The sequence below is a fragment of the Leucobacter albus genome, assembly GCF_039528015.1.
Classification (GTDB): Bacteria; Actinomycetota; Actinomycetes; order Actinomycetales; family Microbacteriaceae; genus Leucobacter; species Leucobacter albus.
In genome coordinates, this window is record NZ_BAAAKZ010000006.1 from 1 (window position 1) to 56,746 (window position 56,746).

Below are 56,746 nucleotides of genomic sequence, written 5' to 3' on the forward strand. Positions count from 1 at the left end.
CCGCAGCGGTTGGGCAGGGAGAGGGTGAGACACGCCCAACGCCATCCACACGTTTTGGCCGATAGCCCCCAAAATGCAGGCTCTTGGGCCTTGGCACCGCTGATCCCATAGTTACCGCTGCGCAAGCCGCAAGCGAGCCCTGCCCGATGCCAGCCCAGAACGAGAAGAGGCCCGGCGTGAGCCAGGCCTCTGATGGTGGATCTGAGGGGATTCGAACCCCTGACCCCCTGCATGCCATGCAGGTGCGCTACCAACTGCGCCACAGACCCTCAGGAAGTCGGGCGAATGCTCGCCCGACAACTCTTCTATTCTACACCAGCCCAGATCGCCACGTGCAAATCGACGCGCCGGGCCGGCGCGTCACTCAGGCTGCGTTGCGGCGACCTCGAGCATCGACGAAACGTCGATCTTCGGGCTGTCGTGCCACAGGCGCTCGAGCTGGTAGAAATCGCGCTCCTCGCGGTGAAACACGTGGACCATGATGTCGCCAAAATCAAGGAGCACCCAGCGACCGCCCTCGCGCCCCTCACGCCGAACGGTGCGCACACCGGCCTCGTTGAGATCTCGCTCAACCTGGTCGGAGATCGCCTGAACGTTGCGCTCGACCTCGCCCGACACGACGAGAAACGCGTCGGCGAAGCCAAAGTGCTCCGCCACGTCAAGGGCGACCGGTGCGATCGCCCCCTTGCTGTCGGCCGCGCGCACGGCAATCTTCAGATCAGCGAGCATCTCTCGTGCTTCTGCCACGTGTGTACCTCTCAGAGGGGTTAGTTAAACAGGCCCTGCGACGCGGCATAGACCACGACGCCGGCAACAACTACGATGAGGCCGCCGCCAGAGAGCGCGAGGATCAGGGGCAGCTTGCTGCGATCCTTCGTGGGCTCGGCGACAACCGGCACCTCAGGCCGACGCCGCGCGCTCACCGCGCTCAGCGCCGACACCGGGGTCGGCCCGGAGTCGGATGCCGCTCCGATGGGCTCGGGCACACCATCGGTCAAGAATGGGTCAAAATCGATCGAATCATGAATACCGGAGTGCCCGCCGGTCTCCCCCATCGACTTCGGCAGCTCGATCGAGCCCGTCACAAACAGTTCACCGGTTGCCCCGAGCGGGCCAGTCAGCCCGCCGGTGTCGCCGGGGTGCGACGGCAGAATCAGGGCAGACGCCCCGGTGCCGCCCGTGCTCCCCTCTTGCGCGACCGCGCGAGAGATGAGGTCGTCAAAGTCACCCGATTCGCCGGGCGCAGAGATCGATGCGGCGCGCGACGGGTCGTCAAAGACCGAACGCCACTCCTCGGGCGGCTGAATGTCGGGGAACGAATAGCCGGCCGTGTCGGTTCCGGTGTCTGCCTCACCCTCGGCTTCGGCCTGAGCGTCGAGCTCCTCGGCCACAACGTCGGCCAGCGTGGAAGCCTCGGCCTCGGCGCCGGCCTGCAGCTCGGCCTCGTCGGCCTCGTCGGCCTCGTCGGCCGTCGCAGCACCGTCGATCACGGCGCTTGCCTCGAGGTCTGCCGCGGCGAGGTCGGCATCGTGCTCAATGTCGGCTGAGTGGGTCTCTGCTTCAACGGCGCCAGCCTCGGCAGCGTCGATATCAGCGTCAGCGGGCACCGCGGTTTCGCCGAGGGAGTCTGCGACGATCTCGACCTGATCGGTTGCGAACAGCGCCGCAACGGCGTCAGCATCGCCGGTCGGGGCGGTCGGTTCAGCTGCCTCGAGAATATCTTCGAGAGTAAAGGCCTCGGTCGGGGCATCGAGCTCGGTCTCAGACGAGTCGTGCTGGGGCAGGTCTTCGAGGCTCAGCGCTTCGGTCGGCGCACCGTACTCATCGAAGACGGGCTCCTCCATGGGAACGACCGGAGCAGGCGCCTCGGCCTGAACCGCGTTCACGGCAGCCGCTGCGTCGACATCGTCGCTCGCAGCGGTATCTGCGGCCAACTGGGCGAGCGCTGCCTCGCGCAACTCGCGCATCTCGCGGCGGGTGCGGGGCGTGCCGTCAGGGTTCAGCGGATCGATTTCGATCTCCACGTTTGCCGGGGCCTCGCCAGAGGTCTCGGAGGCAGCAACAGCCGCCTCTCCCGGCCCGGCGTCGGCGGCCTCAGCGGCCTCGCCGCTGGCAGCCTGCTCACGCAGCCGAAGCTCGCGCCGCGTCAACGGGCGTTCGTGGTCTTGCTCACTCATCTGTCTGTCGCTTCCTCGGAATACAAGCCGTGCTTGGCGATGTACTGCACCACCCCATCAGGTACTAGGTACCACACAGGGTAACCCCTCGACACTCGCTCCCTACAGTCAGTAGAGGAGATTGACAGCGCCGGGATCTCAAGCAAGCTTACGTTATCGTGTGAAAGCCCTGAGAGTGATAGCTCATGCCCGGGGCGAGACACTGCAATAAAATGCGCCAATTCCCAGAGCTTTTCAACGTCTTTCCAGCTCACGATCTGTTTCACCGCATCGGCCCCGGAGATGAAGAACAGCTCCGCATCGGGCATCAGGCGCTTCAGGTCTCGCAGCGTGTCGACCGTGTAGGTCGGCCCATCGCGATCCACATCTACGCGACTCACCGTGAACTGCGGGTTCGAGGCGGTTGCAATCACCGTCATGAGGTAGCGGTGCTCGCTCTGCGAGACGTTGCTCTTCTGCCAGGGTTGCCCCGTCGGCACGAACACAACCTCGTCGAGATCGAAACTCTTCGCTACCTCGCTGGCGGCGACGAGGTGGCCGTGGTGAATTGGGTCGAAGGTGCCGCCCATCACCCCCACGCGTCGCCGATTCGTCACGATTAGTGCTGCTGCGCCTCACCGTGCTCGCGGGCATAGGCTGCGGCCTTCTCAGAGTGCCGGTTTGCAACGTCGCGGAACGAGAAGGTGACCACTGCGCTGATCAAGAACAGGGTGAAAACAATCACGCCATAACCGATCGCCGGGATCGGGAGTTCGTTGACAACGTGGCTTGCGCCCTCGGCTACTGCAATCGTGGCTGCAAGTGACATGAAGAGCCCTGACCTTTCCTATGGCAGAAATATTTACTACAAGCCTACCGTGTCTGGCTAGCGAATCTGCCCAGTGCCACGCACGATCCACTTGGTGCTCGTGAGTTCTTGCAGCCCCATCGGCCCGCGCGCGTGCATCTTCTGCGTCGAGATGCCGACCTCCGCGCCGAACCCGAACTCGCCGCCATCGGTGAAGCGCGTCGAGGCGTTCACCATCACCACCGCGGCATCGACCTCGGCGAGAAACCTCTCCGCGTTGGCGAAATCATTGGTGACAATCGCCTCGGTGTGCTTCGTCGAATAGCGATCGATGTGTGCGATCGCCTCGGCTATGGAGTCGACAACGCGCACGCCCATCGCCAGGTCGAGGTGCTCGGTAGCCCACGTCTGGTCGCTCGCGGCGCTCGGAGCCCCAGCGGCGCGTGCCCGCTCGTCACCAGAAAGCGACACGCCGCGCTCAGTGAGCGCAGCGAGCAACCGCGGCAGCAGCGCCTCGGCAGCGTCGCGGTGCACGAGCAGCGTTTCGGCCGCGTTGCAGACGCTCGGCCGGTGTGTCTTCGCGTTGACGACGATGGCCTCGGCCATCTCCGCGTCGGCCGAGGCATCGACATACACATGCACGATGCCAGCGCCTGTCTCGATGACAGGCACGGTCGACTCCTGCACCACCGTCGCGATCAGCCCCGCACTCCCCCGCGGAATGAGCACGTCGACGAAACCGCGGGCACGCATGAGCCTCCCGGCGCCCTCGCGACCAAATTCGTCGATCGTCTGCACCGCGTCGCCGTCGAGCCCCGCACGGGTCATCGCCTCTTGAATGAGGCGCACGAGCACGCGGTTCGAATCCTCAGCCGCGGATCCGCCCCGCAACACCGCGCCGTTGCCGCTCTTCAGGGCGAGCGCCGCAATGTCGATCGTCACGTTGGGGCGCGCCTCGTAGATGGCGCCGACGAGCCCGAACGGCACCCGGGTTTGCGCAATCGTCACGCCGTTTGCGAGCGTGCTGCCGCGCACCACCTCGCCGACGGGGTCGGGCAGCGCGACAATATCGCGCACGGCAGCAGCGAGGCCGCGAATCCGCGACTCGTCGAGCATCAGCCTGTCGAGCAGACCGTCGCCTATCTGCTGCTCGGCGCCGCGCCGCAGATCGAGCTCGTTCGCCGCCACGATCTCTGGGATTGCCGCCTCGAGACCACGGGCGAGCTCTTCGAGCGCCGCGTTCTTCTCGGCGGTTGTCGCAGTCGCGAGAGCGCGCGAGGCGCCCTTCGCCCTGGCCAGGAGATCGATGAAGGCATCGTTGCTAGACATAGCGACAAGTCTAGCCTGGCGAGGCGGCGCGCTCGGCACAGCGACCGGCGGCGCGCAGCGGCTACCGCGGCGCGGCCTCGAACAGCGTGCCGTGATCGGCGCCGTCGAGCACGCTCGCGAGCAACCGCGCCTCAGTGAGCAGCACGGTCGTACCCGCGTCGGCGGCCAGGCGAGCAGCCTGCACCTTGGTCGCGGCGCCGCCCGTGCCCCAGCCAGACTGGCTCTCGCCGATCTTCACGCCCGCGAGCGGGTCACCGTAGGGCACATGCGCGATGCGTTCCGCGCCGCGCACCTCGGGCGGAGCCGTGTACAGTGCGTCGATATCGGAAAGCAGCACGAGCTTGTCAGCGTCGACGAGGCGGGCGACGAGAGCGGCGAGGCGATCGTTGTCGCCGAAGCGGATCTCGTGGGTGGCGACCGTGTCGTTCTCGTTGATGATCGGCACGGTGCCGAGGGCGAGCAGCCGCTCGAGCGCGCGACGCGCATTGCCGCGGTGCGTGGGGTTCTCCATATCGTGCGCGGTCAGCAGCACCTGGCCGGCGACGAGGTCGTGACTGCTGAGCGCCCGCTGATAGCGGTTCACCAAAATGTTCTGGCCAACGGCGGCCGCCGCCTGCTGCGTCGCGAGGTCGTCGGGGCGCGCCTCGATGTCGAGAAACGGCACCCCGGTCGCGATCGCCCCGCTCGAAACGAGGATCACCTCGGCGCCCGCGGCGCGCAGCCGAGCGAGGGAGTCGACGAGGGTCGGAATCTGGGCTGCGTTGTCGCCGCTTACCGACGAGGAGCCCACCTTGACGACGACGCGTCGCGCCGCCAGCAGCGCGTCGCCGCGCGTCACACCGCTCATGCCTCGTCAGCCTCCCACATGCCCGACTTGCGCTCCCGCTCGAGCTGGTCTCGAGCGGCAGCCTTCGCGTCCATGAGGTCGTGGTAGTCGGCGCGGCGCTCCTTGTTCGTGCGGCGGGCCGGCCCATCGAGGCGCTCGTCGGAGCCGCGAACACCAACCTGCACCTCCGCCGCGCTCGTGAGCGCGGGCTCCCAGTCGAACACCACGCCAGAGCCGGGGCCAATCACCACGGCGGAGCCAGCGACCGCTCCGGCCTTCACCAGCGCATCCTCGATGCCGAGCTTCTGCAGCCGGTCGGCGAGGTAGCCAACGGCCTCGTCGTTTTGGAAGTCGGTCTGCTGCACCCACCGCTCGGGCTTCTGCCCCAGAATGCGATAGAGCGTGCCGTACGAGCCGCCCTCGGTGACGACGCGGAAGCCGGCGCTGCGGTCGACCGCCTTCGGGGTGAGCACGATGCGCTCGAGCCGCTCGGTCTCGGCGAGCTCCTTCGCGCGGGCCGCCTCGACGACCTCGGCGAGCGCGAAGCCCAGCTCGCGCAGGCCCTCGCGCGACGCCGTCGAGATTTCGAAGACGCGGTAGCCCATCGCCTCGAGGTCGGGGCGCACAAACTCGGCGAGCTCGCGCGCCTCTGGCACGTCGATCTTGTTCAGGGCGACGAGCTGCGGGCGCTCGAGCAGCGGAATCTGCCCCTCGGGCACCTCGTAGGCCGCGAGCTCGGTCTTGATGATCTCGAGGTCGGACAGCGGGTCGCGCCCCGGCTCGAGTGTTGCGCAGTCGAGCACGTGCAGTAGCGCGCTGCAGCGCTCGACGTGGCGCAGAAAGTCGAGGCCGAGGCCCTTGCCCTCGCTCGCGCCCTCGATGAGGCCAGGAACGTCGGCGACGGTGAAGCGGGTGCCGCCAGACTCGACGACGCCGAGGTTCGGGTGCAGCGTCGTGAAGGGGTAGTCGGCGATCTTCGGGCGCGCGGCGCTCATTGCGGCGATCAGGCTCGACTTGCCCGCGGAGGGCAGCCCGACGAACGCGACGTCAGCGATCGTCTTCAGCTCGAGCGTGACGTCGCCGGCCCAGCCCTCGGTGCCGAGCAACGCGAAGCCGGGGGCTTTGCGCTTCTGGCTCGCGAGGGCGTGGTTGCCAAGCCCGCCGAGGCCGCCCTCGGCAACCACAAACCGCGTGCCTGGCTCGGTCAGGTCGACGAGCACCTCGCCATCTTTGGTCTTCACCACGGTGCCCACCGGCACGCGCAGCTCGAGGTCGGCGCCGTGCGCGCCGGCGCGGTAGTCGCCCGCTCCGTACGCGCCGTTCTCGGCGGAGCGATGGGGCCTGCGGTGGTACTCGAGCAGCGTCGTCACCTGCGGATCCGCGACGAGCACGATGGTGCCGCCGTTGCCGCCAGCGCCTCCGTCGGGCCCGGCGAGTGGCTTAAACTTCTCGCGCCGCACCGAGACACAGCCGTTCCCACCACGGCCCGCCTGCAGGTGCAACTCCACCTGATCTACGAACGTCACCATGCGAGATTCTCCTTCCGCCCCGAAGACGCGATCGAGTTACTACGATTCTGCCAGGGCTTTTCGCCCCAGCGACGCCGAGTTGCGTCGTGCGCGGGCACTCGGCCCGCACAACTCGGCCAGATACGACAAAAGGCGAGCCGAAGCTCGCCTTTGTCGATACCGGTCTGCTTACGCAGTGGCGACGATGTTGACGACCTTGCGGCCACCCTTCGCGCCGAACTCAACCGCGCCAGCAGCGAGTGCAAACAGCGTGTCGTCTCCGCCACGGCCCACGTTCGCGCCCGGGTGGAAGTGAGTGCCGCGCTGACGCACGATGATCTCGCCGGCGTTTACCTGCTGACCGCCGAAGCGCTTCACGCCGAGGCGCTGTGCGTTCGAGTCGCGGCCGTTCTTGCTGGAGCCGACGCCCTTCTTGGATGCCATTGGTCTGTCTCCTTAGAGTCTAAAAGTTACTTGATGCCGGTGACCTTGAGGCGCGTCAGATCCTGACGGTGCCCCTGGCGGCGCTTGTAACCGGTCTTGTTCTTGTAACGCTGAATGACGATCTTCGGGCCACGGAGGTCGTTGAGAACCTCAGCGGTCACCTTGACCTTCGCGAGTGCCGAAGCGTCACTCGTCACCTTTTCACCGTCAACGAGGAGCACTGCCGGGAGTTCGATATTTCCCTTAGCATCTCCCGCTACACGGTTTACAGTGATGATCGAGCCAACCTCGACCTTCTCCTGTCGCCCGCTTGTGCGCACTACTGCGTAAACCACTTGGTCACCCATCTCTCGAGGATCGTCTTAATCGTGTCGAATCGCGAACCCGTCACGATCGAAGTCATACGTGCACTCCCCGCCTCAAAAGCGAGTACGCACAACGGTCAATAATAACGCGAATTACCGCGTTCGGTCAAATGAAGGTCGGCGTGTCAGCCTAAGCCCCGCCGCGGCCCGTCGTTCTGGCATCGAGCGCGTCGAGCAGCATGCGCTCGGGGTCGAGCGAGCGCTCCCCCTCGCCGCCCTGGGACTGTACCGCGGTCGGCGCCTCCGCGCCGACTTGGGTCTTCGGCGCCACGGCCGGAGCCCCTGCCGGGGCCCCCGCACGCGCGCTCACGCGGCGGCTGCGCGACTTCGAAGCGCCCGCGGGAGGGGCCTCCGGCAGCGCGTCGAGCACGCTCTCAAGCACCGCCGCGGGGGCCTTGGGCTCGCGCGCCGTGTCTGCCTGCGCCGGCTTCAGCGAGGGCTGACGCGACGCCTGGTCGTCACCGCTCTGAGAGCGCTGCGCGGCCTCGGGGGCTGCCTCGTCCGAGCCCTTTGCCGCGGGAATCGTCGAGGCTGCGACCTGAGCGAGCATGTTTTTCGCCCCGTCGGTAATCGCGTGCGTCTGAGCCTTGGGCTCGTGCGACCCCTTGCCTCCGCCGTTGCCATTGCCGCTACCCGCGTTGCCGCCACCGCTGCCACTACCGTGGCCGCCGTTGCCGCCGCCGCGCTTTTGCCGGCCCGACGACTGCTCCGAACGGTGGCGCTGCACCGGCTCATGGTGCACAATCACGCCGCGCCCGGCACAGATTTCGCAGGGCTCACTGAACGACTCGAGCAGCCCGAGGCCGAGCTTCTTGCGAGTCATCTGCACGAGCCCGAGCGAGGTCACCTCGGCGACCTGGTGCTTCGTGCGGTCTCGCCCGAGGCACTCGACGAGCCTGCGCAGCACGAGATCGCGGTTCGACTCAAGCACCATGTCGATGAAGTCGATCACGATGATGCCACCAATATCGCGCAGCCGAAGCTGACGCACGATCTCTTCTGCGGCCTCGAGGTTGTTCTTCGTGACGGTTTCTTCGAGGTTGCCGCCGGCCCCCACGAACTTGCCGGTGTTCACGTCGACAACCGTCATCGCCTCGGTGCGATCGATCACGAGCGAACCACCCGAGGGCAGCCACACCTTGCGGTCGAGCGCCTTCGCGATCTGCTCGGTGACGCGATAGGCGTCGAAGATGTCGCGCTCGCCCTCGTAGCGCTCGACGCGCTGCATCAGGTCGGGGGCCACCGCTGAGAGGTAGTTCTCGATGACATCGTGGGTTTCTGCGCCTTCGATGCTCATCTTCAGGAAATCTTCGTTGAACACGTCACGCACGATCTTGATGAGCATGTCGGGCTCCGAGTGCAGCATCGCCGGGCCGCCGCCCTTCTTCACGCGCGCTTGGATCGACTCCCACTGCCTGGTGAGCCGCTGCACGTCGTGGGTGAGCTGATCTTCGGTGGCGCCCTCCGCCGCGGTGCGCACGATGACACCGGCGCCCGACGGGAGCACCTCCTTGAGAATCTTCTTCAGCCGAGCGCGCTCGGTGTCGGGCAGCTTGCGCGAGATCCCGTTCATCGCGCCGCCCGGCACGTAGACGAGGAAGCGGCCTGGGAGAGAGATCTGGCTCGTGAGGCGCGCACCCTTGTGGCCAACCGGATCCTTCGTCACCTGAACGAGTACCTGGTCGCCGGGCTTCAGCGCGTTCTCAATCTTGCGAGCGGTGTTGCCGCCCTCGAATTCTGACCAGTCGACCTCGCCCGAGTAGAGCACGGCGTTGCGGCCGCGCCCGATGTCAACGAAGGCCGCCTCCATGCTCGGCAGCACGTTCTGCACCCGGCCAAGGTATACGTTGCCGATGAGCGAGGACTCGCTCGACCGCGCCACGTAGTGCTCGACGAGCACCTTGTCTTCGAGCACGCCAATCTGAATGCGATCTGCCGTTGTGCGCACGATCATCTCGCGGTCGACAGACTCGCGGCGCGCGAGGAACTCCGACTCGGTGATCACCAGGCGCTTGCGGCCAGCGTCTCGGCCATCGCGGCGGCGCTGCTTCTTCGCTTCGAGGCGGGTGGATCCGCGGAGCTTCTGCGGCTCAGTGATGATGGGTGCTTGCCGCTGCTGGCGGCGCGAGTCGTCTTCGTCGTGATCCGTTCCCGGCTGCCGGCGTCGGCTGTTGCCGCGCCCGCTCGTCGCGTCGCGCCCGCCGCGATCACTCTCCGCGCGGTCGAAGCGATCGCCCCGGTCGCCGCGGTCGCTGCGGTCGCCACGGTCGCCACGGTCGGAATCGCGGTCGCGACGGTCGCGGGAGCTGCGCTCATCGCGATCACGGGATTCGTTGCCTGGGAAGCGTGAGTCGAGAATATCGTCGAGCTTGCGCAACTCATTGCGCCGCGGCATCGGCTGCACCGGCGGCACATCGGGCGCCAGGAAGATCAGGCGCGTCGTTGCCCTGAAGCGTTCCTCGGGGCTCATCTCTGCGAGGGGCAGCACGAGAGGCAACCCGTCGGGCAGTGGCTTTGCCTCGGGCGCCGCGGCTTCGGCTTCGGCTGCGACTGGTTCACCATCTGCGGGATCCTGCGCTGCTGGCGCCTGCTCGGCGTGCGCCACCTCGGCGACCTGAGCAGCCTCCGGCTCGACCGCCTCCGGCTGTTCATTGGCTACCGTGGCTTCCGCTACCGTGGCATCCGCTACCGTGGCATCCGCTACCGTGGCATCCGCTGCCGCGGCTTCCGCGTTCGCAGCTTCCGCCGCCTTCGCATCCCCCGTCTTTGTCGCGACGCGCCTGCTCGTAGCCCGCTTGCGTGGGGCCTTCGCGGGCGCAGCCGACTCTTCCGCTGCCGCCGCATCGGGCTCGGTCGCTACCGGGTCGGCTGACTGGGGAGCCTCGGCTGCCGGTTCGTGTGCTGCCGGAGCCTCCGCCCCGAGGGCGGTGCCCGTCTCGTCCCCTGTGTTCTCTTGTGTATTCACCATTGCTGGTGTGCTCCTTTAACCCCGAACGCGAGGTTCGAGGAAACCAATATTGTCGGCGATCATTCGCCGCGAATTCATGTGTTCGCTCAAATTCTTCGAGCGTTCGGCAAATGCCGGTGACCGCCATGGGGCGACCAAAGACTGTACGTGGAGCGCGCCGTCGTGGCGTTATCCAACGATAACCATTATGTCACGGAGACCCTGAACATTGCAGTAGGCATCGCAGCGGCGCGTTGTCACAGGAAACCCCGGTTATTATCAAGGCATGAGCGCAACTGAGGTACAGGCACCGCGGGTTCGCGGGTTCGCAATCTTCACCATCATCTTTGGCGCGATCGGGCTCTTCGCCGCGTTCGAGCTGGCGACCGAGTACATCAAGAAGCTGCAGCAGCCCGACTACATACCGAACTGCGAGCTCTCGGTGCTCGTGACCTGCGGCCCGAACATGGATTCGCCCGAGGGCTCACTCTTTGGGTTTAGCAACACGATTCTCGGACTCATGGCGTTCGTTGCGCCAATCGCAGTTGGCGTTGCCCTCCTCGCAGGGGCGCGTTTCGCCGCCTGGTTCTGGTGGCTCTACCGGGCTGGCCTCGCCCTCGGCACGGTGTTCGTTTTCTGGCTCTTCACCCAGAGCGTGTTTACCCTCGGCACCCTGTGCCCGTGGTGCATGGTCGTCTGGACTGTCATGCTGCCGCTCTTCTTCTTTACCGCGTTTAGACCCGAGGCCGTCGGCTACGTCGAAGCGTCACCCGGGGTGAAGAAGGCGTTCGCGGCGGTCAACTCGTGGGCGTGGGTGCTCGTGCTGGTCTCGTACCTCTTCATTGCGGCGGTCGCCCAGTTCCAGCTCAACTGGCTCGCCGAGTTCAGCCGCTAAGCGCTACCGCTGCCCTCGCTGCCCAGGCGCCGCCACGAGCTCAGGCGGCAGTAACCCGCCGCCAGAACGCGTCGACCTGGTCGAGCGTCTGCTGTTCGGTACCAGACGTGTCGATCATCACGTCGGCAACAGCCCGGCGATCCGCATCGCTCGCCTGGTTACCGATGCGGCGCCGCGCTTCCTCCTCCGCCATCCCGCGGAGTTCCACCATGCGCCGTACCCGCGTCTCAGCGGGCGCATCGGCAACGAGCACCCAATCCCAGTCAAAACCGCTCCCGCTGTCGTGGGCTCCGGTCTCCACGAAGAGCGGAATCTCGTACACCACAACGGCATCGGCGCGTTGCTGCACCGCAGCAGCGATGCGCTCCTCAGCCAGCCGCCGCACCTCGGGGTGCACGATCGCGTTCAGCGCTTCAAGCGCCGCCGCGTCACGAAACACGATGTCGCCAAGCGCTTGGCGATCCAGCGCCCCGTCTGACGTGCGCAGGTGCTCGCCGAACCGGGCGAGCACCCGGGCCAGACCCGGTGAGCCAGGCGCGACGGCTGCTCTCGCGAGCTCGTCAGCGTCGATTCGATGCGCCCCCAGCTCGGCAAGTCGGCGCCCGATAGTGCTCTTGCCTGCGGCGATTCCTCCGGTCAACGCGATGAGTTGCATACGCCAACACTAGCGTGGGCCTACGCTAGTGGGAGGAGGTACCCGATGCTCGAAGCAATCACCGGGCTGTCGCTCGCGGCAGCGGCGGGCCTGAACGCGTATATTCCGCTGCTGGGGCTGGGGCTGCTCTCTCGCTTCACCGAGCTGCTCTCGCTGCCAGACGGCTGGTCGTGGCTCGAGAACGAGTGGGCGCTCGGCATACTCGGGGTGCTGTTCGTCGTCGAGATCTTCGTCGATAAGGTGCCAGCACTCGACACCGTCAACGATGTGCTGCAGAGCGTCGTACGGCCCGCCTCAGGTGGGCTCGTCTTCAGCGCCGGCGCATCGAGCAGCACGGCCGCCGTTGCCGACCCCGAAGCGTTCGTGAACTCGTCAGCCTTTTGGCCGTTCGTGTTCGGCGTGTTGATCGCGCTCGTTCCGCACGCCTTCAAGCTAGTGTCGCGGCCCGTCGTGAACCTCGCGACCGCGGGCCTCGGGGCCGCCGTCATGAGCACGCTTGAAGACATTGCGGCCGTCGTCGTCACGGTGCTCGCGGTGCTGCTACCCCTCGTCGCTCTCGGCGTGATGGTGCTGCTGACGGTGCTCGGGGTGCGGTGGGTCGCTCGGCTGCGCGCTAGCCGGCGAAACACGCCACAGCCTGGCTAGCTCTGGGCTGGGGCCTTGGTTTCGCCAGCCCGGCTGCTCCCCCTCGGCGCTGCTTGCGCTGCACATACTGCCCGCCCTGCCCGCGCTGCCCGCCCCACTCTGCTCGCGCTGCCCGCCCCACTCTGCTCGCCCTGCCCGCCCCACTCTGCTCGCCCCCTCGGCGCGAACTTTGCTGCACAAACCGGCAGATATGCACAAGACCGCCCAAAAGTGGCGTGTTCTTGCCTATCTCCTGCAGATCGCCCGCCCAGGGTGGAGGCTCCTGGGCCCAAATCGCGTCGACATTCGAGTGCCGTGCTGCGCCGCGGATCCGCCCGCCCGATTCGCGCCCGCCCGATTCGCGCCCGCCCCCAAACCTAAGCGCACCCCACCACAGGCGCGCCCAGATGCTCACCCAGCTCGCGCACACGCAAAAGCCCGGCCCCGCAAACGCGGGAGCCGGGCTCTTGACTGGAAGCTAGCAGAAGCTAGCTAGGGCTTTAGTTACCCTCGAGCTGAGCCTTGAGGGCAGCGAGTGCCTCATCGTCAGCGAGCGCACCGGTCGAAGCCGAGTCGCTCGAGAAGTTCGAAGCCGAAGGCGCATCAATAGCGGGGGCAGCTGCCTGCTCTGCGAGCATCGCGGCGACCTGCTTCTTGTGTGCTTCCCAACGCTCCTGGGCAGCAGCGTACTCCTGCTCCCACTTCTCGCGCTGCGACTCGAAGCCTTCCTTCCACTCCTGGGTCTCGGGGTCGAAGCCCTCGGGGTACTTGTACTCGCCGTTCTCGTCGTACTCGGTGGTCATACCGTAGAGAGCGGGGTCGAACTCGGTGCCCTCGGGGTCGAGGCCCTCGTTCGCCTGCTTGAGGCTGAGCGAGATGCGGCGACGCTCGAGGTCGATGTCGATGATCTTAACGAAGACTTCCTGGCCGGCCGAAACGACCTGCTCAGCAAGCTCAACGTGCTGACCCGAGAGCTCGGAGATGTGCACGAGGCCCTCGATGCCGTCTGCAACGCGAACGAACGCGCCAAACGGAACGAGCTTGGTGACCGCGCCCGGAGCAATCTGGCCGATTGCGTGGGTGCGTGCGAACACCTGCCACGGGTCTTCCTGCGTAGCCTTCAGCGACAGCGAGACGCGCTCGCGATCGAGCTCGACCGAAAGCACCTCGACGGTGACTTCCTGGCCAACCTCGACGACGTCGGAGGCGTGCTCGATGTGCTTCCACGAGAGCTCAGAGACGTGCACGAGGCCGTCAACGCCACCGAGGTCAACGAACGCACCGAAGTTGACGATCGACGAGATGACACCCTTGCGAACCTGGCCGGGCTTGAGGTCGGCGAGGAACGAGGAGCGGGTAGCCGACTGGGTCTCTTCGAGGAGCGCGCGACGCGAGAGCACAACGTTGTTGCGGTTCTTGTCGAGCTCGAGGATCTTCGCCTCGATCTCCTGGCCGAGGTACGGGGTGAGGTCGCGCACGCGGCGGAGCTCAATGAGCGATGCGGGGAGGAAGCCGCGGAGCCCGATGTCAACGATGAGGCCGCCCTTGACAACCTCGATGACGGTGCCGGTGACGACACCCTCGGTCTCCTTGACCTTCTCCACGTCGCCCCAAGCACGCTCGTACTGAGCGCGCTTCTTGGACAGGATCAGGCGACCTTCCTTGTCCTCCTTCTGGAGAACGAGTGCCTCAACGGAATCGCCGACCTTGACAACCTCATCGGGGTTGACGTCGTGCTTGATGGACAGCTCGCGCGAGGGGATGACACCCTCGGTCTTGAACCCGACGTCGAGGAGAACCTCGTCGCGGTCAATCTTCACAACGGTGCCCTCGATGAGGTCGCCGTCGTTGAAGGACTTAATGGTCAGTTCGACCGCTGCAAGGAAGTCGTCGGCTGAGCCGATGTCGTTGATCGCGACCTGCTTGCTCGTGGTCGTTGCGTTCGTCATGTAATTGGTCTCCAGAATGGACAGGATATTCAGGTGGGTGCGTGCCAAATTGGCCGGAACTGAATTGCTTCGGTTACGCGAGACGACCCACACGTGGACATGGTTTTAGTCGCCACAAATGTGACAGTTCAGTCTAACGCGGGTTTGCCCCGCTGAGCAAGTAACGTTTCACGGCGCGTCGCCTGCTGAGACGCGCCGTGAACGGTTGCGAGCTCGGTGCTGCTCGCAATCAAGCCCTGGCGTCAGTGCGCCGCCGCATTCCAGTTCGGCCCGTGCCCAAACTGTACCTCGAGCGGCACGCGAAGCTCCGCCGCTCCCGCCATGTCGGCAAGCACGATCTGTTGGAGCTGCTCCTGCTCACCCTCTGCGACCTCGAACATCAATTCGTCATGAATCTGCAGCAGCATGCGAGACTTCAGGCCGGCCTCGCGCATGTGGTCTTCCACGCGAATCATCGCGATCTTGATAATGTCGGCCGCCGACCCCTGAATGGGCGCGTTCAGCGCAGCGCGCTCGGCATTCTCGCGCAGAATGCGATTCGGGCTCGCGAGGTCGGGGAACGGGCGACGCCGGCCGAAGATCGTCTCGGTGTAGGTGTCGGCCTTCGCCTGCTCGACGACCGAGCGGAGGTAGTCGCGCACTCCCCCGAACCGCTCAAAGTAGTCTTGCATGAGCTGCTTTGCCTCAGCAGCCGAGATATTCAGCTGCTTCGATAGCCCAAACGCCGACAGCCCGTAGGCGAGGCCGTACGACATCGCTTTGACCTTCGAGCGCATCTCGTTCGTCACCTCGGCCGGCGTCACCCCGAAGATGCGCGAGCCCACGAAGCGGTGCAGGTCTTCGCCTGCGTTGAAGGCCTCGATGAGCCCCTCGTCGCCCGAGAGGTGCGCCATGATGCGCATCTCGATCTGCGAGTAATCGGCGGTGAGGAGCGTTGCGTACTCAGGAGCGTGAATGAAGCCCTCGCGAATGCGGCGCCCCTCCTCGGAGCGCACCGGGATGTTCTGCAGGTTCGGGTCGGTCGAAGCGAGCCGCCCCGTGCTCGCGCCCACCTGCACAAGGGTCGTGTGGATGCGCTGGTCGTCTGCGTTTACCGCCTTGATCAGCGTCTCGATGATCTGTCGCAGCTTGTTCGCGTCGCGGTGCGCGAGCAGCGAGTCGAGGAACGGGTGCGGCGCCTTCTGCTGCAGATCGGCGAGCGCCGCCGCGTCGGTCGTGTAGCCGCTCTTCGTCTTGCGGGTCTTTGGCATGTCGAGTTCTTCGAACAGCACCTGCTGCAGCTGCTTCGGCGACGACAGGTTGACCTCGTGCCCGATCGCGTCGAAGGCGCGCTGCTCGAGCGCCGCGACGCGCTCTGTGAGCTCCGCCTGGTGACCCTCAAACAGCGGCAAGTCAATGGCGACGCCGCGCTGCTCGAGCTTCGCAAGAATCGGCAGCAGGGGCAGCTCGATCTGCTCGTACACCTCGCCGGTGCGGCCCTCGAACCTGCCGACGATTGCGGCGTGCACGCGCACGATGTACCAGGCGAGCTGCTCGGTGGTTGCGACCGAGCCCTCTTCGGGTACGAGCTGGTTCGGGTCGCCGACGGGAACCTCTTCACCGAGGTAGCGAAACACTGCCTCGGCGATCGTCTTCTCTGGTGCGATCGGGCGAAACACCCAGGCCGCAAGCAGCGCGTCGCCCGCGATGCCGCCGATCTCGACACCGGCGGCCGCCGCAAGGCGCAGCTGCGCCTTCGCGTCGAAGAACACCTTCGGCGCGTCGGAGGCGAGCCAGGCCTCGAACTGGGCGTAGTCGCGCCCGCCTGGCTGCCACACGAGCTTCACGGTGGAGTCAGGGGTCGCGAGACCGACGTCGACGCCGCCGGCGGTCTCCGACAGGTACACCGCGGGAGTCGCGGCCTTCGCGAGCCAGTCGCCGAGCTCCTCGTCGATCAGCAGACGCGCCTCTGGCAGCGTCGCGCCGAGCTGGGCTGGCTTCGCGGCGCCCGTTGGCACCTCTGCGCCGACAAGCTTTGCGACGCGCTGCAGCAGCGTGCGGAATTCGAGCTCCGCAAACTTCTGCTGCACGGCCTCCATGTCGACCGCACCGCGCTTGAGCTCGTCAAGCGGCAGATCGAGCTCGACGTCGGTGACGAGCCGGTTGAGCCTGCGGTTGCGCTCGGCAAGGTGCGCGTTCTCGCGCAGGCTCTCGCCGACCTTGCCGCCGATCTCATCCTGGCGACGGATGATCTCCTCGAGCGAACCGAACTGATTGATCCATTTCACGGCGGTCTTCTCGCCGACGCGCGGCACACCGGGCAGGTTGTCGCTCGTCTCGCCGACGAGCGCCGCGATCTCGGGGTACTGCTCGGGGCGAACCCCGTAGCGCTCCATGACCTTGTCGGCGTCGTAGCGGGTGAGCTCGCTCACGCCCTGTTTCGAGGGGTAGAGCAGCGTCACATCGTCGTTCACGAGCTGAATGGTGTCGCGGTCGCCGCTCACCACGAGCACGCGGTAGCCGCCAGCGCGCCCTTCGGTCGCAAGGGTCGCGAGGATATCGTCGGCCTCGTACCCTTCTTTTTCGATGGTGCGGATCCCCATCGCATGGAGGGCCTCCTGCAGGAGCGGGATCTGGCCTTTAAACTCCGGGGGCGTCTCGCCGCGGGTGCCCTTGTACTCCGGGTACTCCTCGGTGCGGAACGAGTGCCGCGAGATATCGAACGCGATCGCGAGCGCGTCTGGGTTCTCGTTCGCGAGCAGGTTGATCAACATCGAGATAAACCCGTGGATCGCGTTGGTGTGCTGGCCGGTCTGAGTCTGAAAACTATCGACCGGGAGCGCGTAGAAGGCACGGAAAGCGAGGGAGTGACCGTCGATCACCATGAGGGTAGGCTGCTGAGTGTTATTCGACACACCACCAGCCTACAAGGCGGGGCCGACATTGAAAGCGTGACAATGACCGAGCACGACGCAGCAGCAGTAAACCGATTCGGGGTTCGCCCAGGCGACACCACGCCAGACCTGGAGCAGGTCGCCTCCCTCGGGCTCGGCGCCCTCGCAGACTCGATGGGCATCAAGCTCACCGAGTTCTCGCGCGAGCGTGTCGTGGCGACGATGCCGGTTGAGGGCAACACGCAGCCCTACGGGCTCGTCAACGGCGGCGCATACGCTGTGCTCGGTGAGACTCTCGGGTCGATGCACGCGGGCTTTCTCGCTCCCGAGGGCAAGCTGCCGGTCGGCGTCGACATCAATGCCACCCACACCGGCTCGGCGACCCAGGGGCTCATCACCGCCGTGTGCACGCCCATTCACGCCGGGCGCTCGATGACGGTGCACGAGATCATCTGCACCGACGACAACGGCCGGCGCTGCTCGACGCTGCGCATCACGAACTTCTATAAGACCGCGCCAGGGGCCTAACCGCTGCGATCTTCTGCGAGCGCCCGCGGGGCGGCCCCCTCCGGCCCCTCCGGCCCCTCAGTTTCACAGCGCTAGCCGCCTGCGGCAAACAAAAAGCCCCGCAATTGCGGGGCTTTTTGTTTCACGGCTCCACTCGGGCGTGGCGGCCGCGCGGGCCGAGCGCTAGTCCTTCTTCGGGCCGAGCTGATCGATGATGGTCTTCGCGACGTCTTGCATGGTCAGGCGCCTGTCCATTGAAGCCTTCTGAATCCACCGGAAGGCCTCTGGCTCGCTGAGCCCCATCTTGTCGTTCAGGATGCCCTTGGCCCGGTCGACGAGCTTGCGGGTCTCGAAGCGCTCGGCGAGGTCAGCGACCTCGCTCTCGAGCGCGACAATCTGCTGGAAGCGTGACAGCGCGATCTCGATCGCGGGGATGAGATCTGCGGGGGTGAAGGGCTTCACCACGTAGGCCAGGGCACCTGCCTCGGTCGCGCGCTCGACGAGCTCGCGCTGGCTGAAGGCGGTGAGCAGCACGACAGGAGCGATGTGCTCCTCGTTGATCTGCTCCGCTGCGGAAATGCCGTCAAGCTTCGGCATCTTCACGTCCATCACGACGAGGTCGGGGCGCAGCTCCTTTACGAGCGCGACGGCGGTCTCACCATCGCCAGCCTCACCCACGACATCGAAACCGTTGTCGCGCAGCGTCTCGACAATATCGAGGCGGATGAGGGATTCGTCTTCTGCAACGACAACGCGGCGGGGCGTGGTCGGGGCAACACTCTGGTCATTCACAGTTCAAGCTTACGATAACTCGTTTGGATCACGCTCAGAAATTGCCGCGTGGGGGAAATCGGTGCACAAAACACGCGAAACTATCAGCTTCACCACAGAAGGAGCGGCTTGCCCGCATAGGCGACGCGCACCCGCCCCACTGGGCAGGCCCTAGTTTGCCCGCTGGCCCTGCGGCAGATCGGCAATCTGCACAAGATCGCACCCACACCCGCGCTTCGGGCCTAGCGACTGCAGATTGCCTAGGCTGCGCGCAGAGAGCACGCCCGGGCCCCAGGGCGCAGCAGGGCCCCCAAACCCACACATATGTTGGTACCGGATGCGGGACTCGAACCCGCACGCCTCTCGGCAGCGCATTTTGAGTGCGCCGTGTCTACCATTCCACCAATCCGGCAAAGCGGTTCCAGTTTAGTGCACTGGAACCCGCTCCGTTGACCGTTCGCGAGCTATTCGCCGGCCAGCGTATGCTTGCGCGGCCCCGCGGCCTCGAGGTTGCCACTCATCTCCCCCACGCGGTGAATGCGCAGGGTGTTCGTGGTACCGACGACCCCTGGAGGCGAACCTGCAACGATGATGACGCGCTCGCCGAGCTCAACGTTATCGCGCGGCTCAAGCGTCGCGTCAACCTGCGCGAACATCTCGTCGGTGCTGCCGACGCGCGGCATCTCGATCGAGCGCGCGCCCCAGGTGAGCTCCATCCGACGGCGTGTCGCGACCGAGGGGGTGAACCCAATGATGGGAATCGGGGTGCGCAGGCGCGACATGCGCCGAACGGTGTCGCCAGACTCGGTAAATACGCAGATGTAGCGAGCGCCGATAAACGCGGCTACCTCGGCAGCCGCCCGAGTGAGCACCCCGCCCTGGCTTCGCGGCTCGGTCTTCATCGGCTCAATGCGATCGAGCGCGTGGTCTTCCGTGGCCTCGATGATGCGGGCCATCGTCTGCACGGCCTCGACCGGGTACGCACCGACGCTTGTCTCTCCCGAGAGCATCACGGCGTCTGCGCCGTCGAGCACAGCGTTCGCGCAGTCAGATGCCTCTGCGCGCGTCGGGCGCGGGTTCTCAATCATCGATTCGAGCACCTGCGTCGCGACAATGACCGGCTTCGCGTTGCGACGGGCGACCGCGATCGCCTCGGCTTGCACGAGCGGCACCCGCTCGAGCGGCATCTCGACGCCAAGGTCGCCGCGGGCGACCATGATGCCGTCGAAAGCCGCAACGATCTCTTCGAGGTTGTCTACGGCCTGCGGCTTCTCGATCTTCGCGATAACGGGAAGGCGAATGCCCTCCTCGTCCATGATCTCGTGCACGCGGGTGATGTCGGCCGCATCGCGCACGAACGACAGCGCAATGTAGTCGACGCCGAGCTTGAGCGCCCAGCGCAGATCCTCTTCGTCTTTGTCAGAGAGCGCCGGCACATTCACCGCGACGCCGGGCAGGTTAATGCCCTTGTTGTTTGAGACGGTGCCGGGAACCTCTACGACCGTGTAGACGGTGTCCTCGGTGACCTTGGTTGCGCGGAGCGTGACCTTGCCGTCGTCGATGAGCAGCGGATCCCCGACGCTCACGTCACCTGGCAGCCCCTTGTGGGTCGTGCCGCAGATCGTGCGGTCGCCCTGCACGTCGCGCGTCGTGATCGCAAACTCGTCGCCGACAGCAAGGTCGTGCGGCCCGTCGGCGAAGGTCGCGAGGCGGATCTTTGGCCCCTGAAGGTCTGCGAGCACAGCGATCGGGCGTGCCACCTCGACCTCGGCGCGCCGAATGTTGCGGTAGATCCCCTCGTGCACGTTGTAGGTGCCGTGCGACATGTTCATCCGCGCAACGTTCACACCCGCCGTGATGAGCTCGAGGGTGTGGTCGTAACTCGAGACCGCAGGGCCCCAGGTCGCGACAATCTTTGCGTGACGCATGGATTCTCCTTCTATTCCGCGCTACCGCGGCTAATCACATGATGGAATTCTTCGGGATCCGCAGTGTCTCTGAGGATCGAATCGGCCGGGTTCATGCGGCCTGGGAGGTACACGCTGATCTCGCGCCCGACGTGACGGCGGCGCTGCACCAGGTAGAGCACGACGCCCAGCACGATAGCGAGCAGCGCGGCGAGCACGTTCGTGCGCAGCCCGAGGAACAGCAGGCTCGGGTCGACGCGCATCGACTCGATGATCGCGCGGCCAATGCCGTACCAAATGAGGTAGAGCGAGAACAGCTTGCCCCAGCGAAGCTGGAGCTTCCGCTCGATTGCGAGCAGCAAGACGATGCCTACGAGGTTCCAAATGATCTCGTAGAGGAACGTCGGGTGAAACAGAGTCCCCTCCGGCAGGCCGATCGGGAATGCCGGGTTCGAGGAGTCGATCTCGAGCCCCCACGGTGCCGTGGTGGGGCCGCCGAAGAGCTCGTGATTGAAGTAGTTGCCAAGTCGACCGAATGCCTGCGCGAGCAGAAGGCCTGGAACGAGCGCGTCGGCAAACGAGAGGAACCGCACTCCCGTCAGGCGAGAGGCAATAAGCACGCCGATCGCGCCGCCAAGCAGCGCACCGAAGATTGCGATGCCGCCATCCCAGATGTTCCAGATCGCGTCTTTTTCGAACGGGTTCCACCACTGGCGACCCGCCTCGAAGTAGAAGCCCCAGTGGGTGACGACGTGGTAGAGCCTGGCGCCAATAATCCCCATGAGCACCGACCAGATCATGAAGTCCCAGACGACGCCGCGCTCCGCACCGCGAGCGGTTAGGCGCCGCCCCGTCCAGATCGAGGCGAGGGCGATGCCGAGCATGATCCACAGGGCGTACAGGTGGATCGTCAGCGGTCCAATCTCGAAGAACTGGAAGCTGGGGCTCGGAATACTGAGCGGGAGAATCATTGATTCCTCTTTCGCGGGCGAATCTGTGCACTGGCTGCGACGTTTCCGACCGCGCCAGCATCAATCCTAGCTGGTGGCGCCTGCCGCGATCTCGCGAACCACCGCACTCAGCCCGGCAACTCCGCCGTCGCGCAGTGCTTTCACGAACACCGTTCCAACGATTGCGCCGTCGGCGTACTCGAGCGTCGAAGCGACCTGTTCGGCGTTCGAGATTCCGATGCCGACACAGGCGAGCTGATCTCCGGCCTCTCGCAGCCGCGCGGTGAGCACGCGTGCCGCCGCATCGAGTTCCGAGCGCTCCCCCGTGATACCCATCGTCGACACGGTGTACACGAACCCGGTGCTCTGCTCGGAGATCATGCGCAGCCGCTCATCGCTCGAAGTAGGGGCCGCGAGGAAGACGCGATCGAGGCCGACCCGTTCGCTCACCTCAACCCACTCGGCAGCGGCGTCTGGCGTGATGTCTGGGGTGATGAGCCCTGCACCACCGGCGGCGGCAAGGTCGCGGGCAAACCGTTCGACGCCGTACTGCACAACTGGGTTCCAGTAGGTCATCACCAGTACCGGGGCCTCGACCTCGGCAGTTACTCTGCGAATCGCTTCGAACAGCTGTGGCAGCTTAAACCCTGCCTTGAGCGCGGTTTGCGTCGCCTCCTGAATCACGAGGCCGTCCATAACCGGGTCGGAATATGGCACACCAAACTCGATGACATCGGCGCCGGCACGCGCCATCGCAATGGCGGCCTCCACGCTCGTATCGAGATCAGGGAATGCGACCGGGAGGTAACCGATCAGGGCCCCTTTTCGCTCGCGCTTCGCCCGTTCGATCGCCGCAGCAACGCGTGACTCGTTCATGCCTGCCCCTCCTCAACCGCGGCCCCATCAAGCTCAGTTCCGTCGAACAGCCCGAAGTAGCGACCCGCGGTTGCCATGTCTTTGTCGCCGCGGCCGGAGAGGCTCACGGCGATCATCGCGTCGGGGCCGAGCTCCTTGCCAATGCGGATCGCGCCCGCGAGGGCGTGCGCAGACTCGATCGCGGGAATGATGCCCTCGGTCTGGCTGAGCAGGCGCAGTGCCTGCATCGCCTCATCGTCGGTGGCGGGAATGTAGGTCGCCCGCCCAATATCGGCGAGCCAGGAGTGCTCCGGGCCCACGCCGGGGTAGTCGAGGCCCGCGGAGATGGAGTGCGATTCCACCGTCTGGCCGTCTTCGTCTTGCAGCACATACGTGCGCGCGCCGTGCAGCATGCCCGGCCGCCCTCGCTCTATCGAGGCCGCGTGGCGCTCGGTGTCGACGCCGTCTCCCGCCGCTTCAACCCCGTAGAGCGCAACGTCAGGGTCGTCGAGGAACGCATCGAACATGCCGATCGCATTCGATCCGCCGCCGACGCAGGCGATCACCGCATCGGGCAGACGCCCGTTCTTCGCAAGCAGTTGCTCGCGCGCCTCCTCCGAGATGATCTTCTGAAAGTCGCGCACCATCGCAGGGAACGGGTGCGGGCCCGCGGCCGTGCCAAAAATGTAGTTCGTGCGATCCACCGTGGCAACCCAGTCGCGGTAGGCCTCGTTGATCGCGTCTTTGAGCGTGCGCGACCCGGTCGTCACTGGAACGACCTCGGCGCCGAGCAGCCGCATGCGCGCGACGTTGAGCGCCTGGCGCTTCGTGTCGACCTCGCCCATGTAGACGACGCACTCCAGCCCGAGCAGCGCTGCCGCAGTCGCGGTTGCAACGCCGTGCTGGCCCGCTCCGGTCTCGGCAATCACGCGGGTCTTGCCGAGACGCTTCGTGAGGAGCGCCTGGCCGAGCACATTGTTGATCTTGTGGGAGCCCGTGTGATTGAGGTCTTCGCGCTTCAGAAAGACGCGAGCACCGCCGGCGTGCTCGGCGAACCGTGGCACCTCGGTGATGGGCGACGGCCGACCGGCATAGTCGCGCAGCAGATCGAGCAGCTCAGATTGAAACGCCGGGTCGGCCTTTGCCTCGGCGTATGCCGCCGTGAGCTCGTCGATCGCAGCAATCAGCGACTCGGGCATATACCGGCCACCGTAGTCGCCGAAAAACGGCCCCTGTTGATCCCGAAGACTCGCCGCTGAGGTTTGGTCTGACATTGTCGCCTTTCAGACAGAGGGGGGGGTAACGAGTTAAACGCTCAAGAACGAGGCCAGCGTCGCAATCGGGTCGTTTGTCACGAGTGCTTCGCCGACGAGAATCGCGTCGGCGCCGGCCTCGCGGTAGCGCTGCACATCGTCAATGCCGAGCACCGCAGACTCCGCCACGCGAATAACGCCTGCGGGAATCTGGTCGGCGACGCGACCGAAGAGCTCGCGGTCGAGTTCAAAGGTCGACAGGTCTCGCGCATTCACGCCGATGAGCTGTGAGCCAAGATCGACCGAACGGGCGACCTCGTCTGCCGAGTGCGCCTCGACGAGCGGAGTCATGCCAAGCTCGAGGGTGAACGCGTACAGCCGCTCGAGCGTCTCTTGCGGCAGGGCTGCGACGATAAGCAGCACGAGGTCGGCGCCAGCGGCGCGGGCCTCGAGAATCTGGTACTCCTCGCCGATGAACTCCTTGCGAAGCACCGGAATGCTCACGGCCTTACGCACCGCCTCAAGGTCATCGAGCGACCCCTTGAAGCGTCGCTCCTCGGTGAGCACGCTCACAACGCTCGCGCCGCCAGACTCGTACTGGCTCGCGAGGGCGTGGGGTTCCGCGATCTCCGCGAGATCGCCTCGGGAAGGGCTTGCGCGCTTCACCTCGGCGATCACGCGAATGCGGTCGGCCGGCGTTAGATGCTCGAGCGCATCTAACGCGGCAGGGCGCGCCAGTGCCTCCGCTTCAACAGCGGAGTACGGGCGGATTTGCCTGCGGGACTTCGCGTCCTCGAGCGAACCCTGAAAGAGCTCGGCAAGCACCGTTAGTCGTGCGACTTCGGGGTGAAGCGGGGGCCCTTAACGCCGTAGCCAGCCTTCGCGAGAATTCCGCCAAGAACGAGGCCGAGGGCGACGACTCCAACGCAGACCCACACCAGGGTGGGCATGTGCAGGAAGAAGAAAACGGTTCCAGCAGCAATGCCAATGAGCATCACCACCACTGCCGTCCATGCCGCGGGCGAATCGCCGTGACCGGGGTCTCCGTGCTGGTTACTCATGTATCTCCTCTGGCAGGTGTGCACATTCGGACGTCTCAATCTTACCGGGAACTCCCAGGTTTCAGCGAATGCTGGGTGCGTGGCGCAGCGTGTCACGCGCGCGGCGTTCGATGCTACGCGCGCGGCGCAGCATCTTCATCATCGAAATCGGTTGGGTCGTCTCCGTCGGAGAGCGCCTCCCAATCTGAGATGCGATCGCCGGTCGCAGCGCCGGCCGCGCGGTTGAGCTTCGCCTGTTCGCCAGACTCGTACTTTCGCCCGCCCTGCTTCCATCGCCCGCCAAACACGGTCACGGCAAGCCCGGCAAGCGCGAGCACGGCCCCTAGCGCGATCGTTACGGCGGGCCACACCGACACGTCGATTGACTGCACGAGGGTCGCCTGCGCCTCCCCCGAGATCCCGCTTACCGTCTCAACCTGCCCGCTCGCCCGCCTCAGCGGGTCGAGCAGGGTGCTCACTCCCTGGGCTACAAGCCCGGCGCCGAGCAGCGCAATCAGCACGCCAATGACCCGGCGAAAGCCCCTGCCCGCGATCGTCAGCACGAGGGCGGCTGCGAGCGTGGCGAGCGCGATAAGGGTGAGCGACGAGCTCGTCTCTTGACCGGTCACGGAGAGCACCTCGAGCGTTGCAGCGCCGGGCAGCAGGCGCAACTCGATCCACTGCTGCACCGAGGCGAGCAGCGCAAGTGCGCCCGCCACGACGACGAGGCCAATGAGCGGCGCCTTGCTCGACCGATTCTTCTGTGTGGTCTCAGGCATGTGCTCCGGCTTTCTTCAGCGAGTTAGCGATTGCGATCGCACGCAACGGGGCGGCAGCTTTGCTCTGGCACTCTGCGTCTTCGGTGTCTGGCACCGAGTCTGCAACGACTCCGGCACCGGCCTGCACCATCGCGACTCCGTCGCGGATCGTGGCTGTGCGAATCGCGATCGCGAGATCCGCGGCCCCACCGAGGCCGAAGTAGCCGACCACTCCCCCGTACACACCGCGCTGCACCGGCTCGAGCTCGTCGATGATCTGCAGCGCCCGCGGCTTCGGTGCACCGCTGAGCGTGCCTGCTGGGAACGTCGCCCGGAACACGTCGATCGGGTTCTGGCCCTCGCGCACCTGCCCCTCAACCGAGGAGACAATGTGCATGATGTGGCTGAAGCGTTCGATGCGCATGAACTCGGTCACCTCGACGCTGCCCGGCTCGCACACCCGCGCGAGGTCGTTGCGGGCGAGGTCGACGAGCATGAGGTGCTCGGCGCGCTCCTTCTCGTCGGCGAGCAGGTCTTTCGCGTACTGCTTGTCTTGTTCGACAGTCTCCCCGCGCGGCCGCGAGCCGGCGATGGGGTGCGTCATGACGTGCCCGTGTTCCTGCACCGTCACGAGCGCCTCGGGGCTCGAACCGACGACCGAGAACGGAACGCCCTCGTTGTCTTCGAGCTGCACGAGGTACAGAAAGGGGCTCGGGTTCAGGTGCCTGAGCACCCGGTACACGTCGAGCGGGTCTGCCGTGCACTCCTGGTCGAAGCGCTGGGAGGGGACGACCTGGAAGATGTCGCCGTCGACAATGTACTGCTTCGCGGTCTCGACCGTCGCCATGTACTCGGGGGTCGTCGTGAGGCGCGTCGCGTTCGGCAGCGCCTCACGATCGAGCACACCGAGCGGTGACGGCGTTGGCGCGGCGAGCGCCTGCTGGAGCGCGTCGAGCCGGCGCTGCGCGTCGGCCCACTGCTCGTCAGCGCTCGGCAGATCGCTACCGCCCTCACCGTCTTCAGCCGCACCGCCTTCGAGCGCGCGGTCGTTGAGCACATTGGCGATCAGGGTCACGGCGCCCTCGCGGTGGTCGATCACCACGAGCTCGGAGACAAAGCTCAGGCCCTGCGTCGGCAGGCCCGTGCTCACCGGCGGTGGCGAGTCGAGCCGCTCAAACTGGCGCACCGTCTCCCAGCCCAGGTAGCCGACGAAGCCACTCGCGAGCGGCGGCAGGCCAGGAACCTGCGGCGCCTTCCAGCGCTCGTAGGCGGCGCGCAGCGCCTCGACGGGCTGCAGCGCGGACACGCCGCCGGGCAGCAGACGGTCCTCATCGAGCGCGACGCCGCTGTCACCAGGCGCATCACCGGCGCCGAGGGAGTGCGCGCTCGGGGTCCACTGGGCGCGGCCGTCGCGCTCGCCGAGCACACCAAAGCTTCCCGCGCCGACGAAGCTGAACCTCGTCCACACGCCCCCCTGCTCGGCCGACTCGAGCAGGAAGGTGCCGACGCGAGAGCCCGCGACCTTCCGGTAGATGCTCACTGGCGTGTCGGCGTCGGCGAAAATCTCGCGGCGAACTGGGATGACGGCGTGCGCGAGACGTTCTGCTTCGAACTCGGCGCGGGTGGTGGTGTTGCTCACTGTCTCAGCCTATCTCTCACTCCCGGAGGGAACCCTGCGGTCGGCCCGCCGCCTGCGCCGCGATCGTGCGGCACGGGCGGAACGGACCCCCGCGTCACTATGTGGCGTTCGGCTCACCGACGACGGCGGGCAGGTCTCGCCCGTCGAAGCAGGTGCGGCTGCCCGTGTGGCAGGCGGCACCGAGCTGCACGACGCGAACGAGCAGCGTGTCGCCGTCGCAGTCGCTCGCGACCGAGCGCACGTACTGGCGGTGACCGGAGGTGTCGCCCTTGCGCCAGTATTCGCCGCGCGAACGCGACCAGTACGTCACGCGCCCGGTGGTGAGCGTGCGGCGAACCGCCTCCGCGTCCATCCACGCGAGCATGAGCACGTCGCCCGATTCGTCGTCTTGCACAATCGCGGGAAGCAGGTCGTTCTCGCCGAACTTCAGCTCGGTAATCGCGGCCTCGACCGCGGAGCCATCTGCCGGTACCCCGGCTGCCGGGGTGCCATCTGCCGGGGTACCGGCTGCCGGAGTGTCGGCTGCCGCGCCGGTCATGCTGTCGCTCCCGGTTGCCCGAGGCGCACCGTGTGCCCAGCTTCAGCGAGCGCGTGCTTCACGTCGCCAATCGTGAATTTGCCGTAGTGGAAGACGGAGGCCGCGAGCACCGCGTCGGCGCCGGCGTCGACGGCGGGGGCGAAGTGCTCGAGCTCGCCGGCTCCGCCCGACGCGATCACGGGCACGCTCGCGAGCTCACGCACCCGGCGCACGAGCTCGAGGTCGAAGCCGTCTTGCGTGCCGTCGGCATCCATGGAGTTCACGAGGAGCTCGCCCGCGCCACGATCCACCGCTTCCTTGCACCACTCGAGCGCGTCGAGCTCGGTCTCGCGCTTGCCGCCGTGCGTCGTCACGACGAAGCCGCTCGGCGTCTTGTCGCTGCGCTTCACGTCGAGCGACAGCACGATGACCTGCGCGCCGAAGCGATCGGCGATCTCGCCGATCACCGCGGGGCGGGCGATCGCCCCCGAGTTGATGCCGACCTTATCGGCGCCGACCTCGAGCAGCCGCGCGACATCGTCGACCTCTCGCACGCCGCCGCCGACGGTGAGCGGGATGAAGACCTGCTCGGCCGTGCGCCGCACCACGTCGTAGGTTGTCGAACGGCCGTCGACCGTGGCGGTGACGTCGAGAAACGTCAGCTCGTCTGCGCCCTGATCGGCGTACTTCGCGGCGAGCTCCACCGGATCCCCCGCATCCTGCAGGTTCAAGAAGTTCACACCCTTCACGACGCGGCCACCGGCGACGTCGAGGCAGGGAATCACACGTACTGCAACGGACATATTCTGCTCCCTCTAGCTTCTGCGCGAACGACTACAGGCGCGCGGCGTGGATCGCGGTCACGAGTATGGCGCGGGCGCCGAGGTCGTAGAGCCGATCCATGATCGTGTTCGCGTCGTCAGACGGCACCATCACGCGCACCGCGACCCACTCCTCGTCGCGCAGCGGCGACACTGTGGGCGACTCGATGCCGCCGGCAACGGCGATGGCGTCGTCGAGGTGCGCCACCGGGAGGTCGTAGTCCATGATCACGAACTTGCGGGCGACGAGCACGCCGCGCAGGCGCCGCATGAGGCGCTCCATGCCGGGGTGCTGGCTCGGGCCACCGATGAGCACCGCGGTCGAGTCAAGAATGACGGGGCCGAAGATTTCGAGGCCGGCCGCGCGCAGCGTGGCGCCCGTCGACACGACGTCGGCGACCGCGTCGGCGACGCCCAGCTGCACCGCCGACTCCACGGCGCCGTCGAGCTTCACGGTCACCGCTTCGACGCCGTGCTTGCGCAGGAAGGTGTCGACGAGCAGCGGGTAGCTCGTCGCAACGCGCTTACCCTGCAGGTCGGTCAGCTCTTTGATCGTGCCGTCGGCCGGGGACGCGAAGCGGAAGGTCGAATCGGCGAAGTCGAGCTCTGCGATCTCGTGCGCTTCGGAGCCCGAGTCGAGCAGCAGGTCACGGCCCGTGATGCCGACATCGAGCGCGCCGGAGCCCACGTACGTTGCGATATCGCGGGGGCGGAGGTAGAAGAACTCGACGTCGTTCTTCGGGTCAGCGTGAACGAGCTTGCGGGCGTCCTTGCGGCCGGAATAGCCGGCCTCGGCGAGCATCTCGGCAGCGATCTCAGAGAGCGAGCCCTTGTTCGGAACTGCAATGCGCAGCATGTGGAATTTCCTTCCATTGTGGCCGCAGCACGCGTGTGTGATTCGGCCGAGTGAGTTGTAAGGTCAGCGAAACGCGCCAACGCGGGGCTCAAGCCGAGCGTCGACGCTACAGATGCGTGTACACGTCTTCGAGGGTCATGCCCTTGGCGAGCATGAGCACCTGAAGGTGGTACAGCAACTGGCTGATCTCCTCGGCGCAGGCTTCTTGCGACTCGTACTCGGCCGCCATCCACACTTCTGCCGCTTCTTCGACGATCTTCTTGCCGATCGAATGCACGCCAGCATCCAGCCGGGCGACAGTGTCGCTGCCTTCGGGCCGCGATGCGGCCTTCTCGGCGAGCTCGGCGAAGAGCGTGTCGAAGGTTTTCACCCGTTCAGCCTAGCAGGGCTCAGGGCGGAGCGTTGCCACGGGCCACACGAACCGCGCTCACGCGCCGGGCGGATCCGAGCGCCCTCGGGGCCGTCATCCGGCCTCCGACGCACACAGCGCTCGCGGGCGACCCGGCGCGTCGCGGCTGGCGGCTGGCGGCTGGCGGCTGGCGGCTGGCGGCTGGCGCAGCATGAGGCACCATCGGCAGGCCCGGGCCGAGCCTCTGGCCAGCGGAATGGGCCGGGCGGTATTGCCCAGCCCCCAGCCCGTAACCCTGGCCCGCTACGATGTCGCCATGGTTGAACTGCCCACGCCGACCGAGCGCGGCGAAGGCACCCCGCGCCGCGGCACGACCGGCGAAGTGTTCCTCGCTTTCCTGAGGCTCGGGCTCACCTCGTTTGGTGGCCCGACGGCACACCTCGGATTCTTCCGCTCCGAGTTTGTTGAGCGGCGCGGCTGGGTGACCGATCGCGAGTATGCCAATCTCGTCGCGCTCTGCCAGGTGCTCCCTGGGCCGGCATCGAGTCAAGTGGGGTTTGCGCTCGGGCTCAGGCGCGCCGGAGCGCTGGGAGGGCTCGCTGCCTTCATCGCGTTCACGCTACCTTCGGCCGTCGCACTCCTTGCCTTCGCCTACGGAGCGACAACTCTCGAAGGCCCCCTCTGGCGCGGGGCACTCGCTGGCCTCGGGGTCGCTGCCGTCGCCATCGTTGCGCACGCAGTCCTCGGCATGGCGCGCAGCCTGACCCCCGACCTCCGTCGCGCCGGCATCGCGTGCACAGCCGCCGCTGCCGCACTCCTGTTCCCCGGGGTCGTCGGGCAACTCCTCGCGATCGCGCTCGGCGCAACCGGCGGAGCGCTCACGTGTCGGGCGATCGCACGGCAAGAGGCCGCCGGTCGGGTGGGCGAGCGTGCCTGGGCGTCGCGTTCACCGCGGATCCCACGCAGATCATTCGTCTGCCTCGCAACGCTCGGAACGCTGCTCGTCGCAGCGCCACTGCTGGCCCGCACCACCGGCGCAGGCTGGCTGGCGCTCGTCGACGCGAATCTGCGCGCCGGCTCGCTCGTGTTCGGTGGCGGTCACGTCGTGCTGCCGCTGCTCCACGCCGAGCTCGTCACTCCCGGCTGGGTGACCGAGACCGATTTCGCTGCGGGCTATGCGGCAGCTCAGGCGGTGCCCGGCCCACTGTTCACCTTCGCAGGCTACCTCGGAGCGCTCTCGGGCGTCGGGCCAGGTGGCGCGGCTGGCGCGGCCCTCGCGCTCGTGGCGATCTTCACGCCGGGGCTCCTGCTCGTCGCGGCCATCGCGCCCGTGTGGTCTCGGCTCTCGGCCGCGCCCGGGGCCGCCGCGGTGCTGCTCGGCATCAACGCCGCCGTCGTCGGCATCCTCGCCGCAGCCCTCTACCGCCCGATCATCACATCGGCCATCACGGGGCTCTGGCCGCTGCTACTCGCCCTCGCGTGCTTCGCTCTGTTGCAGTGGCCGCGGGTGCCGGCGTGGGCCGTCGTTGCGGTCGGGGCGGGTGCCGGGGTCGTCGGGGCGGCCGCCGGGGCGTTCGGCTAGGCGCTCTCGCCCCTGCCGCTGTCACGGTAGGCCCGCGCATAGGCGCACACGCGAGGCACCAGAGCACACGTTATTCACCAGAGCACACGCTATTTAGGCGAGACAACGTGTGCGCCGGTGAATAACGTGTGCTTTGGCGGGAGATCCGCTCGCCAGCATGCTCAAGCCACGATCCAAGCGCAACTCCCCTGAGTGCGTCGCAAGCCGACGCGCAACTAGAACTAGGCGTGCCGTCCGCGGGCACCTTCCGCGGCTTCGGGGTTCGCGCCAGCGCTGCGGGCGACTGCCTGCTCGAGCCGTTCGAGCTTGCTGTCGATCTCGCCCTCACGCCCGGGGCGAATGTCAGCCTTCATCACGAGCGATACCCGCGAACCGAACGGAATGACCGCCTCGGTTGCACGCTTCACGACATCGAACACCTCGTCCCACTCGCCTTCGATCTCGGTGAACATGCTGCTCGTGCGGTGCGGCAGACCCGATTCCCGCACCACGCGGACGGCCTCGGCCACCGCCTCTACTACCGATCCGTCGGGGCTTACTTCGCCACCACTCGGTGCAACCGAAAACGCGAGAATCACTGCCGGGTCCTTTCATCGCTGACGCATACCCAAACAAGGCTATCGGTGAAGCATGCCAGAACGATCAGCACCCGGCAGCACCTGGCAGCACCCGGCAGCAGATGCGCCCGCGCGAGAACCCCGCTACTTGTGCTTGATGGCCGCGATCGTGCCCGTACCCACCGAGCACAGGTATTCCTCGCCGTCGCTGCGTGCGAAGATTTCGACAAGCGTGACCGCCTTCGCCGAGGCCTGCGCCTGCACTGTCGCACGAGTGATCAGCGTGTCCCCCTGGGCGGGCCGCAGGTAGTTCACTGCGACATCTGCCGTGAGCACGTTGCCGCCGAGCACCTGGCCTCCGGCGAACGTGAGCGCGTTGTCGGCAAGGTAAGCCTGCACGCCGCCGTGCACGAAGCCGTGCTGCTGCAGAAACTCGGGTCGCACGTCGAGCTCAAGGGTCACCCCCGACGTGTCCCAGCGAGTCAGGCGGGCGCCGAGGAATCTGCTAAACGGTTGCGCATCGAGAATCTGCTGCGCTTGCTGAAGTTCGACGTCGCCCATCTGACACCCCTGTCGCTAGCGGACCGGGCCGGTTCCCGGTCAGATCGCCGCCAGGCTAACACTCGCGCATGCGCCCGGGGTGAGCGGGCGCCGCTGCCCTCGGCCCCCAGATGAGGTGCTGCACCCAGGTCATCGCGCGGAACGTGAGGGTGGCGATGAGCCCTGCGAGCCCGCCCATGCCGATCGCGGTGGCGATGGGCTTGAGCCTGGCGGCGCGTACCTGCCAGCGCGATCGCGCGCGCCCGGTCACGGAGCGCCCCCGAACCCTGCGGGAGCCGCGCTGCGCAGATCCGCCGCATCATGTGGCCGGGAGCTCGCGGCGTCGACGAGCGCGACCGCGATGGGGTGCGGCTCCCGCCCCGCGGGGACGGCAAGGACGAGCCGCCTGGCGCGCGGTTCGACGATGGGCCGCATGATCACGCCGTCGGGCACGAGGCCGCGCCCGAGCGTAGGCACGAGCGACACCCCGAAGCCGCGCTCGACCATCGCAAACATCGTGCTCATCTCGCGCACCCGGTGCCGGGCGACAAAGTCGAGCCCGGCCGCCTCGTACATGCTGCGCACATACGTTTCGCAGCCGCCCGTTGTGACGACCATGCCGTCTTCGGCGAGCTCGTCGAGTGGGATGGCCGGCACGTCGGCGAGTGGGTGGTCGGGGCGGATCACCGCGGCGAACTCATCGATTGCAACGAGCTTGGCCCCCTCGGGTATGCCGTCGGGGTCGACGAGCACCGCTGCATCGACGAAGCCGTTCTCGAGCCATACGGGCATCTCATCGTCGTCCCCCTCGATCACCTCAACCCTCACACCGGGAAGTGCCCCCTGCCACTGCTCAAGGAGTTCCGGCACGAGGCCCTGGCAGACCGTTGGCACGGCCCCGAGCCGCACCGTGCCGGTGAGCGACAGGTCTCCCCGTGCGGCGATCTCGACGCCTTCGATCGCGGCAATCGCGGTGCGCGCGTGCGGGAGGATCCGCGCGCCGAGCGCCGTGGGATTCAGCGGCGCCTCGCGCGTCACCACGGCACCGCCGAGCTCGCGTTCAAGCGACGCGAGCGCATGGGATACGGCGGACTGACTGATGCCGAGCGTGTGGGCGGCTGCGGTGAATGAGCCGGTGTCGACGACAGCGACGAGCGCGCGGAGGTGCTGGGCGGTGATCTTCATGCATTCTCCTCATAAGGCCATGAGCTACATGCATTTGATTCATATCAGCTCGATTTCTAAGCTAAACCACATGCTGCAGCCACGCAAGGAATCGCTCACGGTGTTCGCCTACGCTGCGCTCGCGCTGCTGTGGGGCTCAAGCTTTCTGTTCATCAAGCTCGGGCTCACCGGGCTCTCCCCTGGCCAGGTCGCGCTCGGCAGGCTCGCGCTCGGCGCCCTCACGCTCGTGACCATCATGACGCTCACCCGCAGGTCGTGGCCGCGAGATGGGAAACTCTGGCTGCACATGATCGTCATCGGCGGCACCCTCTGCACGATCCCGTTCACGCTCTTCGCGTGGGCCGAGACCCAGGTACCCAGCACCGTCGCGAGCATCTTCAACGCGACGACGCCGATCATGACACTGCTACTCACACCGCTGATCATCCCCGCGGAGCGACTGTCCAAGGCAAAGACGATCGGTCTCGTGATCGGCATCGCCGGCGTCGCCGTACTCGTCGGCCCGTGGCGGCTCCTCACCGACGGCGAAAGCATCTCACTACCCGGCGTGCTCGCGTGCCTCGCGGCAACAACCTGCTACGGGTTCGGCGGCCTCTACATGCGCAGGTTCCTGGCGCACTCAGGGCTTGACTCCGTGACCGCTGCGGCAATGCAACTCGTCGTCGCGACAGGTCTCGCGCTCGTTGCCGCACCGTTAGCGTCCGTCGGCGAGATCACCCTCACCCCCACCGTCGTGCTCGCGATGCTCGCGCTCGGCGTGCTCGGCAGCGGCATCGCCTACATCTGGTACACGAGCATCATCCGAGCGTGGGGCGCCGCCCGCGCATCGACGGTCACCTACCTCACGCCGGTGGTTGGCGTCACCTTCGGTGTCCTCTTCCTCGGAGAACCGGTGCACTGGAACGAGCCCGTCGGTGGCCTCATCGTCATCCTCGGCATCCTCGCGAGTCAGGGCCTGTTCGAGCGCGGGCACACCACGGCGATTGCAGAGCCGGCACCCGCCGCGCGTCGCTAATCAGCCGTCGGCAGCAGATAGACCTTGCGTAGCGCCTCGTGCACGACCCACGTTGTTTGCATCCCCGCGGCCAGCCGCCCGAGGGAACCAGGCTGCAGTTCAAGCACCGTGTCGCGCTGCGCAGGGTCAGCGGCGTGAATTGTCACTGTGGCGCGCCCGGTCAGCACGACGAAGCACTCATCGGCCTCGGTATCGACGGCGGTGCCAGCGGTCATTTCCCACACGCCAATGGCGAGGCCGGGCCCGGCGGCCACGTCACGGGACCCGGCGGCCGGTGTTCCGGCGCGAACCTCGTCTGCCGGCAACGGCGACATCGGGAGTTCGAGGTCGAGCACGTTGACGACGGATCCCGCGGCGAGGGCAGCTGAGGCTGGTTCGGGTTCTGGATGCTGCATGGTGTGTCCTTTACTGCCGACGGTTGCGACGTTGCCAACCGCTGCGGCCGGTGGGCGGGGCGCTAAGCCTCCGCGGGTGGTGTGGGGGTGCCCGAGTCTCCCACTCCCCACCCGTAGGCGAGTTTGTAGGCCTCAAGCACAAAGAAGGTTTCGGTATGCACGATGCCGTCGACGGTCGGAAGGACCTCGTGCAGAAACTCGGTGTAGTGGGCGACGTCGCGGCACACGACCTCGACCATCACGTCGAAGGGCCCGGTGGTGAGCACGACGTAGCTCGTCTCGGCGCGCTTGGAGAGCTCCTCGCAGACCTGCCGAGCCTTTCCGATCTCGCACTTCAGGCCGATCAGGGCGAGCCTGTCGAAGCCGATGCGCAGCGGGTCAGCAACGCCAACGATCTGCAGCGTGCCGGTCTCTTCGAGCCGTTGCACCCGATACCTGACAGATGACGCCGGAACCCCGGTCTCCTCCGAGATGTCCTTGAAGGAGCGGCGCCCGTCTTGCTGCAGGATCGCGATGAGCCGCCGGTCGATGTCATCAAGGTCGGGCATCATGGGGACTCCTTCGCGGCGAGGTGCAAGTATTCACAATCTACCAACGGCGAGCGTGGCGGGGCGCCGTGGCACCCCGCCACGCTCGCAAATGGGGCTACGCGCCGATGTGGATCACGCCGGTGCGCAGGTAGGTCATGTCGTGCAGCGTGTACATGCCGCCGATGCGGCCCCAGCCGGTGCCCTTGCCGCCGGCACCGCCGAACGGCATGTTGACGTCCCACCAGCCGTTAGAGTCGTTGACCACGACCTGGCCGACCTCCATCTCTTCCATGAAGCGGAATGCCTTCGAGAGGTTTTCGGTGAAGACGGCACCCTGGAGCCCCAGCGGGTCGTCGTTTGCGATGCGCAGCGCGTCGTCGTCATCCTCGGCCACGATGATCGGGAGGACTGGCCCGAAGGACTCCTCGCGCGACAGCAGGCTGTCGGTCGTGACGTTGTCGACGACGGTGAACTCGTAGTAGAGGTCGGTCGGCTGGCCCTCGCGGCGACCGCCGCCAAGCAGAATGTCGAGGCCGCGCTCGCGTGCGTCTGCCATGTGGCGATCCATCTTTGCCGCGACACCCTCGTTGTTCAGCGGACCGAGGTTTGTGTTCGGGTCGAACGGGTCACCGAGCACGACGGTCTTCGAGTACTCGAGCACTGCCGCGACGAACTGCTCGTGCACGTCCCTGTGAACGATCACACGCTCGGTCGCACAGCACACCTGGCCCGCGCAGTAGAACGCACCGTCAACGGCGGCCTTCGCCGCACGCTCGATGTTCGCGTCGGCGAGCACGACGACGGGGCCGTTGCCCGACGCCTCGATGAGGAGCGGCTTGAGACCTGCGCTCGCCTGGATCTTCGTGGCGGTCGCGGAGGATCCGATGAAACCGACAGCGTCGATGCCCGGGTGCGACACGAGGGCGGCACCGAACTCGCCCTCACCGGGCAGCACGGAGACGAGCCCGTTCGGCACGCCCGCCTCGACGAGCGCGTCCATCGCGGCGAGGACAGTGAGCGGCGTGTTCGTCGGCGGCTTCACGACGTGCGCGTTACCGGTCGCAAGGCCCGGAGCAACGAACTCCGCGAACATCAGCAGCGGGAAGTTCCACGGCGTGATGATGCCGAAGACACCGATCGGCGCGCGCTGGGTGATCTGGCGCTTTTGGATGTCGTTCGAGGGAAGCGTCTCGCCGTACAGGCGCACGGCGTCTTCAGCGTGGAGGTGGAACAGCTGCGCCGCTTCCTTGACGTCTGCGAGTGATTCCTCGTATGGCTTGCCCTGCTCGAGGGACTGCAGGCGTGCGAGCTCTTCAACGCGGGATTCGAGCGCGGTGCCGACCCGGTGGCAGATCTCGGCGCGCGCGAACACGCCGAGCTTGCGCCAGGCCGCCTTTGCTTCGTGCGCTTTCGCGACGGCAAGGTCGAGGTCTGCGGTCGTCGGAACCGGGATCGACGCGATCTTCTCGCCCGTCGACGGGCTGAAGATGTCGGCGCGCTCGGTCGACGCACCGTCGGTGAACTCACCGGCGATGAATAGCTGTGTCCGAGTCGGCTCTGGCAGGGAACTCATAGCGATACCTCCGTGTATCAGTAACTGCAATGTTGCATGCCCACCATATGGCACGATTCACGAATGAGCAAACCTTGCGGGTTAAAAGTTGCTTTGAACACAATTTAGTCGCACAGAATTGACTATTACAGCAAATGGGTGCACGATGCATCTTGACCATTTGATTCGGGGGCACACCCCGATAACAACGGAGTTGTTATGACAGAGACACACGCGGCAGAGCAGAGCCCGCCCAACGACCCAAGAAGATGCGCTGGTTCGACGGCTTCACGATGTCAGTGACGATGCCAGCGGCCCACAGTCTCACTGAGCCAGCCAACTCAGTGTTTGCCCGGTCAACGCCGGGCCCTCCCGGCTCCGACCCGCTGCTCTCCCGGCGGGCCGGGGCACACTCCACCAACGAAAAGGAACACGCATGACCACCTACGAGCGCGCCGAGGCCGCCGTCTCTGCGGAGCGCATCAACGCCGCCCTCGCGAACACTCAGCGCGAGCCATACTGGCTTGACACGGACGAGCGCCCGGAGGCGCTGCCGCCCGCGAGAGGCGCGCTCGACACCGATCTGCTCGTCGTCGGCGGCGGTTACACGGGGCTCTGGACTGCGCTGCTTGCGAAGGAGCGCGACCCCGGGCGCCGAGTGACCCTGGTCGAGGGGCAGCGGATCGGCTGGGCTGCCTCGGGCCGCAACGGCGGCTTCTGCGAGGCGAGCCTCACACACGGCGCGAGTAACGGCGAACGACACCTCCCGAAGGAGACCGCGCGGCTGCACGAGCTCGGGCTCGAGAACATCCGCGAGTTTGGCGAGACGGTTCGCCGCTACAACATGGACTGTGATTGGAGTGAGACAGGGGTGCTGCGCGTCGCGTCGGAGCCCTACCAGGACGCGATCCTCAGGGAAGACGCAGCGAGCGACCCCGACGCCGTCTACTTTGATGCTGCCGCCGTGAAGGCCGAGGTGAACTCCCCCGTGTACCACGGCGGGCTCTGGGAGCGCGAGGGCAACGTGCTCGTGCACCCCGCCAAGCTCGCCTGGGAGCTCAGGCGCGTCTGCCTCGAGCTCGGCGTCGAGATGTACGAGCACACGCAGGCGACGGGTCTCGACGTGACGCCCGCTGCAGTGACGCTCACGACCGACGGCGATGCGACCATTCGCGCGCAGCGCGTCGCGCTCGCGACGAACGTGTTCCCGAACCTGCTCAAGCGGGCTCGCCCCTACACGGTCCCCGTCTGGGACTACGCCCTCATGAGCAACCCTCTCACCTCCGAACAGTCTGCGGCGCTCGGTTGGGCAAACGATCAGGGCCTCGCCGACATGAACAACCGGTTCCACTACATCCGCAAGACTCGCGGAGCCGATGGTCTCGAACGAATCCTCTTCGGCGGCTATGACGCGCTCTACCACTACGGCAAGGGTCTCAACGAGGAGTACTACAACAGCGAGCCAACCTACCGGCGGCTCGTCGCACACTTCTACGAGACCTTCCCGGTGCTCGGAGACATTGGGTTCAGCCACGCGTGGGGCGGCGCGATCGACTCATGCAGCCGCTTCTTCTCGTTCTTCACGCGGGCGCACCAAGACCGCGTGGTCTCGGCGACGGGGTTCACCGGGCTCGGCGTGGGTGCGACGCGGTTCGGTGCAAACGTCATCCTCGACCTGCTCGACGGGCTGAAGACCGAACGCACCGAGCTCGACCTCGTGAAAAAGAAGCCGATTCCGTTTCCGCCCGAGCCCATCGCGGCGCTCGGCGTGAAGATCACGACCGCCGAGATGGCGCGCTCAGACCGGCGCGAGGGCAAGCGCGGGCTCTGGCTCAGCACGATGGACGCGGTCGGCATGGGCTTCGATTCGTAACTGACAAACACTATCCTCGGGGTGGGCCCCCTCGGCGCCCACCCCGTCATCAGAAGGGCACTCATGCACTGGGCACTGCTTGCCGCCGCTATCGCACTCGAAGTATTCGCAACGTCGATGCTGAAGCTGTCGGATGGCTTCACGAAACTCTGGCCAACCGTCGCGGTGCTCGCCGGGTACGCCTGCTCGTTCTACCTGCTTTCGCGGGTGTTGCTGACAATGCCCGTGGGCACAGCGTACGCGATCTGGTCAGCGGCGGGGACGGTGCTGGTTGTCGGCATCGGCTTCGTCGCCTACCACGAGAGACTCACGGCGCTACAGCTCGTGGGGGTCGTGCTCACGATCACCGGAGTTGTGCTGCTCAACGTCGGCGGCCAGGCCCACGGGTCGCCCGAACCGGCCGGCGAGCCCGGCCCCACGGCTGCCACTGCCGCTTCGCTCGAGCCCTAGTGGCTGTGCTTGGCCGCGGCCGCCCGCAGGTCAGCGATCCGCTCCTCGGGCACCCCACCGTAGACGGCCGAGCCCGCGACGAAGGTGTCGGCGCCCGCCTCAGCGGCGACACCAATCGTGTCGACCGTGATGCCGCCGTCGACCTGCAGCCAGACGTCGAGGCCGTGCTTGGATCGAGCCTCAGCGAAGCGGCGAAGCTTCGGCATCATGTCGGGCATGAACGACTGGCCGCCGAACCCGGGCTCGACGGTCATCACGAGCACCTGGTCAAACTCGGGCAGCAGCTCGAGGTAGGGCTCCGGGTCGGTGCCGGGCTTGAGCGCGATACCGGCGCGCGCGCCGATGTCGCGGATCTTCCGGGCGAGAGCGACCGGATCCGTCGACGCCTCGGCGTGGAACGTCACCGAGAACACACCCAGCTCTGCGTAGCCGGGAGCCCAGCGGTCGGCGTCCGAGATCATGAGGTGCATGTCGAGCGGGATCGGCGACACCGCCTGAATCCGCTCGACGATGGGCGGGCCCATCGTGAGGTTCGGCACGAAGTGATTGTCCATCACGTCGACGTGCACGAGATCCGCTGAGCGGATGGCCTCGAGCTCTGCCTGGAGGTTCACGAAGTCGGCTGACAGGATGCTGGGGTTAATGCGCTGCGCGGTCACCCTCAAAGCCTACGTGATCGCGAGCGCTTCCCCGAGCACCGGCGCAACGTGCGGCGGCTGGATCGGCGACCGGCCTAGACTGTTCGCATGAGCAGCCCCCTCGAGCCAACTGACCCGCAGCCCGCGCAGCACGGCGAGAACGGGCGACCCCCATCTCAGCAGCAACCTGCGGGCCAACAGCCGACAGTGCGCTATCTGCCGCCAGCCGGTGCAGGCCAGTTCCCGCCGCCGGCGCCCGGCTACCCGCAGCAGCCCCACCCGCAGCACCCGCTGCAGCCCCACTCGCAGCACCCGCACCAGCCGCCGCACCCGCAGCACCCGCCACAGTACCGCCCGGCGCCCAAGCGAGGCCTATCGGCCGGCGCAATTGTCGGCATTGTTGCCGGCGCGCTCGCCCTGTTGCTGGCTGCCGGCGTTGCGCTGTTCTTCGCCGCGCGACCGAGCACGGCACCACCGCGCAACGCGGCGCAGGCGGTCGCAGCGGTGGAGGGCTTTCTCGAGGCCGTTGCGGCCAGCGACGCACGCGCCGCCCAGCAATACACGTCATCGTTCTATCAGAACGATCTGCTCACCGACGCCGTGCTTGAGCGCTCGAACGAGCTCGCCCCCATCACCGCTATCGAGGTCTCAGACGAGGCGCGGCGCGGTGACTCCGCCGACCAGACGCTCGTCTCCGCAGCGTTCAAGGTCGGCGGCACGACCGAGCGCCGCACCTATCGCGTGTCTTCGTACGGCAATGACACTCCTGAGATCTACGACGCGCTCGAGCGTATTCACCCGTTCGGGTTTACCGGGCTTGACGCAACGATCAACGGGGTTCCGATTCAAGATGAGAGCTACGCCGTGTTTCCCGGTACGTATGAACTCACGCTCGCCAATGATCTCTTCGCAGTGGGATCGATAGACCTCGACGAAGGCGAAGCTCAGACGACCGGAAAACCCTTCACCGTGGTGAACAGCAAAGACGCAGAGCAGATGTCGTACCTCGAGGCCAGGCTCTCAGACAAGGGCACCCGACTGTTTCGCGAGCTCGTGACGGCAGCGGTGGCGGAGTGCGTTGCCATGACGACGCTCGCAACCCCCTGCGGCCTCGACGTGAGTGAGGATTTTACGGGCAGCGCCCAGCCCATCGACGGCACCGTGCAGCGCACCATCACACCTACGGGCGCGAAGGAGCTCGCGGCGTTCGAGCCGCGGCCCGACTACGAATACCCCACACTGGTAACCGCCTACCTCTTCGTCGACATCGACACGTCCGTCGAGGTTTCGGAGGGCAACGACCCCGCGACCAGGGAGCGGGCCTACGGCTCAGATCTACTCAGCCCGTTCGTCGATTTCTCAGAAGAGACGCCCTCGGTCGTCTGGCACTGACCCGCTCACGCGGCGGCGCTACTCCCTACTGAGCAGCGAGACGAACATCGCGTCAGTGTCGTGCCGGTGCGGCCACAGCTGGGCGCTGAGGTGGTCGCCCGGCAGTTCGAGCGACTCACCCAGCCGCGACGCCGCCCGCACCGCGCGCTTCGCGTCGAGCTCACGCAGGCCTGAATGGCGCTTCAGCGCCCGATCCACACCGACGCGGGTCTCTGCGAGGTGCGGCGAGCACGTGACATACGCGAGCACCCCGCCCGGCTTCAGGTGCGCGACGGCCGCGTCGATGAGCTCGCTCTGCAGCGCGGTGAGCTCTGGCAGGTCGCTCGGCTGCTTCCGCCAGCGCGCCTCGGGCCGCCGCCGGAGCGCGCCGAGGCCGGAGCACGGCGCGTCGACGAGAATCCGGTCGTACAGCTCGTGCGTGTCGCGCCCGCAGCCAAACGCCTCGTGGTCGCGGCCGTCGTGGCTGACGACCTTGACGACGCCGGGCGCGACAGCGTCGACGCCCGTCACCGAGTCGCGCACGAGATCCGCGCGGTGATCCGACACCTCGTTCGCGCGGACCGTTGCACTCTCCACCGCCGCTTCGGCCGCGAGAATCGCCGTCTTCCCGCCGGGGCCCGCGCAGAGGTCGAGCCAGCGCTCCCCCTCCGCCACCGGCGTCGCACGCACCAGCGCGAGAGCGGCGAGCTGGGAGCCCTGGTCCTGCACCCGCAACAGCCCGCTCGGGATCCCGGCACGCTCCTCGGCGCCCGCAATCGCGCGGCCGGGGTCGCCGCCGGTGAGCTCGAGCCCAATCACCGATGGGCCGACCGCGTCGATCGCGTCGGGTTCGACGAGCGCGAGTTCCTCAGCCGTGATGCCGGCGCCCTCAAGGAGTGCGAGATTCACGCGCGGCGAGGCGTTGTCTGCCTCGAGCAGCGCTTCGAGTTCGGCGTCGCGTCCCTCGGCACGGAGCGCGTCGCGCAGCGCGCGAACGACCCATGCCGGGTGCGAGGTGCGCACAGCGAGCGCGTCATCGGGGCCCTTCGCGGTGTCGGCGATCCGCGCATCCCACTCCTCGTTCGTCGAACGCCCGATCTCGCGCAGCACGCCGTTGACGAAGCCCGCCGCGCGCTCGTTGCCTACGAGTCGCTGCAACTCCACGCTCTCGTGCACGGCGGCGTGCGCCGCGGTGCGCATCGACAGCAGCTGGTGCGCGCCGATGCGCAGTACGTTCAGCGTGCGAGGGTCGATCTCGTCGGCCGGGCGGTTCGCCGCGAGCTCGATGACGCGGTCGAGCCGGCCAAGCGCACGCAGCGTGCCGGCGGCGAGCTCGGTCGCGAGCGCCGCGTCGCGGCCATCGAGCCTCGCCTCGCGAATGCGGGCGGCAAGCGCCAGGTTCGCATAGGCGTCGCGCTCGACGACATCGCGCAGCACGTCGTAGGCGACGATACGGGCGCCCGAGATGCGGGGCCGGCGCTGACGCTGACCGCCCGCAACGGATCCACCGCCGCGCTGGTTGCCACCGCGCGGGTTCCCGCCGCGCTGGTTGCCGCCGCGGTTGCCTCCGCGCTGGTTGCCACCGCGCTGGTTTCCGCCGCCGTTGCCGCCGCTGCGTGAACGGGAGCCGTTCTCGTTCGATCGATCGCTCACGCGAGCTCCGCCTTTCCGTCGCGGCCGCGCAACCAGGCGGCTCCGTCCATCGCGGGCTTTCCAGCCGGTTGCACGCGAGCAAGTTCGAGCGCGCCCTCAGCGCACCCGATCACCGCGCGCTTCGCGACGAGGCGAGCCTCGCCCGGGGCGAGATCTGCCGGGAGGTCACGCCCGAGATCCCCGCCGAACGGGCGCAGCTCGGTGAGCTTCACCGGATCCCCGTCGAGCAGCGCGTAGGCGCCGGGTTCGGGCGTCACGCCAGCCCAGTGCGCGAGCGCGGCCTCCGCGGTGAGACCGTCGCCGAAGGTCATGAGCCCGTCTTCGCGCGAGAGCTTGTGCGCGTACGTGTCGTCGCCGACCTGCGGCTCGCCGGCAGCCGGGTTCGCGGCGAGCATCTCTATGGCGCGCAGGAGCGCGTCGGTGCCCGATCCCGACAGCTCGGTGAGCGCTGCCCCCGCGGAAGTGCCCGGCTCGAACACTGTCGCGTCGCGGGTGAGGACGTCGCCGGCGTCGAGCGCTGCCACGAGCCGGAACACGGTGACGCCGAGCTCCTGCTCGCCCGCCATAAGCGCGCGCTGCACGGGAGCGGCGCCCCGCCACCTCGGCAGGTCGGAAAAGTGCAGGTTGATCCACCCGAGCGTTGGGCCTGACAGCAGCGGCTCGCGGATGAGGCCGCCGTAGGCGACGATGACCCCGAGCTCTGGGGCGCGCTCGGCAACCCACGCGGTCTCTGCCTCGCCGAGTCGGTTCGCTTTGAGCGTCTCGATGCCAAGCTCAGCTGCAGCCTGCGCGACCGGCGAGGGGGTGAGCACGCGCTTGCGCCCGAGCGGCGCGTCCTCGCGGGTGATGACGCCGACAATCTCGTGCCCGGCGGCGGCGATGGCCCTGAGGCTCGGGACGGCGAACTCGGGGGTTCCGGCAAACACGATACGCATCCGTCTATTCTCGCACCCCCGCGGTGTCGCCGTGTGCCCCGTGACTGTGTGCCGCAGGGCTGGGTGCTGCCGGGCTGCGTGCCGCAGGGCTGTGCGGCCGCGCGTTCACAGCCCGAGGGCGGCGCTCAGCTCCCGAGCTTTGCGCAGCGCCGCCTGCGTCCCCTTGCGGCCGGCGATCTCGGCAAGGCCGGGCCAGGCCGCCTGCGCAGCCGGGATACGCCCCCGCCGCGCGGCCTCGGCCAGCGCCGGGGCGCGCAGCAGCGCGGCATCGAGGACCCGGTTGAGCCATCGCGGGAGGGCCTTGGCAGTGGATGCCGCCCGCACCGACTCCGTCAGCGCCGGCCACAGCGTCGCAAGACTGTCGGGCTCGGCCTCGATCATCCCGGCCAGCTTTACCGGCGTGAAGTCTGCACTGGCCACGAGCCGGGCGACCGCGAGTCGCACGGACTCTGCACCAATGAGATCGTTTCGAACGGCGGCAAGCACGTGGTAGCCGTGGCCGTTGTCGTGGTTCATTCCGCTGAGCAGTACGGCCACCATGCCGACCGTGAGCGGGGGCGTGTCGCCGCCGCGGTCGAGCGGCCCGTTGCCCTCGCCCCGCCAGTTTCTGCGGTCTGCAACGCGAACGGCCCCAGCCTCGGCGTCCCAGCGCAGCCACGACCGCGACGCATGATCGACCTCATCTGCCGCGGAGCGGATCTCGGTCATGCCGCACTGCCCCTCCGATTCAAGGTCGTAGAACCACGACGTGCGGGTGCGGAACGTGCGGGGCCCGGGTGCGGGGTCGGCGAGTCGCTCGGGATCGAGTTCCAGTTCAATCTCGAGGAACTTCGTCGACGCATTCGGGTCATGCCAGGCCGCACGAATACGTGCCCCGTCATCGACCGCTGCCGCCTCACCGCTCCCCGACGGCCAGAACTCGGCGAACTCCGCGTCGCCCATCACTACACCGAGCGCCTCGCCTGCAAATGCCTGCGCAGAAGCCGCCTCGGCGGGAGCTGCCGATCCGCGTGCTGTCGCGTCACCTGCAGCGTCGCATGCCGCAGTTGCCGCGGAGTCATCGACCGCCGGGAGCTGCGCGACAACTGCCCGGGCCAGAGTGACCGCGCGCGACGATCCACCCGCTGCGGCGAGCGCACGCACCCCTGGGAGCGTGAGCGCGTCGGCCTCAGCGGCGCCCGACCCAACCGCTGCGTGCACCGCCGGGAGGAGTTCGCCGATGGCTTCGACGAGTTCGGCGGTGCCTGAGAGCCGTCGGGGCGCCGCGAGTGAGGCGACGACGAGTTCGTCGAGCAGCGGCCAGACAACGGAGAGCATCCCCTCGTCTGCGAGGTCGAGGCAGCTGCGGGCGAAGGCGGCAAGCTTTGTTGGCGTCTCCATCCAATCCAACTTGCGCACGTCAGCGATGCCCGGAGGGAGCAGCCCTCGCTGCCAGGCTTCGGTGATTGCGAGTGCACCGTCTAGCTTCGCGCGTTCGTGCAGGTCGCGCTGGGCGCCGATGAGGTTGATCGCTTGCCCCGGGGTGAGCGGCGTCGCGCGCCGTGCCAGCTGCCGCAACGTGAGACCGTGGCCGGAGAGCTCCGAGTGCCCGATCGCGAGCGCCGTCCAGTCGCCGCCCTGCGGGAGCACCCCAAGCTCGATGTCGCTGCCGTAACCGTCGGCTTTAAGGCGGGCGGGGAATGCTGCGAGTGATTTCGGGGTCGCGAGTGGCTCAGGCCGCCACCAGTGGCGTGTGGTGTCGAGCACGAGTTCTGGTTCGACGAGGGGGTCTGCAAGGTACACGAGCGTCGCCTCGCCAGCGCTGAGCGGGAGCGTGATTCCGGTTTGCCCGACGACCGGAACGGTGAGCTCGGCGAGCGCCTCCCGGTGAGCCTCGGTGACGAGTTCTCGGTCGAGCCGCAGCAGGGCAAGCAGGAGATCTGCCTCGCTCGCCGCGGCACCCGCTCCGGCATAGGCGCGAAGACGCGCGGTGAACTCTGCGGGGTCGATGCGCATGTCGATCCAGGTGGGAGTCGACAGCAGCACAGGCACCTCCCCGAGCCGCTGCATGACGGCGGCCTCGCGGGCCGGTGCCGGAGAGTAGATCGTGGGCTTCGCACCGGGGAACTCGGTGCGGGCGGGCCGGTCGAGCCCGGAGAGCTCGGCTCCGCTGACCCACTCGGCGACCCCGCGCAGCCCTGGCACCCACTGCGAACGGATACCGCGAAGCAGGGTGCGAGCGAGATCGGGGTCGCGCCGCGCGAGCTCGTTGGCGAGGGCGAGGAGCTGCTCCGCGTCCGGATCGACCGGCCCGCCCTCCGGCCTGCCGGTGAGTTCGGAGGCGGCCGCAGTCGTCGCCGCGGCGGTTGCATCGGTGCTGGCGGCGGCGAGCGCGTCGGTGTTCTCTCCCGCACCGGGCGTCAGCCCCAGCGAGAAGCGCGGCACCTCCCACAGCGGCGGTGTCGCCTCCCAGCGCCCGCGACCAACGGCGCGGGCCGGCCCTGCGTTCGCCCCGTGGAGCGCAGCGGCTCCCCCGTGACTGCGCGCGCCGGGGCCGCTCGCATCATCGCTCCCCGCAGCCTCGCCCGGGGTGCTGAACTGCCAAGCTTCGAGCACAGCGGTCGCGGCACGTGACAAGGGTGCGTCGTTACTCTCTGCGATGGGCGTCAACAGTGGCGCCAGGTCCGCGACGACGCCCTTGGTTGGCAGCGGCCGCGCTGCGGCGGCTGCGAGAAGCGCACGGCGCGCCTTCTTGGTCTTCACGCCGAGCCCGAGCGTCAGCACCTCGATGAGCGTCTGTTCGTCACCGTGGGCGATGAGTGCGGGCCCGAACGCTTCGACGAGCGGGGCATCCCCGGTCGCGATCGCAGAGACGAGCGCGTCGGCGCGCGCGAGCAGTTCGTCGCGGCTAGCCGCGTCGGTGAGGCCGAGCGGGCCGGTGAGAAACGCCGCCCACACCTTGCGGTCTCCGGGGCGTTGGGCTGCGTCGAGGCCCGCGAAGGCGAGTTCTCGGGCCGCGGACTCGTCGATCCACCCGCGCTCGAGCGCTGCGGGCACGAGCAGGCCGAACGGCCCGGTCACGCTCAGGCCCGCGGCGACCGCGATCTCGGCGTGCTCCCGGAACCGCGGTGCGAGCACCTCAGGCTCGATCGCACCCCGATCACGCGGCTGCAGCCAGCCCTCGTTCGCCGGCGCACCCAGCGCATAGACGGCCCAGTCCCGGAGATAGTCGAGCTGGGCCGGCACGGGAAGCTCGAACTGGTGCACGAGCCGCACGGTTGTGCCGGCGAATCGAGAGGTCGCGTCGATCCACATGCGGCCACCGCCGCGGGCGGCATGCTGCACAAAGCTCTGCGCGTATTCGGCGCCGCGGCTCGCAATCACGGCCGTCACGAGCTCATCGCTGAGTGCGCCGCTGCCCGGGAGCACGGCCACGGCGCGGCGCGCGGCCACCCCCATGCGGATCGCGAACAGCGCGAGCATGCCCGCGTTGATGTCGTCGCCCAGCCAGCTCCGCCAGCCGTAGGTCGTCGGATCGAACGCCTCGAAAGCACCCCACTCCCCGGATTTCAGGCCCGAGACGGCGAGCCGCTGCTGTTCGGGGGTACCGGTCGGCAGCGTGAGCGCATCGGCGGGGGCTGCGCCCGGCCAGCCGAGCTCGCGAAACACTGTGACGGACTGGGTGAGGGCGGCCGAAGCGCTCACGCGGGCTCCTTAGGGAGGTGGGAGGTGGATCGTTGGGTGCTAGACGAGTGCGCGGCGCTCCGCCAGAGGGAGACGGCGAGGATGTGCTTGCAGGGCCCTCTGCCGGTGCCGTGGGTGAGCGCCCAGGTGCAGCTGCAGCTGAGCTCACCGGTGGGGTCGTCGGTGAAGTTGCTTGCGGAGTCGCCCGCGGAGTCGCCGGTGCGCTCGGCTGCGTGGGCGGCGGTGGCTTCGCGCACAATGGAATCCTCCACTGCGGTTGCCCCGTGCACGCGCCACACACGCGGCGCAGCGTCTGGCACGCCGGAGCCTGGCGTGCCAGAGCCTGGTGCGGCGAAGTCTGGCGCGGCGTGAGCGCTGTCGGGCGCGGGGCCAGCGGTAATCGGCGTTCCGGTGATCTCGCTGACTCGCCCGGCGGCCGCGAGCGACTTGGCAGCGACGAGGCGCGGGTTGTCCCGCTCCACTCGCGCCGGGTCGTCGGGAAGCTCGCGGTGAAAGTGTGCCTGGTCGTGCAGGTCCCACCCCACGCGGCCCGACGCTGCGAGCACTGCGAGAGCGCCACGGGCCCGCTCGAGGCTCAGCCCGGCTTCGTGCGCGATCCGCTGCGCGTCGATTGCGGGCTCGTAGGCAAGCAGCGCGGAGACCAGTTCGGAGTCGGCAACCACCTGCTCCCCCGCGAGTGCTGCGAGCAGTGCACCCTCGCCTGAGTGGCCGCGCCACGGCTCGGCGGTCAGGCCGAGGGTGAGCCTGGCGTGCGGCAGCTCGATGACGACCGCTGCTACGCCCGTGTCGCTGGGGGCTGTCCCGTACACGGTGAGCCCGGTCACGTGGGTGAGGAGCCGTTTGGCAGCGCTGAGCCGGTGCAGCCCCGCGATACTCACGGCCCCTGGCGTTGGCCGCTCGGTGACGCGCACCCCGCCCCGCGCGGGCACCAGCCACACGGTTGTGCCCGACGCTGTTGCCGGGGGCACGGCCGCGAGGAAGGCCCGAGCTTCGTGCGCGCTGAGCACGATCTGCGGCGTGAGGTGTTCGTGCAGCGCGGCAACGTTCCCGAGCGCGCGCACCCAGCGATCCGGCATGTCGACGGGGCGTTCCGATGATTGGATGCTGGGGGTTGCGAGCGTGAGGCCGGTGGCGCCGACGTCGAGGTGCAGGAGCGCTGCGCGCTGAATCCCCGAAAGGAGCGAGCGCGAGTGCATGCCGAGGTCGACGTTCGTGGTGCCGCGGGCGATCTCGCCGCCGTCAAACCCGCCGCCGAGGAGGTCGAGGCGGGCGTAGACGCCGTTACACGCCGAAAAGGTTTCGGCCCGCAGGCGGTCGCCGTTGGCGGTGAGCACAGGGTCGCGCATCGTCGTTGGCACGTACTGGAAGTAGCGCGTCGCGGTGATGTCTGCGAGCGTGAGGAGGCTCCGGGCGAGCATGAGCGGTTCGGTTGCGAAACCCGAGAAGAAACTTGGGGTGAGGTCGAGCCCGGTGGCTGTGCGCGCCGGCGCGAGGCCGAGTGCGAGCCCGCCACCGGCTTCGCGGGTGGGCTGCGCGAATGCCCGCGGCTGCGTGCCCCCGGGCCGGATAGCGGGGTCGAGCTGCACCGGTGTCATGCAATGATGCTACCGACCGCAGGTGACACATGGGTGATGCCAGTGATACACTCGGCCCATGCATAACGTGAATCAGTGGTGGGCCGCCTAGGGCGGTCACTCTTCACGCATCTGCATGCACCTCGACACCGCCTCTCGGAGGCGGTGTTTTTTGTCTCACGAGCGGCGCGTCGCAACACGTACTGACGCAAACTCACCGACGCAAGGAACCACTCATGACTGAGCCCACCGCCACCGCCACCGCCACGACCACCGCCGCGGGATCCACCGCGAACTCCACGTACCGCGCCGATGAGGCAGGGTTCTTCGGCGAGTTCGGTGGGGCGCCCCTGCCCCCGTTCCTTGTCGAGCCAATCGCCGAGGTCGCCCGCGAATACGCGAAGGCGAGCGCCGACCCCGAGTTCCAGGCCGAATACCAGGCGCTGCTGTCGAAGTACGTCGGCCGGCCGTCGCTGCTGTACTTCGCAGAGAACCTCACCGCGAAGCTCGGCGGCGCGAAGATCTACCTCAAGCGCGAAGACCTCAACCACACGGGCGCCCACAAGATCAACCACTGCCTTGGCGAGGCCCTCCTCGCCAAGCGCATGGGCAAGAAGAAGGTCATCGCCGAGACCGGCGCGGGTCAGCACGGCGTCGCGCTCGCAACCGCGGCGGCGCTCGTTGGCCTCGAGTGCGAAATCCACATGGGCGCGATCGATATCGCCAAGCAGCACCCGAACGTCGTGCGCATGGAGCTGCTCGGCGCGAAGGTCGTCGCCGTCGAGGAGGGTGGGCGCTCACTCAAGGAGGCCGTCGACTCGGCGTTCGGCGTGTTCGCTGGCGCACCCGACGAGTACTTCTTCGCGATCGGATCGGTTGTCGGGCCGCACCCGTACCCGTCGATGGTGCGCGACTTCCAGTCGGTCGTCGGCCGCGAGGCGCGGGCCCAGATCGTCGAGGCCGAGGGGCGACTCCCCGACTACCTCATCGCTGCCGTCGGCGGCGGATCGAACGCCATGGGCCTCTTCGACGCCTTCCTCGAGGACGATTCGGTGCGCATCATCGGTGTCGAGCCCGCGGGTGAGGGCCTCGAGGGTACCCGCCACGCCGCAACCATGACGCTCGGTAAGCCCGGCATGCTCCACGGTATGCACACGAAGGTGCTGCAGGATGAGGCGGGCGAACCCTCCCCCGTGCACTCGATCGCTTCGGGCATCGACTACCCGGGGGTTGGCCCGCAGCACGCGCACCTCGAGCAGCTCGGCCGCGCCGAGTACGTGACGGCGACTGACGCAGAGACCCTCGCAGCGTTCCAGCTGCTCACCCGCTCAGAGGGCATCATCCCAGCGCTCGAGTCGTCACACGCGGTCGCGCACGCCGTGAAGCTGGCGCCGACGCTCGGCACCGACGAGATCATCATCGTGAATCTCTCGGGCCGCGGCGACAAAGACGTCGACTACGTCGCGGAGCTGCTCGCCGCACAGCGGTAGCAGGTCGGGGTCCGGCTAGCGGGAGACCGTTCCCGTTAGCCGGCGCCGGACGAAGCGACTAGGCGAGGCGCTGCCTCTGTCTCGGCGCGGAACTGCTGGAGGGAGACCGAGGTGATCCCATTGTCGTCCCAGGCTTCTTGGGCGGCAGCAAACACTTCGCCACGCCACTGAGCGTCTCGCCCCGTGGAAGGCGGGTCAAAGACGACCGTTGCTAGCACTTCCCGATGCAAACTCACCTGCTTCGCGCCACCCAGAGCGAGGTGTGCGCCGTGTCTCCTGAGCAACGAAAAGAAATAGTTCGAGGCTTGAAGCTGCTGTTCGAGCCCGTCGATCACTGCGACGTTGAAGGCCCAGACGCTGACCAGGCGGCTTGACGCTGGCTGCCGTTGGAAGAGATCAATGGTTGCACGCTGCTTCCCGATCGTGGCTCGTGGCTGAACGAACAGGCTCACCCCTTCGACGAGACCATGTCGAGACTGCAGGGTTGCGCGCACTTCAGACCGCAGGCTCGCCCGTGTCAAGGCTTGTGCCCGCGTTGTGCCGGCGCGTTCAACAAGATGCGGAAACAGCAGGTCGAGTGCTTGCACCGCAGACTGCGCAGCGACCGGCGACGGCGCCGAGAACTGGATCGAGCTGGCCTGGCGACCTCGTATGCGACGCATCCAAGCGGTATCGATGCCGCTATCGTCCAGCTGCGGTGAGCCATGATTGCCGATTCGCCTGGAGAAGTCGTCTTGCCACGCTCGGAGTTCACGGCCGACGTGCGCGGTTGTCGCGGAGGCGCCGCCCCGATGCGACCCAAACCGAACAGCCCAATCCGCCCCGTCGCGACCGGCGAGCAGACCAATGTTCACGAACTCGCCGCGAGCGACGTCCGGCACATAACGAATAATCCAATATTGGTATGTCATGGTGCCTCCTCACTCGTATCGGCTGTGGTGCGCAGCCACCGCCAGCCGCTGCGTCACTCCCGGGATTCTCGCGTACAAGAGCTCGGCCACCTGAGTGAGTTCCTCCGTTGTTGTCCCCCATTCTAAAGGCACCATCTGCATAACCCCGAGAAGATCTGCCAGACTGATGCGACGCACACTCTTCAGGGTGGCCAACAAGGCCCGAGCAGATACCACGCCGGGGTCGAGATCCTGTTGCCACGCATCAGTCCCGACGCGTTGAAGTGCTGGCACGCTCCAATCTGATTCTCCCGCCAACCAAAATCCGTGATCAAACGTCCAGATTGAGTAATCGGCAGAGAGCTCATGCAACCAGTGAGCGTCTCCTCCCATGCAGAGATCCCACAGTGCCAGTATGCTCGCTTGGCGCTGCCGATTGTTATCCAAGTGAGAGTAGGTAGACCACTCATCCGACACGACGACATCAGTCACCTCGAGTGACGCGTGCGCCACACAGCCCTGGAGCCGAACGCCATTTGTGAAGCTCCAGTCGAGGCCCGCAGGAATATGAATGACCGCGTTGACCGGGGCAGCGACTCCGATCAAACGCCCTACGCCGTACGCGATGCTCTCTGCCACCAACGTCCGCGCACCCTGTGGGCTGTTCGGGGCCTTCACCCAGTACTTGCGGCCATCAGACGCTAGCGCGAGAAAGGCCTCCGAGCCCGAGCCCGAACGCTGCAGAATCGCCAGTAGCTCCAGTGGGGTGCTATCAGCCTCGGCTCGACTCGACATAGTTCAGAACACTACCGCAGTCGCTGACAGCACAGCGCGGGCAGCGAGCACGAAGCGCAGCGGCGTTCGGCCACTGGAACAGCACCACGCACGCGGCGCCCTGCCGAACTCGACCTTTTCTGCACGACCCAGCCCAGAACCCGGCGAGAATTGCCTATATTCGGCGAATCACCCTCGATTGCGCCGGTGCGCTGCCCGCAGCACAGCTCGCGCCGAGCGCGCCGAACCCTGCGCTTTCGCCGCCCGCGCGCTATCCATCAAACACTCCGCGGTCATCGAAGCGCAGCCTGAGTGCCTCGGGGCGCGCGCGGCCCGGCTGGCGGCCCTTCTGCCGTGAAGACGCTCCAGCGGCGTCGGCGACAAGCGCGCCTCGCAGTCGCTTCGCGACGTCGAGCCCGCGCGCGTATTCAAACCGCACAATCGCACGCACGAGCTTCGCGCCGCGCGCCGCCGGGTCGTTCACATCGACCGGGGTCGGCCCGAGAACTTCGACGCCGGCAAGCCTGTCGGGGGCGTGCAGCGCGGCAACCGCACGGTCGACCTCGGCTGGCCCGCCGGTCACGCTCGCGACCCGCACCGCTGGCGGGTAGCGCAGCGCCTGCCGATCGCCCAGCTCCTGGTGCAGCCACTCCTCGATACGCCCCGTGACAAACGCCTGCACGACCGGGCCACCGCCCGAGGCCATAAGGCAGAGCCCGTCGGGCGCCGCGAGCGCCGCGGCATTCTCCCACCAGCGCAGGCAGTCTTCGCCTGCCCGCAGGTTTTCGAGGCTGAGCAGCCGCTCGGCGTCGAGCAGCACGACGGCGCGGTAGCCGCCGGCCGCGAGCGGTTCAGCTCCCCGAGTTGCCACCACGATCGCCGGCCGAGCGTCGACGCGCTCGCGGGGGTGGTCGCCGTCTGAGAGCAACACGCGGAAGCCGCGGAACTGCCGCTCAAACTGCTCAACCGTGCGGGCAGAGCCCATACCGCGCTCGGCGAGGCGGTTGCCGCCGCAGCTCTGGCAGGACCACCCCGAGGCCTGCTGCCCGCACCACCGGCACGCCGGCCGGCCGGCCGCCCGGAACCCGATCGGCCCGCCGCAGCCCGTGCAGCGAGCGAGGTCGCCGCAGTCACCGCACACCGACACGGGGGCGTACCCCGGGGTTGCGACCTGCACAAGCACTGGGCCGGTGCGCAACCCCTCGCGGATAGTCTTCGCAGCGAAGTCTGGCACCCGGCCGGCGAACGCGTCTGGCGCGACGGAGGCGTCGGCGTGGAACACACGGGTGCGCCGCGGCGGGTTCACCTGGTCGTGCACGTAGCCGATGAGCGCGAGCCGTTCGACCTCGGCGCTGCGGGCGTGCGCCGCAAAGAACAGGCCTGCCCCCGACTGCTCGGCACGCACGAGCGCAGCGTCTCGCGCGTGCACGTAGGGCGCGAGGGGCTCGGCGAGCACGGGGTCGCCGTCATCCCACATGAGGATGGCACCGAGCTCGTGTGCCGGGGCGTAGACGGCCGAGCGGTTGCCGATGATGATGCGCGGTTCACGGTCGAGCGCAGACAGAAAGCTCGCGTAGCGCTCGCCGTTTGACTGCCGGGCGTCGACGCGCACGACCCCCTGCGCGCCGAGGGCCGCGAGCGCGCTCTGCAACTGATCTTGGTCGCGATAGTCGGGCGAGACGACAATCGCGCTGCGGCCGGTTGCGTGCACGGCGATCGCGACGTGCGCGAGGCGGATCGCCCAACCGCCAACCCACTCGCCCGTTGACAGCCGCTCCGGCGAATGCGTTGCCGTGAACGCGAGGCGCTCGCCGGCGGTCAGGCGCGCCGCGATCTCGGCGGCATCGGTGCCCGCGGCATCGGTGCCCGCGGCATCGGTGCCCGCGGCAGCGGCTTCCGCGGCATCGGTGCCCGCGGCAGCGCCTTCCGGCACAGCACCGTCCGGCACAGCACCCTCTGCCGCCGCGGCGGCGAGGTGCTGCTTCTCAACGCGCACCTGCCTGGTGGGAATCGCGAGGCGCAGAATATCGCCCGCCGACCCGCCGGCCCTGTCGGCGACAGCGCGCGCGAGTTGCCAGACCGCGGGGGTGAGTTGCGGCACCGGGCTCACGATGTCGGCGATCGGCGACAGCGAGCCGCCGAAGCTGCTCGAGTCTGCGAAACCTATGACGTAGCCGAAGGCCTTGCGCTGCTGGTTGCGAAATGGCACGCGCACACGCTGGCCGACGCGCAGCGTATCGGCAAGCTCCTCGGGCACGGCGTAGTCGAACAGGTGGTCGAGCTGCGGCAGCGCCGAGTCAAGCAAGACCTCTGCGACGGCGCGCCCGTTCGGCGCTTCGGCGTTGAGGCAGCTGCACTGTGACCCGGGCTCGGGCGCGCCGGGAGCGCCCGGCATCGCGGCAGACGAGGGCATCGCGGCACTCGCAGCTTCCCCGCCCTGCCCCGTGGCCTCCCCGCTCAGCGCTCCGGCAACCACGCGAACCCCTGGCGGCTAGAGCCCGGCTGCGGCGCGCAGCTCGGCGACGCGCGGCGTCGCCTCCCAGGTGAAGTCGGGGAGCTCACGACCGAAGTGGCCGTAGGCGCTCGTCTGTGCGTAGATCGGGCGCAGCAGCTCGAGGTCACGAATGATGGCGAGCGGGCGCAGGTCAAAGACCTCGCGCACGGCGGCCTCGATGCGCTCGGTTGGAACGGTCTCGGTGCCGAAGGTCTCGACGTACAGGCCGACCGGCTGCGCGCGGCCGATCGCGTACGCAACCTGCAGCTCGGCTCGGCGGGCCAGGCCCGCGCGCACGACGTGCTTGGCGACCCACCGCATAGCGTAAGCGGCTGAGCGGTCGACCTTCGACGGGTCTTTGCCGCTGAAGGCGCCACCTCCGTGCCGGCTCGCGCCCCCGTAGGTGTCGATGATGATCTTGCGGCCGGTGAGGCCGGCGTCACCCATTGGGCCGCCAACAACGAACGGCCCGGCCGGGTTGATGAAGAACTCCGCGTTCGCGCTCGGCAGGTCGACGAGCTCGAGCACCGGCTGAATGATCTCGCGAGCCACGATGTCGCGCAGCGCGGGCACCGAGAGGCTCGCCGCGTGCTGCGTCGACACGACAACCGCCTCGATCGCCGCCGGGCGGTCGCCGTCATAGCCGATGGTGACCTGGGTCTTGCCATCGGGCCGCAGCTCGGGCACGAGCCCGCTCTTGCGCACCTCGGTGAGACGCTCCGCAAGGCGGTGTGACAGCCAGCTCGGCAACGGCTGCAGCTCGGGCGTCTCGTCGGTCGCGAAACCGAACATGATGCCCTGGTCGCCGGCTCCCTGCGCGCTGAGCGCGTCTGCCTCGCCGCTCTCGCGCACCTCGAGCGACACGTCGACGCCGCCGGCGATATCGGGCGACTGCTGCCCGATAGACACCGATACCCCGCACGACGATGCGTCGAAGCCCATGTCGGAGCTTGTGTACCCGATCTCGCGAATCGCGCCGCGCACGAGCTGCGGAATCTCAACGTAGCCGCTCGTCGACACCTCGCCGGCAACGTGCACGAGCCCCGTCGTCACGAGCGTTTCGACAGCGACACGCGCCCCCGGGTCTTGCTCAAGCATCGCGTCGAGAATCGAGTCAGAAATGCGGTCGCAAATCTTGTCGGGGTGCCCCTCGGTGACGGACTCGGACGTGAACTGTCGCAGCACGGATGCTCCTCGAATAGAAAGTACTGTAGGCCGAACTCTCGGCCCGGGAATAGCTGTGGCGCCGGTACCAAGAGGGTAACCGGCGCCACCGACACTGAGTGCAGTTACGCCTTGGGCGTCATCTGCAGCTTGCCCTCGACGATCTCGTGGAGAGCGATCGACAGCGGCTTGTCGTCGACTGACGAGTCGACAAGCGGGCCGACGTTGTCGAACAGGTTGCCGTCGTGAAGATCGGTGTAGTAGTCGTTGATCTGGCGCGCGCGCTGAGCAGCGAACACAACCAACGCGTACTTCGAGTCCACCTTGGCGAGCAGGTCGTCGATCGGTGGGTCGATGATGCCGTTGACATTAGCCATGAAATAACTCCTCTAGATAGACCCGTCTATTCTAGCCCATCAGCCCCACGCCGCGGCGCAAGATGACGTGACCGTTACGGCCGCTCAGTCTCGTCCAGGCGCGGCTGCCGGAAATGGCGAGCCGATCCACCCCCGCCAAGAACCCGAGCCCCTCGGCCGCGAACGCCGCAGCTGCCGGGATACCGGGCGCGATCTCGCTCCCCCACACCGCGCGACGCACCTTCTGCACGACCGGGTCGCCGGCATCGGCCGGCACATTCTCTGCGACGCGAGCCATGCCCTCTGCGGCGACGATCGCGAGCGACCCCGCATCGATCTCGCCGCGGGCCTCCCAGCCGCCGAGCGGCGGCAGCACGCCGCTCCACGCGGCGGCGACCGTCACGTCGGGCAGCGCGAGGGTGAGCCCCGACTCCTCGCGCGC

Annotated in this window: 52 protein-coding genes, 2 tRNA genes and 1 pseudogene (1 of these 55 cut by a window edge); 9 read left to right on the forward strand and 46 right to left on the reverse strand. The window is 67.4% G+C overall.

Translation table 11 applies throughout. The features are described from left to right. Nucleotides 1-193 precede the first annotated feature (193 nt). The 11 genes from ABD115_RS08115 to ABD115_RS08165 all read right to left on the reverse strand — a co-directional run bounded on the left by ABD115_RS08115 (nt 194) and on the right by ABD115_RS08165 (nt 10,404). Nucleotides 194-269: transfer RNA gene (locus ABD115_RS08115), tRNA-Ala, on the reverse strand. A 91-nt stretch (nt 270-360) separates the two neighbouring features. Beyond that, a complete protein-coding gene (gene rsfS / locus ABD115_RS08120) occupies nt 361-729 on the reverse strand; it encodes a ribosome silencing factor (protein WP_343960288.1) in 369 nt (122 codons plus the stop codon). A gap of 38 nt (nt 730-767) precedes the next feature. Beyond that, on the reverse strand, nt 768-2,177 hold the full coding sequence (locus ABD115_RS08125) for a hypothetical protein (protein ID WP_343960101.1): 1,410 nt from the start codon (nt 2,175-2,177) through the stop codon (nt 768-770). Next, nucleotides 2,174-2,773, reverse strand: a complete 600-nt coding sequence (gene nadD, locus ABD115_RS08130; RefSeq protein ID WP_343960103.1) for a nicotinate-nucleotide adenylyltransferase — start codon at nt 2,771-2,773, stop codon at nt 2,174-2,176. Before nadD ends, ABD115_RS08125 begins: the two co-directional genes overlap by 4 nt. Nucleotides 2,774-2,775: 2 nt before the next feature. Then, nucleotides 2,776-2,985 (reverse strand): hypothetical protein, encoded by a 210-nt coding sequence (locus ABD115_RS08135; RefSeq protein ID WP_343960105.1) that lies wholly within the window; start codon nt 2,983-2,985, stop codon nt 2,776-2,778. A 57-nt stretch (nt 2,986-3,042) separates the two neighbouring features. Next, nucleotides 3,043-4,293 carry a glutamate-5-semialdehyde dehydrogenase gene (locus tag ABD115_RS08140; protein ID WP_343960107.1) on the reverse strand — a complete coding sequence of 417 codons (1,251 nt, stop codon included), beginning with the start codon at nt 4,291-4,293 and terminating at the stop codon, nt 3,043-3,045. A 61-nt stretch (nt 4,294-4,354) separates the two neighbouring features. Next, nucleotides 4,355-5,140 (reverse strand): glutamate 5-kinase, encoded by a 786-nt coding sequence (gene proB / locus ABD115_RS08145; protein ID WP_343960109.1) that lies wholly within the window; start codon nt 5,138-5,140, stop codon nt 4,355-4,357. Beyond that, a complete protein-coding gene (gene obgE / locus ABD115_RS08150) occupies nt 5,137-6,648 on the reverse strand; it encodes a GTPase ObgE (protein WP_343960111.1) in 1,512 nt (503 codons plus the stop codon). Before obgE ends, proB begins: the two co-directional genes overlap by 4 nt. Nucleotides 6,649-6,816: 168 nt before the next feature. Then, nucleotides 6,817-7,071: a 50S ribosomal protein L27 gene (gene rpmA / locus ABD115_RS08155; protein ID WP_042542900.1), complete on the reverse strand. Its 255-nt coding sequence runs from the start codon at nt 7,069-7,071 to the stop codon at nt 6,817-6,819. A gap of 26 nt (nt 7,072-7,097) precedes the next feature. After that, entirely contained in the window at nt 7,098-7,406 is a 309-nt protein-coding gene (gene rplU / locus ABD115_RS08160; RefSeq protein WP_343960290.1) for a 50S ribosomal protein L21, read from the reverse strand. Between the two features lie 160 nt (nt 7,407-7,566). Next, entirely contained in the window at nt 7,567-10,404 is a 2,838-nt protein-coding gene (locus tag ABD115_RS08165; protein WP_343960113.1) for an Rne/Rng family ribonuclease, read from the reverse strand. Between the two features lie 265 nt (nt 10,405-10,669). On the opposite strand from ABD115_RS08165, the gene ABD115_RS08170 reads away from it, so the two are divergent. Beyond that, complete coding sequence (locus tag ABD115_RS08170; protein ID WP_343960115.1) at nt 10,670-11,278, forward strand: vitamin K epoxide reductase family protein; 609 nt, start codon at nt 10,670-10,672, stop codon at nt 11,276-11,278. A 40-nt stretch (nt 11,279-11,318) separates the two neighbouring features. On the opposite strand, the gene coaE is transcribed toward ABD115_RS08170, so the two are convergent. After that, on the reverse strand, nt 11,319-11,933 hold the full coding sequence (coaE, locus tag ABD115_RS08175; RefSeq protein WP_343960118.1) for a dephospho-CoA kinase: 615 nt from the start codon (nt 11,931-11,933) through the stop codon (nt 11,319-11,321). A 45-nt stretch (nt 11,934-11,978) separates the two neighbouring features. Between coaE and ABD115_RS08180 the strand changes: the two genes are divergently transcribed. Then, nucleotides 11,979-12,578 (forward strand): DUF4126 domain-containing protein, encoded by a 600-nt coding sequence (locus ABD115_RS08180; RefSeq protein ID WP_343960120.1) that lies wholly within the window; start codon nt 11,979-11,981, stop codon nt 12,576-12,578. A 479-nt stretch (nt 12,579-13,057) separates the two neighbouring features. Here the strand turns inward: ABD115_RS08180 and rpsA are convergent, their stop codons facing one another. After that, a complete protein-coding gene (rpsA, locus tag ABD115_RS08185; RefSeq protein ID WP_343960122.1) occupies nt 13,058-14,506 on the reverse strand; it encodes a 30S ribosomal protein S1 in 1,449 nt (482 codons plus the stop codon). Nucleotides 14,507-14,748: 242 nt separating this feature from the next. Next, entirely contained in the window at nt 14,749-17,370 is a 2,622-nt protein-coding gene (gene polA / locus ABD115_RS08190; protein WP_343960292.1) for a DNA polymerase I, read from the reverse strand. A gap of 72 nt (nt 17,371-17,442) precedes the next feature. Here polA and ABD115_RS08195 point away from each other — a divergent pair, with 72 nt between their 5' ends. Then, nucleotides 17,443-17,907, forward strand: a complete 465-nt coding sequence (locus tag ABD115_RS08195; RefSeq protein WP_343960124.1) for a hotdog fold thioesterase — start codon at nt 17,443-17,445, stop codon at nt 17,905-17,907. 162 nt (nt 17,908-18,069) lie between these two features. Here the strand turns inward: ABD115_RS08195 and ABD115_RS08200 are convergent, their stop codons facing one another. From ABD115_RS08200 to ABD115_RS08265, 14 genes are all read right to left on the reverse strand, one after another. Next, nucleotides 18,070-18,678, reverse strand: coding sequence for an ANTAR domain-containing response regulator (locus tag ABD115_RS08200; protein WP_059061781.1), 609 nt, complete (start codon nt 18,676-18,678; stop codon nt 18,070-18,072). Between the two features lie 307 nt (nt 18,679-18,985). Next, nucleotides 18,986-19,069, reverse strand: a tRNA-Leu gene (locus ABD115_RS08205). Between the two features lie 52 nt (nt 19,070-19,121). Beyond that, nucleotides 19,122-20,585: a pyruvate kinase gene (gene pyk, locus ABD115_RS08210; RefSeq protein ID WP_343960126.1), complete on the reverse strand. Its 1,464-nt coding sequence runs from the start codon at nt 20,583-20,585 to the stop codon at nt 19,122-19,124. Nucleotides 20,586-20,596: 11 nt separating this feature from the next. Beyond that, a complete protein-coding gene (gene lgt / locus ABD115_RS08215) occupies nt 20,597-21,535 on the reverse strand; it encodes a prolipoprotein diacylglyceryl transferase (protein WP_343960128.1) in 939 nt (312 codons plus the stop codon). 66 nt (nt 21,536-21,601) lie between these two features. Then, complete coding sequence (gene trpA, locus ABD115_RS08220; RefSeq protein WP_343960130.1) at nt 21,602-22,390, reverse strand: tryptophan synthase subunit alpha; 789 nt, start codon at nt 22,388-22,390, stop codon at nt 21,602-21,604. After that, a complete protein-coding gene (gene trpB / locus ABD115_RS08225) occupies nt 22,387-23,643 on the reverse strand; it encodes a tryptophan synthase subunit beta (RefSeq protein WP_343960132.1) in 1,257 nt (418 codons plus the stop codon). The genes trpA and trpB (ABD115_RS08225) overlap by 4 nt, the downstream gene beginning before the upstream one ends. Before the next feature lie 33 nt (nt 23,644-23,676). Beyond that, nucleotides 23,677-24,447, reverse strand: coding sequence for an indole-3-glycerol phosphate synthase TrpC (gene trpC, locus ABD115_RS08230; RefSeq protein WP_343960134.1), 771 nt, complete (start codon nt 24,445-24,447; stop codon nt 23,677-23,679). Between the two features lie 2 nt (nt 24,448-24,449). Continuing rightward, nucleotides 24,450-24,683: a DUF6704 family protein gene (locus ABD115_RS08235; protein ID WP_343960136.1), complete on the reverse strand. Its 234-nt coding sequence runs from the start codon at nt 24,681-24,683 to the stop codon at nt 24,450-24,452. Between the two features lie 113 nt (nt 24,684-24,796). After that, nucleotides 24,797-25,441 (reverse strand): Trp biosynthesis-associated membrane protein, encoded by a 645-nt coding sequence (locus ABD115_RS08240; protein ID WP_343960138.1) that lies wholly within the window; start codon nt 25,439-25,441, stop codon nt 24,797-24,799. Beyond that, nucleotides 25,434-27,059, reverse strand: a complete 1,626-nt coding sequence (locus ABD115_RS08245) for an anthranilate synthase component I (protein ID WP_343960140.1) — start codon at nt 27,057-27,059, stop codon at nt 25,434-25,436. Before ABD115_RS08245 ends, ABD115_RS08240 begins: the two co-directional genes overlap by 8 nt. Nucleotides 27,060-27,156: 97 nt before the next feature. Continuing rightward, nucleotides 27,157-27,597: a phosphoribosyl-AMP cyclohydrolase gene (gene hisI, locus ABD115_RS08250; protein WP_343960142.1), complete on the reverse strand. Its 441-nt coding sequence runs from the start codon at nt 27,595-27,597 to the stop codon at nt 27,157-27,159. After that, a complete protein-coding gene (hisF, locus tag ABD115_RS08255) occupies nt 27,594-28,379 on the reverse strand; it encodes an imidazole glycerol phosphate synthase subunit HisF (protein WP_343960144.1) in 786 nt (261 codons plus the stop codon). The genes hisI and hisF overlap by 4 nt, the downstream gene beginning before the upstream one ends. 31 nt (nt 28,380-28,410) lie before the next feature. Then, nucleotides 28,411-29,253 carry an ATP phosphoribosyltransferase gene (hisG, locus tag ABD115_RS08260; protein WP_343960146.1) on the reverse strand — a complete coding sequence of 281 codons (843 nt, stop codon included), beginning with the start codon at nt 29,251-29,253 and terminating at the stop codon, nt 28,411-28,413. Nucleotides 29,254-29,359: 106 nt separating this feature from the next. Then, a complete protein-coding gene (locus tag ABD115_RS08265) occupies nt 29,360-29,623 on the reverse strand; it encodes a phosphoribosyl-ATP diphosphatase (RefSeq protein WP_121078427.1) in 264 nt (87 codons plus the stop codon). Nucleotides 29,624-29,918: 295 nt separating this feature from the next. On the opposite strand from ABD115_RS08265, the gene chrA reads away from it, so the two are divergent. Further along, nucleotides 29,919-31,184 carry a chromate efflux transporter gene (gene chrA / locus ABD115_RS08270; RefSeq protein WP_343960148.1) on the forward strand — a complete coding sequence of 422 codons (1,266 nt, stop codon included), beginning with the start codon at nt 29,919-29,921 and terminating at the stop codon, nt 31,182-31,184. 353 nt (nt 31,185-31,537) lie between these two features. Here chrA and ABD115_RS16615 read toward each other — a convergent pair. The 4 genes and pseudogenes from ABD115_RS16615 to ABD115_RS08290 form a co-directional block, all read right to left on the reverse strand. Further along, nucleotides 31,538-31,762, reverse strand: a pseudogene (locus tag ABD115_RS16615) (thiamine-binding protein); the annotation flags it as partial. Between the two features lie 123 nt (nt 31,763-31,885). After that, entirely contained in the window at nt 31,886-32,302 is a 417-nt protein-coding gene (locus ABD115_RS08280) for a PaaI family thioesterase (protein WP_343960153.1), read from the reverse strand. Nucleotides 32,303-32,357: 55 nt separating this feature from the next. After that, nucleotides 32,358-32,552: a hypothetical protein gene (locus tag ABD115_RS08285; protein WP_343960155.1), complete on the reverse strand. Its 195-nt coding sequence runs from the start codon at nt 32,550-32,552 to the stop codon at nt 32,358-32,360. Continuing rightward, nucleotides 32,549-33,466 carry a LysR family transcriptional regulator gene (locus tag ABD115_RS08290; protein ID WP_343960157.1) on the reverse strand — a complete coding sequence of 306 codons (918 nt, stop codon included), beginning with the start codon at nt 33,464-33,466 and terminating at the stop codon, nt 32,549-32,551. Before ABD115_RS08290 ends, ABD115_RS08285 begins: the two co-directional genes overlap by 4 nt. Before the next feature lie 70 nt (nt 33,467-33,536). On the opposite strand from ABD115_RS08290, the gene ABD115_RS08295 reads away from it, so the two are divergent. Then, nucleotides 33,537-34,481: a DMT family transporter gene (locus ABD115_RS08295; RefSeq protein ID WP_343960159.1), complete on the forward strand. Its 945-nt coding sequence runs from the start codon at nt 33,537-33,539 to the stop codon at nt 34,479-34,481. Here ABD115_RS08295 and ABD115_RS08300 read toward each other — a convergent pair. The 3 genes from ABD115_RS08300 to ABD115_RS08310 form a co-directional block, all read right to left on the reverse strand. Beyond that, the gene (locus ABD115_RS08300) at nt 34,478-34,876 is read right to left on the reverse strand and encodes a cupin domain-containing protein (protein ID WP_343960161.1); all 399 of its coding nucleotides are present in this window, start codon (nt 34,874-34,876) and stop codon (nt 34,478-34,480) included. The two genes, ABD115_RS08295 and ABD115_RS08300, sit on opposite strands and share 4 nt — an antisense overlap. 62 nt (nt 34,877-34,938) lie before the next feature. After that, nucleotides 34,939-35,427 carry an Lrp/AsnC family transcriptional regulator gene (locus ABD115_RS08305; protein WP_343960163.1) on the reverse strand — a complete coding sequence of 163 codons (489 nt, stop codon included), beginning with the start codon at nt 35,425-35,427 and terminating at the stop codon, nt 34,939-34,941. A 94-nt stretch (nt 35,428-35,521) separates the two neighbouring features. Next, on the reverse strand, nt 35,522-36,979 hold the full coding sequence (locus ABD115_RS08310) for an aldehyde dehydrogenase family protein (RefSeq protein ID WP_343960165.1): 1,458 nt from the start codon (nt 36,977-36,979) through the stop codon (nt 35,522-35,524). Between the two features lie 415 nt (nt 36,980-37,394). Between ABD115_RS08310 and ABD115_RS08315 the strand changes: the two genes are divergently transcribed. Beyond that, nucleotides 37,395-38,831, forward strand: coding sequence for an NAD(P)/FAD-dependent oxidoreductase (locus tag ABD115_RS08315; protein WP_343960167.1), 1,437 nt, complete (start codon nt 37,395-37,397; stop codon nt 38,829-38,831). Nucleotides 38,832-38,894: 63 nt separating this feature from the next. Further along, nucleotides 38,895-39,281 (forward strand): DMT family transporter, encoded by a 387-nt coding sequence (locus tag ABD115_RS08320; RefSeq protein WP_343960169.1) that lies wholly within the window; start codon nt 38,895-38,897, stop codon nt 39,279-39,281. Here ABD115_RS08320 and rpe read toward each other — a convergent pair. After that, on the reverse strand, nt 39,278-39,940 hold the full coding sequence (gene rpe / locus ABD115_RS08325; RefSeq protein ID WP_343960171.1) for a ribulose-phosphate 3-epimerase: 663 nt from the start codon (nt 39,938-39,940) through the stop codon (nt 39,278-39,280). The genes ABD115_RS08320 and rpe overlap by 4 nt on opposite strands. An 87-nt stretch (nt 39,941-40,027) precedes the next feature. Between rpe and ABD115_RS08330 the strand changes: the two genes are divergently transcribed. Next, nucleotides 40,028-41,311 (forward strand): hypothetical protein, encoded by a 1,284-nt coding sequence (locus tag ABD115_RS08330; protein ID WP_343960173.1) that lies wholly within the window; start codon nt 40,028-40,030, stop codon nt 41,309-41,311. Between the two features lie 18 nt (nt 41,312-41,329). Here ABD115_RS08330 and ABD115_RS08335 read toward each other — a convergent pair whose 3' ends face one another. The 4 genes from ABD115_RS08335 to ABD115_RS08350 form a co-directional block, all read right to left on the reverse strand. Then, the gene (locus ABD115_RS08335; protein ID WP_343960176.1) at nt 41,330-42,943 is read right to left on the reverse strand and encodes an RsmB/NOP family class I SAM-dependent RNA methyltransferase; all 1,614 of its coding nucleotides are present in this window, start codon (nt 42,941-42,943) and stop codon (nt 41,330-41,332) included. Then, on the reverse strand, nt 42,940-43,878 hold the full coding sequence (locus ABD115_RS08340) for a methionyl-tRNA formyltransferase (RefSeq protein ID WP_343960179.1): 939 nt from the start codon (nt 43,876-43,878) through the stop codon (nt 42,940-42,942). Before ABD115_RS08340 ends, ABD115_RS08335 begins: the two co-directional genes overlap by 4 nt. A 105-nt stretch (nt 43,879-43,983) precedes the next feature. Further along, nucleotides 43,984-47,562 carry a DUF7824 domain-containing protein gene (locus ABD115_RS08345; protein ID WP_343960181.1) on the reverse strand — a complete coding sequence of 1,193 codons (3,579 nt, stop codon included), beginning with the start codon at nt 47,560-47,562 and terminating at the stop codon, nt 43,984-43,986. Further along, a complete protein-coding gene (locus ABD115_RS08350) occupies nt 47,559-49,157 on the reverse strand; it encodes an SWIM zinc finger family protein (RefSeq protein WP_343960183.1) in 1,599 nt (532 codons plus the stop codon). The genes ABD115_RS08345 and ABD115_RS08350 overlap by 4 nt, the downstream gene beginning before the upstream one ends. A 215-nt stretch (nt 49,158-49,372) precedes the next feature. Between ABD115_RS08350 and trpB (ABD115_RS08355) the strand changes: the two genes are divergently transcribed. Continuing rightward, complete coding sequence (gene trpB, locus ABD115_RS08355; protein WP_343960185.1) at nt 49,373-50,626, forward strand: tryptophan synthase subunit beta; 1,254 nt, start codon at nt 49,373-49,375, stop codon at nt 50,624-50,626. A 35-nt stretch (nt 50,627-50,661) separates the two neighbouring features. Here trpB (ABD115_RS08355) and ABD115_RS08360 read toward each other — a convergent pair whose 3' ends face one another. The 6 genes from ABD115_RS08360 to ABD115_RS08385 form a co-directional block, all read right to left on the reverse strand. Then, complete coding sequence (locus ABD115_RS08360; RefSeq protein ID WP_343960187.1) at nt 50,662-51,537, reverse strand: DUF3037 domain-containing protein; 876 nt, start codon at nt 51,535-51,537, stop codon at nt 50,662-50,664. A gap of 9 nt (nt 51,538-51,546) precedes the next feature. Further along, entirely contained in the window at nt 51,547-52,311 is a 765-nt protein-coding gene (locus tag ABD115_RS08365; protein WP_343960189.1) for a hypothetical protein, read from the reverse strand. A gap of 250 nt (nt 52,312-52,561) precedes the next feature. Further along, the gene (locus ABD115_RS08370) at nt 52,562-54,766 is read right to left on the reverse strand and encodes a primosomal protein N' family DNA-binding protein (RefSeq protein ID WP_343960191.1); all 2,205 of its coding nucleotides are present in this window, start codon (nt 54,764-54,766) and stop codon (nt 52,562-52,564) included. Between the two features lie 15 nt (nt 54,767-54,781). Continuing rightward, nucleotides 54,782-55,966, reverse strand: coding sequence for a methionine adenosyltransferase (gene metK / locus ABD115_RS08375; RefSeq protein WP_343960293.1), 1,185 nt, complete (start codon nt 55,964-55,966; stop codon nt 54,782-54,784). 107 nt (nt 55,967-56,073) lie between these two features. After that, nucleotides 56,074-56,325 carry a DNA-directed RNA polymerase subunit omega gene (gene rpoZ / locus ABD115_RS08380; RefSeq protein WP_042544196.1) on the reverse strand — a complete coding sequence of 84 codons (252 nt, stop codon included), beginning with the start codon at nt 56,323-56,325 and terminating at the stop codon, nt 56,074-56,076. Nucleotides 56,326-56,356: 31 nt separating this feature from the next. After that, nucleotides 56,357-56,746, reverse strand: the 3' portion of a protein-coding gene (locus ABD115_RS08385) for a DUF8185 domain-containing protein (RefSeq protein WP_343960193.1). 273 nt of this gene lie beyond the right edge of the window; only the last 390 of its 663 coding nucleotides appear in the window; its start codon lies off the right edge, out of view; it ends in the stop codon at nt 56,357-56,359.

Excerpts from the sequence above, each read along its gene's own strand:
- ABD115_RS08295 (WP_343960159.1), top strand. The coding sequence starts at position 33,537 with ATGCTGCAGCCACGCAAGGAATCGCTCACGGTGTTCGCCTACGCTGCG.
- ABD115_RS08320 (WP_343960169.1), top strand. The coding sequence starts at position 38,895 with ATGCACTGGGCACTGCTTGCCGCCGCTATCGCACTCGAAGTATTCGCA.
- ABD115_RS08365 (WP_343960189.1), bottom strand. The coding sequence starts at position 52,311 with ATGTCGAGTCGAGCCGAGGCTGATAGCACCCCACTGGAGCTACTGGCG.
- ABD115_RS08140 (WP_343960107.1), bottom strand. The coding sequence starts at position 4,293 with ATGTCTAGCAACGATGCCTTCATCGATCTCCTGGCCAGGGCGAAGGGC.
- ABD115_RS08300 (WP_343960161.1), bottom strand. The coding sequence starts at position 34,876 with ATGCAGCATCCAGAACCCGAACCAGCCTCAGCTGCCCTCGCCGCGGGA.
- ABD115_RS08170 (WP_343960115.1), top strand. The coding sequence starts at position 10,670 with ATGAGCGCAACTGAGGTACAGGCACCGCGGGTTCGCGGGTTCGCAATC.
- ABD115_RS08360 (WP_343960187.1), bottom strand. The coding sequence starts at position 51,537 with ATGACATACCAATATTGGATTATTCGTTATGTGCCGGACGTCGCTCGC.
- ABD115_RS08125 (WP_343960101.1), bottom strand. The coding sequence starts at position 2,177 with ATGAGTGAGCAAGACCACGAACGCCCGTTGACGCGGCGCGAGCTTCGG.
- ABD115_RS08350 (WP_343960183.1), bottom strand. The coding sequence starts at position 49,157 with ATGACACCGGTGCAGCTCGACCCCGCTATCCGGCCCGGGGGCACGCAG.
- pyk (WP_343960126.1), bottom strand. The coding sequence starts at position 20,585 with ATGCGTCACGCAAAGATTGTCGCGACCTGGGGCCCTGCGGTCTCGAGT.
- chrA (WP_343960148.1), top strand. The coding sequence starts at position 29,919 with ATGGTTGAACTGCCCACGCCGACCGAGCGCGGCGAAGGCACCCCGCGC.
- ABD115_RS08310 (WP_343960165.1), bottom strand. The coding sequence starts at position 36,979 with ATGAGTTCCCTGCCAGAGCCGACTCGGACACAGCTATTCATCGCCGGT.
- ABD115_RS08280 (WP_343960153.1), bottom strand. The coding sequence starts at position 32,302 with ATGGGCGACGTCGAACTTCAGCAAGCGCAGCAGATTCTCGATGCGCAA.
- hisF (WP_343960144.1), bottom strand. The coding sequence starts at position 28,379 with ATGTCCGTTGCAGTACGTGTGATTCCCTGCCTCGACGTCGCCGGTGGC.
- polA (WP_343960292.1), bottom strand. The coding sequence starts at position 17,370 with ATGGTGATCGACGGTCACTCCCTCGCTTTCCGTGCCTTCTACGCGCTC.
- ABD115_RS08235 (WP_343960136.1), bottom strand. The coding sequence starts at position 24,683 with ATGAGTAACCAGCACGGAGACCCCGGTCACGGCGATTCGCCCGCGGCA.
- hisG (WP_343960146.1), bottom strand. The coding sequence starts at position 29,253 with ATGCTGCGCATTGCAGTTCCGAACAAGGGCTCGCTCTCTGAGATCGCT.
- ABD115_RS08315 (WP_343960167.1), top strand. The coding sequence starts at position 37,395 with ATGACCACCTACGAGCGCGCCGAGGCCGCCGTCTCTGCGGAGCGCATC.
- ABD115_RS08290 (WP_343960157.1), bottom strand. The coding sequence starts at position 33,466 with ATGAAGATCACCGCCCAGCACCTCCGCGCGCTCGTCGCTGTCGTCGAC.
- trpB (WP_343960132.1), bottom strand. The coding sequence starts at position 23,643 with ATGTCAGACCAAACCTCAGCGGCGAGTCTTCGGGATCAACAGGGGCCG.
- hisI (WP_343960142.1), bottom strand. The coding sequence starts at position 27,597 with ATGACCGGCGCGGCAGCCGACACTCCGGCAGCCGGTACCCCGGCAGAT.
- obgE (WP_343960111.1), bottom strand. The coding sequence starts at position 6,648 with ATGGTGACGTTCGTAGATCAGGTGGAGTTGCACCTGCAGGCGGGCCGT.
- proB (WP_343960109.1), bottom strand. The coding sequence starts at position 5,140 with ATGAGCGGTGTGACGCGCGGCGACGCGCTGCTGGCGGCGCGACGCGTC.
- lgt (WP_343960128.1), bottom strand. The coding sequence starts at position 21,535 with ATGATTCTCCCGCTCAGTATTCCGAGCCCCAGCTTCCAGTTCTTCGAG.
- rpoZ (WP_042544196.1), bottom strand. The coding sequence starts at position 56,325 with ATGGCTAATGTCAACGGCATCATCGACCCACCGATCGACGACCTGCTC.
- ABD115_RS08195 (WP_343960124.1), top strand. The coding sequence starts at position 17,443 with ATGACCGAGCACGACGCAGCAGCAGTAAACCGATTCGGGGTTCGCCCA.
- ABD115_RS08240 (WP_343960138.1), bottom strand. The coding sequence starts at position 25,441 with ATGCCTGAGACCACACAGAAGAATCGGTCGAGCAAGGCGCCGCTCATT.
- ABD115_RS08135 (WP_343960105.1), bottom strand. The coding sequence starts at position 2,985 with ATGTCACTTGCAGCCACGATTGCAGTAGCCGAGGGCGCAAGCCACGTT.
- rpsA (WP_343960122.1), bottom strand. The coding sequence starts at position 14,506 with ATGACGAACGCAACGACCACGAGCAAGCAGGTCGCGATCAACGACATC.
- trpA (WP_343960130.1), bottom strand. The coding sequence starts at position 22,390 with ATGAACGAGTCACGCGTTGCTGCGGCGATCGAACGGGCGAAGCGCGAG.
- ABD115_RS08165 (WP_343960113.1), bottom strand. The coding sequence starts at position 10,404 with ATGGTGAATACACAAGAGAACACAGGGGACGAGACGGGCACCGCCCTC.
- ABD115_RS08330 (WP_343960173.1), top strand. The coding sequence starts at position 40,028 with ATGAGCAGCCCCCTCGAGCCAACTGACCCGCAGCCCGCGCAGCACGGC.
- rsfS (WP_343960288.1), bottom strand. The coding sequence starts at position 729 with ATGCTCGCTGATCTGAAGATTGCCGTGCGCGCGGCCGACAGCAAGGGG.
- ABD115_RS08340 (WP_343960179.1), bottom strand. The coding sequence starts at position 43,878 with ATGCGTATCGTGTTTGCCGGAACCCCCGAGTTCGCCGTCCCGAGCCTC.
- coaE (WP_343960118.1), bottom strand. The coding sequence starts at position 11,933 with ATGCAACTCATCGCGTTGACCGGAGGAATCGCCGCAGGCAAGAGCACT.
- trpB (WP_343960185.1), top strand. The coding sequence starts at position 49,373 with ATGACTGAGCCCACCGCCACCGCCACCGCCACGACCACCGCCGCGGGA.
- rpmA (WP_042542900.1), bottom strand. The coding sequence starts at position 7,071 with ATGGCATCCAAGAAGGGCGTCGGCTCCAGCAAGAACGGCCGCGACTCG.
- ABD115_RS08180 (WP_343960120.1), top strand. The coding sequence starts at position 11,979 with ATGCTCGAAGCAATCACCGGGCTGTCGCTCGCGGCAGCGGCGGGCCTG.
- ABD115_RS08305 (WP_343960163.1), bottom strand. The coding sequence starts at position 35,427 with ATGATGCCCGACCTTGATGACATCGACCGGCGGCTCATCGCGATCCTG.